Origin of the sequence: Streptomyces sp. NPDC047028 (assembly GCF_040644095.1) — a bacterium.
Lineage (GTDB): Bacteria > Actinomycetota > Actinomycetes > Streptomycetales > Streptomycetaceae > Streptomyces.
This window is the reverse complement of record NZ_JBEYVS010000014.1, coordinates 111,009-165,580: the sequence shown is the minus strand read 5'-3', so window position 1 is coordinate 165,580 and position 54,572 is coordinate 111,009. Positions and strand designations below refer to the sequence as shown.

Genomic DNA, 54,572 nt, shown 5'->3' with positions numbered 1-54,572 from the left:
AGGTGGCGATGGTGGGGATGCGGGCCTCGTGCCAGCCGATGCCGGTGTTGATGATCGTCGCGCCGGCCGACTCGACGGCCTTGGCCAGGGTGACGACCTCCTGAAGGGACGAGCCGCCGGGGACCAGGTCCAGCATGGACAGCCGGTAGACGATGATGAAGTCCTCGCCGACCGCCTCACGCACCCGCCGGACGATCTCCACGGGGAAGCGCATCCGGTTCTCGTACGAGCCGCCCCAGCGGTCCTCGCGCCGGTTGGTCTGCCGGGCGATGAACTCGTTGATGAGGTAGCCCTCGGAGCCCATGATCTCCACGCCGTCGTAGCCGGCCTGCTTGGCGAGCCGGGCGGTGCGGGCGTAGTCGTCGATGGTCCGCTCGACGTCGGCGTCGGTGAGTTCACGCGGCACGAAGGGGCTGATCGGGGCCTGCAGGGGGCTCGGCGCCACCAGGTCCTGGTGGTAGGCGTACCGGCCGAAGTGCAGGATCTGCATCGCGATCCGGCCGCCCTCGGCGTGCACGGCGTCGGTGACGACCCGGTGCCGCTCGGCCTCCGCCTCGGTGGTGAGCTTGGCGCCGCCCTCGTACGGCCGGCCCTCGTCGTTGGGCGCGATGCCGCCGGTGACGATCAGTCCCACTCCCCCGCGCGCGCGGGCCGCGTAGAACGCCGCCATCCGCTCGAAGCCGCGCTCGGCCTCCTCCAGGCCCACGTGCATGGAGCCCATGAGCACGCGGTTGGGCAGCGTGGTGAAGCCCAGGTCAAGCGGGGACATCAGGTGCGGGTAACGACTCATCGGGCCCTCCGTGCACGGTGTGGTCGCCTCCTGTTGTAGAGGACGGACACCCGATTATGCAACTAGTTGCAGAAGGGAGGGCGCGTGACCCCGGACACGCGTGCGCCCCGGACGGCAGCGGGCCGTCCGGGGCGCGTGCGGGCCCCGAGGGGCGGCCGTCAGCGGCTCTCCAGGCGCAGGTGCAGGTCCCGTTCCTGGTCACCGGAGGCGGCGCAGGTCTCGTGGACGGTGAACATCGCGTCCAGGGTGGTCCGGAACCGGTCCACGGCCCAGTACCCGCCCTGGACGTCCGCGAGGACCGACGCGTCGAGGTGGACCGGCGGGCAGGCCTCGTCGCGGGCGTCCGCGACGTCGTAACTGCCGAGCCAGACCATGGGCCGGGTCTCGTGGAGCTGCTGGGGCACCTCCTCCGCCCCGCGGTCGGAGGCGAAACAGGTGCCGAGCGCCTCGAAGACGAGACGAGCGTCGTCCTTGGAGCATCCGCTGATCTCCACCGAGACGGTCTCCGGATGCGACCGCTCCGCGTTCTCCATGATCGCTCCTTTCGTGGCCGTGCTGCGGTGGAACGGGGTACCCCGCCCAGCCGCGTCCATCCTCAGCAAAGCACCGGCAGGCCGGGCCCACACCTCGGCCGGGCCCCCGCGGCCCCTGCCACGCACCTCAGCCGCGCGAGAACTTGTACGTCTTGCTGTCCGTGATCACGCAGAACCCGGGCGACATGACGATCACCCGCAGGATGCCGGTACGGCGGTCGTAGTCGATGCCCTCCGCCTCGAAGCTGCCGGAACAGCCGCTGCGCAGGGGCAGTGGGCGCAGGGCCGTGACGTGGCCGGTGACGTCCGAGCCGTTCGGTGCGGCCGACAGGTCGATCTGGAGCAGCGGCTTGGTCATGCCGAACAGCGAGCCGTCCGGGTCGTCGGAGGAGCACAGCAGGGTCGTCGGCCCGGAGAAGTCGCAGCCCTGGACGTCGCTGACGGCGTGGTCCAGGTGGACGGTGGCCGCCTGGGGCAGGTTCGCCGAGGGCGAGGTCGAGGCGTTGACGCCGGGCGTCGGGAAGACCAGCAGCCGGTTCATCGTGCCCCACTCGCCGGACAGCATCCACTGGCCGTCGGGCGAGATCGCCACCCAGGAGTTGTTCAGCGCCTCCCCCGGGCTCAGCGCGTGGACGTACTCCGACCAGCTGCCGTCCGGGGCCTGCACCCGGTACATCTTCGCGCCGCCCGAGTCCTCCTGGTACGGCTCGACGTAGTAGCCGTCGTAGGTGGCGTCGGGGTCGCCGACGTGGTTCCAGCCGCGCAGGGACAGGCCGAGGGGGATGGTGCCGATGCCGGTGTAGCGGTTGGGGCTGCCCGCCGGCACCTCCACGGAGGTCAGGCCCTGGCTCTCGGTCAGCGGGCGCGCGCGGTCCGAGCCGGTCTCGGTCCAGGTGTCCGCCGCCGAGGCGGAGGTAGGCACGGCGAGGGACAGGACGGCGGCGGTGGCGAGGACGAGGAGTCCGCTGAGGACTCCGTGACTGCGTGGCCGGGCGGACGCGGGCATGGACGACTCCTCGGAAAAGGGGGGTGGTGGCACTCGGTCGGCGGACAGTCTGGCCCGGCCATGTGGGCATGTACAGACCAAGCAGAGGGCTATCGTGGGCCACCCCCGGCGGCCGTCACACCCCGGATGCCGCCAACTGGCGACTTCCGGGTACGCCCGGCCCCGTGTTGAGAGATGGTGGAGATTGACGGCGACGGCGGCGGAGAGTCGGGTGTGAGCGCGGTAGAACAAGGGGAGTCGGCACGGGGGACAGCGTGCCGTGCGGACGGGCGAAGGCGGTGCGTGGCATGAGTGCAGCCGGGGCTCCGGTGACGGAGGGCGGCGAGATGCGCGGGCCGGTGCGCCCGGGCGGGCTGCTCGACGTCCTCGGAGTGGCGTCGGTGGTCCTGGACGCCGACGGGCGGATCGTGCTGTGGAGCCCTCAGGCGGAGGAGCTGTTCGGGTACGCCGCCCGCGAGGCGCTCGGCGAGTACGCGGCCCGGCTGATGGTGCACGAGCGGCACATCCAGCTGGTCGGCAAGCTCTTCGCCGACGTGCTGCGGACCGGCCAGAGCTGGGCGGGCGGTTTCCCGGTCCGGCACAAGGACGGCAGCACCCGGCTGGTGGAGTTCCGCAACATGCGGCTGCTGGACGACCAGGGCGACGTCTACGCGCTGGGGCTCGCCGCCGACCAGAACACGGTGCGCCGGCTGGAGCAGGACGTCGCGCTGTCGGAGCGCATGGTCAAGCAGTCACCGATCGGGCTCGCGGTGCTGGACACCGCGCTGCGGTTCGTCTCGGTCAATCCGGCACTGGAGAAGATCAACGGCTTTCCCGCCGCCCAGCACGTGGGCCGCGACATCCGCGAGGTGCTGCCGCAGCTGGACGCCGACACACTGGAGGGCTCGGCCCGGCGCGTCCTGGACACCGGGACGCCGCTCATCGACGAGCCCATCGTGGGCCGCACCCCCGCCGACCCGGACCAGGACCACACCTGGGCGATGTCGCTGTACCGCCTGGAGGACGCCATGGGCAACGTCCTAGGCGTCGCCGTCTCCGTCGTCGACATCACCGAGCAGCACCGCGCGTCCGTCGAGGCCGAGGCCGCGCGCCGCCGGCTCGCGGTGATCGCCGACGCCTCCGCCCGGATCGGTACGACGCTGGACCTGGACAGGACCGCCCGCGAGCTGGCCGAGGTCGCCGTGCCGGAGCTGGCCGACGTGGCCGCCGTCGACCTGCTGGACGCCGTCGTCGAGGGCCGGCGCAGCACCCTCGGGCCGTCGGAGTCCGCGGTGATCCGGGCGCTGGCGGTCCGCGCCGAGCACGAGTCGGACGCCGTGCAGGCCGCCGACCCGCCCGGCCAGATCGCCCGGTACGCGCCCGACCGGCTGGTCACCGAGTGCGTGCGCAGCGGCGAGGCGGTGCTGGTGCCCCGGGTGAAGGACGAGGACCTGCCGCGCATCGCCCGCTCCCCGGAGGCTGCCGTGCTGCTGGGCCGGGCCGGGCTGCACTCGTACCTGGCCGTGCCGCTGATCGCGCGCGGCGAGGTGCTGGGCGCCCTGGACCTCAAGCGGACCCGCAATCCGGCGCCGTTCGGCGAGGACGACGTCCTGCTGGCCCGGGAGCTGGCGGCCCGCGCGGCCGTGCAGATCGACAACGCGCGCTGGTACCAGAACGCCCGCAACACCGCGCTCACCCTGCAGCGCAGCCTGCTGCCCAGCCATCCGCCGGTGACGACCGGCCTGGAGGTGGCGTCCCGCTACCAGCCGGCGGGTGCGACCAGCGAGGTCGGCGGCGACTGGTTCGACGTCATCCCGCTGGACGGCGGCCGGACGGCGCTGGTGGTCGGCGACGTCATGGGCAGCGGCATCAACGCCGCCGCGACCATGGGCCGGCTGCGCACGGCGACCACCACCCTGGCCCCGCTCGGCCTGGACCCCGCGCTGCTGCTGGAACACCTGGACAAGACGACCTCTGCCCTGGACCACTCCATCGCGACCTGTGTGTACGCCGTGCACGACCCGCGGCTGCGCCAGTGCCGGATCGCCAACGCCGGCCATCTGCCGCCGGCCCGGCTCCGTCCCGGCCGCCCGCCGGAGCTGCTCGACCTGCCCACCGGGGTGCCGCTGGGCGTCGGCGACGTCCCGTTCACCACCATCACGGTCGACTTCGAGCCCGGGGACGAGCTGGTGTTCTACACCGACGGGCTGGTCGAGACGCGCTGCCACTCCCTCGACGAACGCCTGGACTTCCTGCTCTCCCTGCTCGACGACCCGGCGCGCCCGCTGGAGGAGGCCTGCGACCGGCTGCTGCGCACGCTGCACCACCCGGACAACCACGACGACGTGGCGCTGCTCATCGCCCGGGCGCAGGAGCTGCCGTAGAGGCGGCCGGTACCGGCCCCCGATTCACAGGAACTGGTTATCGGGCCCTTAACCCCCTCCCGGGACAATCACAGGTGGGCATGTCTTCGCGAGGCCGCGTGCCAGGGCCGCCGATGGGAGCGCATGGTGAGCCAGGAACCGGAGCAGGAAGGCCGCCCGGCGGGCGGCGGGCCGGGCGGGCCGATTCCGCCGATGCCCGGGTACGCCCCACGGGTGGGCCCGGAGGAGAAGGAGCCGGCCGGCGGCGGGCACGGCGGTGCACCGCGCGGGCCGGTGAGCGCCCGGTGGCGCCGGACGTCGGCGCGGGCCCGGGCGGTGACCGTCGCGTGCACGGTGGGGGCGCTGGCCGTCGGCGGCTCCGTCGCCTTCGCCGCCACGTCGGACCAGTCCGGTCCGGGCGCCACGCCGAGCGCCTCGTCCTCCGCCACGCCGTCGCCGCACCGGCACGGGCCCGGACTGGGGGCGCGTGGGGCCGGGGCGCACGGGGAGGCGACCGTCAAGGACCCCGACACCGGCCAGTGGATCGTGCGGATCTGGCAGCGGGGCACGGTCGAGAAGGTGTCCGGCGACCAGGTCACCGTCAAGAGCGCCGACGGCACGTCGTGGACGTGGACCGTGGGGTCCGGTGTCACGGTGCGGGGCGACGGCGGCGGCTCGGGCGACACGGGCGCGGGTGCCCTGAAGAAGGGCGACCAGGCTCTGCTGGTCGGCACCCGCGCCGACAGCGGCAAGAGGACGGCCACGGCCGCGTTCGCGGGCTTGTTCCAGCGCGGGGACGGCGGCTTCCGGCACCGCGACGGCGGTTTCCCCGGCCACGGCAAGCCGTGGAACCGGGGCGACCACCGTCCGAACGGCAGCGAGTCGCCGAGCCCGTCGTCACCGAGCCCGTCCGGGAACGGGACGGCCACCTGAGCGACAGCCACGTCACGGACCGCGGGGCCTAGGCCCGCCCTCCGGGCCGTGCCCAGGGGCGCACCCCGATCACCACGTGCGCGGCCCGTTCCTCCGACGCCGCCACCCGGGTCGTCAGTCCCGCCCGGTCGAACTCCCGTACGGCGGCCGGGGCCTGACGTTCGCTCGTCTCCGTCAGCAGGCAGCCTCCGGGGGCCAGCCAGGCGGGCGCCTCCGCGGCTACCCGGCGCAGCACGTCGAGTCCGTCCGCTCCGCCGTCCAGGGCGGCCGGCGGCTCGTGGTCGCGGGCCTCGGGCGGCAGCAGGGCCACCTCGGCGGTGGGGACGTACGGCACGTTGGCCATGAGGACACCGACCCGGCCCCGCAGGCCCGCGGGCAGGGCGTCGTACAGGTCGCCCACGTGGGCCCGGCCCCCGAAGGCGGCGAGGTTACGGCGGGCGCAGCGGACGGCGGCCGGGTCGATGTCGGCGGCGTGCACCTCGACGCCGTCGGCTCGAACCGCCGCTGACACGCGGCCGAGGGCGGCGGCCATGGCCGCGCCGAGGGCGCCGGAGCCGCAGCACAGGTCCACGACGACGGTGGCGTCCGGGGCCTGGGCGAGGGCCTGGTCCACGAGGAACTCGGTACGGCGGCGGGGCACGAACACGCCCGGCTCCACTGCGATCCGCAATCCGTGGAACTCGGCCCAGCCGAGGACCTGTTCGAGCGGGAGTCCGGCGGTCCGCCGCTCCACCATGGCGGCCGCCTCCTCCGGATTGCGGGCGGTGGCGAGGATCAACTCCGCCTCGTCCTCGGCGAACACGCACCCGGCGGCGCGGAGCGCGAAGACGACGGCGGACGGGGAAAGGGGGACACGAGAAGGAAGGGAAGGCATGGAAGCCGAGAGCCTTTCGACAAAGACCTGGGGCCGAAGGGCGCTCGCGCGGTCACCGGTGCCGGTGATCCGCGCTGTCACAAGGAGCGAGCACCCCAGCTGACACAGCGGTAATGGGTCTCACCTCCTCGGCAGCGGGCGGCCGCGACGGTCCGCGGCCGGACGGCCAGCCTACCCCAGCGCCCCGACCGCCGGTCGGCGGCGCCGAGTTCGAGACGTCCGGCGCCGCGTGGAAAACACATGGCGCCCGTTTCCGCGAGTCGGCTACGCTCCCCGCGATGACCACTCAATCTTTGACCGGATGGGGGGTACCGTCCGCGCCAGGTGAGCGCTGATGCTCACCTGGACCGCGTACGGGAACTCCCGGCTCTCTCTCTGGCTGCGCGTGCGCGAGTTCGCCGTGCCGCCCTCCATGATCGAGACGGCGACCGCCCGCCGCAGTGCCGGGGACTGGGCCGGAGCGTGTGCCGCCGCCGGGGTCGACGTCGACCTCGACCTGCGGTCCGTCGCCCGCACCCACGGCTCGGCCCTGGCGGCCCGGGTGCGTGCCGACCTCCGCCGTCTGGCGCCCGACCTGCTGCGCTGGCACATGCCGAGGATCGCCCCGGACGGACTGCTCCGTCCGGCTCTGACCCTCAGCCTGGCCCGGTACGACGCTCCCGGGCAGGCCGACGCCGGACCGCTGCATCTGGTGGCCCGTACCCCGCCCTCGTGGGCGGACGCCGGACAGCGGATCGCTCTCTCCCTGTGGGACGGTTCCTCCGCCGGCTACGGCGCCGGCCGCCACCCGCACCCGCGCCCCCATCGGCGCTACCGCCTCGACCTGCACCGCCACCTGTGGGACGCCCGCAGGACGGCCGAGCTGCGTGAGCGGGCCGGCGCCGGCGACCCGGCACCACCGGTCCCGTCGCCTCCCGAACCCGGTTGCAACGTCGGACGGTGGGCCGCCGAGGCGGCGATCCTGCTCCGCGCCGAGGGCCGGGCCGACGACGCGTTCACCGTGCGGTGCGGGTCCCGGAACCGGCTGGTCCTGGAACTGACGCGGGACGAGGACGGCGTAGGACCGCCCGCCCTGCGGCTGCTCGCGGCGGCCCCCGGGCGCGGCGGACCGGCGGCCCTGCCGGTGCTGCCGGACGCGGCGACCCGGACCCCGCCCGACCTGGAGCTGCTCCGCGCGGGCCTCCTCGAACCGTCCCGGCTGCACCCGCTGGTCGCCTCGGCGCTGGCCCCGGGCACCGTGCCGCCGGACCGCCCCGCTCCCACGGGCGATCCCCGCGTGGTGGAGTGCCGGGGTGCCCGGCACCGGCTCGGACTGGTCGACGGGGCGCTCGCCCCGCTGGACCACGATCCGGCCGAGATCCGCCGTGAGGAACTCCTGATGGCCTTCGGCGGGCCGCCGCTGCCCTGCCTGCGGGTCATCGACGAGGCCCACCGGCGCCCGGACTGCCTCACCGGGGTCCGCGAACGCCTGGAGCACGGCGACATCACGGGTGCGCTCGCCGTGGTCGAGGCCCTCCTGGGCCCCGCCGCGGTCCTGCGCGACGGCCCCCTGCGCGACGCGCTGTCCCGCACAGCGGCCCGCCGCACCACCCACGCCCTCTACCGCGCCGGCCTCACCGGCCCCGGCCGAGCCCCCACCCGCGACACGCCCCGCCACACCCCCTGACACCGCCGCCCCGCACCCCACCCGGACAGCACAGCAACACCCCAGGGGCGCGGGGAACTGCGCGACAAGCCACACCGCACCCGCACCCGACCACCCACCGGACCACCCCCGCCCCCCGGCTCAACCAACTCCCACACACCAAGGTGACCACCATGCCCACACCCCCCTCCCAACTCGACATCGCCACCGACCTCCTCACCCTCCTCGACGCCACCACCACGGAACCCCGCCCCGACACCCAACTGGAGGCGCTGACCCTCGCCGTGGCGGCAGACCTGCCCGTGCTGCTGTGGGGTGAGCCGGGCATCGGGAAGACCGCCGCCCTCACCCAACTCGCCGCCGCCCTGAACCTCCCGCTGACCACGGTGATCGCCAGCGTCCACGAGCCGTCCGACTTCTCGGGGCTGCCCGTCGTAGGAGACGACCCCGCGGCCCAGGGCGTCCCGATGGCCCCGCCGGACTGGGCGGTGCGGCTGGAGCGGGCCGGACGGGGCCTGCTCTTCCTGGACGAGCTGTCGACCGCACCCCCAGCGGTACAGGCGGCCCTCCTGCGGCTCGTACTGGAGCGCCGGATCGGCTCGCTCAAGCTGCCGCCGGGCGTACGGATCGTGGCCGCCGCCAACCCCCGCTCCTCCGCGGCCGACGGCTGGGAGCTGAGCCCACCGCTCGCCAACCGGTTCGTGCATCTGCAGTGGACGCACGACCACGACGTCGTCGTACGCGGTCTCGGCGGCACCTGGCCGCGGGCGACCCTGCCCGCACTAAACCCGGCCCGGCTGACGGCCGCGGTGGACCGGGCCCGGCGCGCGGTGTGCGGGTTCCTGACGGCGCGCCCTCCGCTGGTGCACCGGCTGCCCAGCGGCGAGACGCGCCGGGGCGGCGCCTGGCCCTCGCCGCGCAGCTGGGAGATGACCCTGCGGCTGATCGCGTTCGCGACCGCGGCCGGTTCCTCGCGGGACGTGCTGTCGCTGCTGGTCCGTGGCACCGTCGGCGACGGCCCCGGCCTCGAACTGCTGGCGAGCCTGGACCGGCTGGACCTGCCCGACCCGGAACTGCTGCTGGCCGACCCGGCGCACGCCGTGCTGCCCGAGCGCGGTGACCTGCGCCAGGCCGCCCTGGACGCGGTGGTCGACGCGGTCCGGGGACGACCGGAACGGGCCCGCTGGGACGCGGCGTGGGCGCTGCTGGTGCGCGCGATGGAGACCGGCGCACCGGACGTGCTGGTGGTCCCGGCGACCACGCTCGCCAGTCTGCGCCAGGCGGACTGGGACGTACCGGCGTCGATCGACCGGCTGGCCGGGGCGGTATCGGTGACCCGGCAGGCGGACCGCGCGGCGGCGCGGGCCGCGGTCGCCACGAAGGCCCGCCGATGACCGCGACCGTGCCGGCCGGAACGGGCCTGGACACCGGCAGACTCTTCGCCGCCCGGCTGCAGGCGGTGCGGGCCCGGCCGTATCTGGCGACCGCCCTGTTCGCACTGCATGTGGTGGAGTCCCGGCAGGTGCCGACGATGGGCGTGGACCGGCACTGGCGGGTGTACGTATCCCCCGCGTTCGTGGCCCGCACACCGGTCGAGGAGCTGGCCGGGGTGTGGGTGCACGAGGTGTCGCACCTGCTGCGGGACCATCACGCGCGCAGCGACCGGGTCGCCCGCGAACGGGGGCTGACGGGCCGCGGGGAGCGGTTGCGGATGAACATCGCCGCGGACTGCGAGATCAACGACGACGTGTACGGCGACGGCCTCGTCAGGCCCGAAGGGGCCGTCACCCCGCAGTGGCTCGGTCTGCGGGACGGCGAGCTGATGGAGGACTACGTGCGGCAGTTCCGGCTGGGCCCGCTGCTGGGGGACCTGGCCTGGCTGGACTGCGGGAGCGGTGCCGACGGGCTGGAGCGGCCGTGGGATCTGGGCCCGGACGGCGCGCACGGCCTGAGCGAGCAGGAGCGGGACGGGGTGCGGTTCCGGGTGGCCCAGGCGATCACCGGCCGTCCGGGCAGCGCGTCGGCGGGCTGGCGGCGCTGGGCGGAGGAGGTGTTCCATCCGCCGCAGCCGTGGCGCGAGTTGCTGGGGGCGGCGGTGCGCTCGGCGACGTCCGGCGCCGGGGCCGGTGAGGACTACAGCTACGGCCGCCCGTCGCGCCGTTCGGCGGGACTGCCGGGGGTCGTCCTGCCGAGCCTGCGACGCCGGCCGCCCCGGGTGTCCGTGGTGATCGACACCTCGGGGTCGGTGAGCGACGCGGAGCTGGGCGGCGCGCTCCTTGAGGTGGCCGCGATCGCGCGGGCGGTGGGCGGCCGCCGGGACCTGGTGACGGTGCTGCCGTGTGACGCGGCGGCCCAGGCGGTGCAGCCGCTGTGCCGGGCGGAGGGGCTGGTGCTGACCGGCGGGGGCGGGACGGACCTGCGGACGGGGTTCGCGCGGGCGCTGCGGACGCGGCCGGGACCGGACGTGGTGGTGGTCCTGACGGACGGCCAGACTCCGTGGCCGGACACCCGTCCGCCCTGCCGGACGGTGGTCGGCCTCTTCTCCCGTCCGGGCACCCGGACCTGGAGGGAGTACGACCCCGAGTACCGGCCGGACGCGCCGCCGGAGTGGGCCCGGGTGGTGACCATCGGGTAGCTCCTTCAGACTCCGACGGTCTCCTCGGCCTCTTCCTCGGCCTCGGCCTCTTCCTCGGCCTCGGCCTCTTCCCGGGACAGAGCGGCCACGGCGGTACGCGGCTCCGCGACGGCCGCATGCCCGGGCGTGTGCTTCCCGGCCCGCTCATGCAGGGCTGCGACGGCGGTGACCGCGAGGCCGGCCAGGAGCCAGACCGTCAGCGTCAGCACGTTGTGTGCGACTCCGTCGCCGTCGAAGTACAGCAGGCCTCGGATGCCCTCGACGAAGCCCGCACCGTTCCAGAAGGAGTGCAGGGCGCCGAAGAAGCCGTTCTGCAGCTCGGGCCGGAACAGCCCGCCGGAGCTGGTGAAGTTCAGCATCACGAAGAGGACCATCATGGCCAGCGTGGTCCACCGCTTGAGGAAGGTGTGCAGGCCGACGCCGATGAACAGGATGCCGGCCGAGTACAGCCACGCCATCCCCCACAGGCCCGCGAGTCCGTGGTGCGCGAGGTGGAACACCGGCCCGGCGAGCAGCACGCCGATGCCGCTGACCACCGCGGAGACGCCGAGCGCCAGCAGCGCCCGTATCCGCATGGCGAGCGCCCCGCCCGCGGCGCCGAGCGCGGCGACGGAGGCGTAGGAGCCGATGCTGAGCGCGATCAGCAGGAAGAACAGGCCCTGCCCGGTGGGGTCGTCGGACACCGGCCTGGTCACGTCGGTGACCTTCAGCGGCACGCCCTCCTGGTCGGCGACCGGGGTGAAGACCCGCTCAACGGCCGTGGCTCCCATGTCGGAGGCGGCGCTGGCCACCATGAGCTCGGGGGCCTCGGCGCTCGGCACGTAGGCGCCGGTCACCTGCCGGTCCCTGAGCAGGTGGACGGCGTCGGAGCGGGTGGGGACCGTGCGGACGTCGAGCCTGTCCCCGCCGGTGTCCTTGACGGTCTGGGCGAGCACCTTCGCCTGCGGGCCGGCGCCGACGACGGCGACGGGCAGGTGGTGCGGCTCCGGGGTCACGAAGGCCCCCATGTACGCGAGCCCCATGCCGAGGCACATGAGCAGCGGGGTGATCAGGTGTGTGAGCACGTGACGCAGGGCCGGTGACCTCATCGCGGGCACCCTCCAAAGATCGTCGAAAGGTTGGCTTATACAACTCTCATTTCAAGTTGTACTATACAACTACAACGTCGGAGGAGGTATTCCCGTGACAGCAGCACAGCGGGCCGTGGAGACCATCCAGCGCGAGATGACCATCTTCGCCCGCCGGGCCCGCGCCTCGGCCGGACGCATGCACCCCGAGCTGTCGCTGGTGTCGTACACGCTGCTCGGCCACCTGGAGGAGAGCGGCGGCTGCCGGGCGACCGACCTCGCGGCACACTATGCCCTGGACAAGTCCACGGTGAGCCGGCAGGTGGCCGCACTGGAGCGGGCCCGGCTGATCGAGCGGCGCCTCGATCCCGAGGACCACCGGGTGCAGGTGCTGCACCTGACGGGGGCCGGCGAGGAGATTCTCGCCCACGTCACCCGCAGCCGCCGGGCCGCCTTCCTGGAGCGGCTCGCGGACTGGCCGGAGGAGGACCTGACCCGGTTCGCCGCCTATCTGGAGCGCTACAACGCGAGTCCACCGGACCCCGCGCCGGTGGACTGAGTCCCGGTACCGGAGGCGACGGCACCGACCTGGGGCGGAGCGCCCCTGACGACGACGTACGGTTGAACCATGAACATCACCCGAGGCTTCACGGGCCGCTCGCGCCTCCGGCCCGCCGGTCTGCCGCCCGGGCAGTACGACGCGAGGGACGACTGGCCCGTCCTGTCCGCCGAGGTCACCCCGGACCTCGCCGCCGCCGACTGGTCCTTCCGCGTCGACGGCCTGGTGGAGCGGCCGCACGCGTGGGACGCCGCGGGCGCCCGGGCGTTGCCGGCCTCGGCGTACGAGGGTGACATCCACTGCGTGACCGGCTGGTCGAAGTTCGGGGTGCGCTTCGGCGGCGTCTCGCTGGACGCCTTCTTCGAGGTCGTCCGGCCCCTGGCGAGCGCGACCCACGCGATCGCCTACTCCCACACCGGCTACACCACGAACCTGCCGATCACGGACCTGACCGGCGGCCGGGCCTGGATCGCCTGGGAGTACGACGGCCGGCCGCTTCCCGCCGAGCACGGCGGCCCCGCGCGTCTGCTGGTGCCCCACCTCTACTTCTGGAAGAGCGCCAAGTGGATCGCGGGGATCACCCTCCTCGACCACGACGAGCCGGGCTTCTGGGAGACCAACGGCTACCACCCGCGCGGCAACCCCTGGGAGGAGCAGCGGTACGCGGGCGACGGAACGGACGGGGCGGGCAAGGACCCGGACGACCGTCCCGCAGGTCCCCCGGCGGACGGGGCGGTGGCGCGTGACTGACCGGACGGCGGTGCGGACCTTCACTCCGCCCTTCACTCCCCCGACGCGTTTCGCGGTGCCCGGCCGCATCGCGGTGAGCGGCGAGGCGGCGACCGCGTGGCAGACCGCGACGCTCACCGGCATACGGCGGGAGACGCCGCGCGCGGCCACCTTCCGCCTCGCAGTGCCGCGCTGGGCGGGGCACCTGCCCGGACAGCACCTGATGGTGCGGCTGACCGCCGCCGACGGTTACACGGCCCAGCGCCACTACTCGATCGCGTCCGCGCCGGACGACTCCGGGCACATCGAGCTGACACTGGACCACGTGCCGGGCGGGGAGGTGTCGGGCTGGTTCCACACGGTGGCCAGGCCCGGTGACACCGTCGAGGTGCGCGGGCCGCTGAGCGGCTTCTTCGCCTGGCCCGGCGACCGGCCCGCGCTGCTGCTCGGCGCCGGCTCCGGCGTCGTACCGCTGATGTCGATGGTCAGGCACCACCGGGCGTGCGGCCTCGCCGTGCCGCTGCGCATGCTCGTGTCGGCGCGCAGCCCCGAGGAGCTGATCTACGCACGGGAACTCGGCGCGGAGACCACGCCCGTGTTCACCCGCAGCGCCCCGGCCGGGGTGCCCGTGGGACGGATCACCGCCGTCCATGTGGTGTCACTTCTGGGCGAGCAGTCGGATGATGGGTGGGAGGCGTACGTGTGCGGCTCCAACGGGTTCGCCGAGCACGCCTCGCGACTGCTCGTCGCGGCGGGCCGGCCCGTGGACCGGATCCGCGTCGAACGCTTCGGCTGAGCGCGCCGGTCGCGCGCGCCCGCCGCACCCGCAGCCGTGGGGCGCGTGTCGTCGCCCGTGCTCCAGGTGGGCCGGAAGTAGCGGTTCCCAGGATGAGCGAGGGGCTCCGTACGGGGTACGAGACCTGTGTGGACGCTCGGGTGCGGGGACGGCGGACCGATGACCCGGTTCGCGGCCCTCCCGCTCCGGCGGCGAGGAGGTGGACATGCGTACCCGGGTGCTTGGCTGGCGCTGGCGGCGCAATCCGCTGCGGCGCCGGTCGGACGTGGTGGAGGCATGGACGACGCTGCTGGTCGCCGTCCTGCTCGTCGTGGTGGCACCGCTGGTGGGGGTCGCGGTGGGCCTGCACGCCCACAGCGAGGCCCAGGCGGTGGCGGTGGCGCAGCGGTCCGAACGGCACAAGGTGCACGCCGTGGTGGTCGGCGGCACGCCCGAACGCCTGCCCGCGGTGCAGGGCGACCGCGATCACGGCTATCAGGCGAAGGTGACCTGGACGGAGCACGGGAAGGGCAAACACACGACCACGGCGCGGGTACCGGCGGGGACCCGGGTCGGTGACGCGGTGGACGTGTGGTTCGACAGCAAGGGCCGGAGCGTCGCCCCGCCGCCCGACGACGTCGCGGTGTGGCAGCACACGGTCACCATCGGCCTGTGCGCCGGCGGCGGCGCCGCGGGCGTCGTGCTCCTCGGCTACGCCGTCGAACGCCGGATCGCGCTGCGCCACCGGCTGACCGAATGGGAACGGGAGTGGGCGGACACCGGCCCCCGGTGGAACCAGCCCCGCGCCTGAGCGCCGGCCCCTGCACGTACGGTGAGGTCCCGCAGTCACCCTTCGCGAAGGCGGTTGCCGATGGCCTTGTTCGACCTCCCCCTCGACGAACTCCGCAAGTACCGCAGCGAGTCCACCGTGCCCGGGGACTTCGACGCGTTCTGGGACAAGACGCTGCGGGAGACCCGCGAGCACGACCTCGACGCGCGCTTCGAACGGGTGGACACGGGCCTGTCCACGGTGCAAGTCCACGACGTGACGTTCGCCGGGTTCGGCGGCCACCCCGTCAAGGGCTGGCTGCGGCTGCCGGCCGGGGCGGCGGAGCCGCTGCCGCTGGTGGTGGAGTTCATCGGCTACGGCGGCGGGCGCGGACTGCCGCACGAGAACCTGCTGTGGGCGTCGACGGGCCGGGCGCACTTCGTGATGGACACCCGCGGCCAGGGCAGCGTCTGGGGAGCCGGCGCCGGCACCCCCGACCCGGTGGGCTCCGTCCCCGGCTACCCCGGGTTCATGACCCGGGGCATCGACGCGCCGGAGAACTACTACTACCGCCGGGTGTTCACGGACGCCGTCCGCGCGATCGAGGCCGCCCGGGCGCACCCGCTGACCGACGCCTCCCGGACCGTGGCGTTCGGCTCCAGCCAAGGTGGCGGGATCACCCTCGCCGTCGGGGGCCTGGTCCCCGACCTCGCCGCCGTCGCCCCGGACGTGCCGTTCCTCTGCGACTTCCCGCGCGCGACGACGCTGACGGACCGGCCCCCGTACCGGGAGATCGGCCTGTTCCTCAAGACGCACCACGGCCACACGGCCGAGGTGCTGCGTACGCTCTCCTACTTCGACGGCGTGCACTTCGCCGCCCGCGGGCGCGCCCCGGCCCTGTTCTCGGCGGGCGGGGAGGACCAGACCTGCCCGCCGTCGACGGTGTTCGCCGCGTACAACGCCTGGGCGCACGAGGACAAGACGATCGAGCTGTACGACTTCAACGACCATGAAGGCGGCGGCCCGTTCCACGAGGCGGTGAAGCTCCGCTGGCTGCGGTCGTACATCTGAGGAAGCGGGGAGCAGGGCGGCCGGGCGCGAGAGGGCGGGGTTCAAAGATGACGGAGGACGGCGGGATGGACACGCGGGCGGCGGCCGAGCGGTTCGTCCGTGTCTGGGAGCGGGCGTGGGCCGCGCACGACGTGGGGGCGCTGGTCGAGTTGTACGCCGAGGAGTGTGTGCACCGGTCGATGCCGTTTCGCGAGCCGCACCGCGGCCGGGACGCGCTCGCCGCCTATCTGCGCTGGTCGTTCGCCGAGGAACGGGTGGCCGACGTGCGGTTCTCCGCGCCCCTCGTCGGGCCGGACGGGGTGGCGGTGGCGGAGTTCCGGGTGCTCGGTGATGAGGGCGGCGCCGAGTCCGCGCTGGCGGGTTGCGTTTTCGTGCGCTTCGACGAGGCGGGGCGGGCCGTGGAGACCCGCGACTACTGGCACACGGCCGAGGGGCACCAGGAGCCCGCGGGCAGGCTGTTCTTCCTGTGAACCTGCGGGGCCCTCGCACCCTTCCCCCCAGTCCGACCAGTCGGTATGTTCTGGAGGGCCCGGGCCACGGGTGGCGGCCCGGCCTTTCCGGCGACCACGGAGGTCCGATGCCGACTCGGCAGACACAGGTGCACGGTCACTGCGACGCCAGGTTCACGGCGGTGCGGCAGGCGTTCGAGGAGAACTTCGCCGAGCGTGGCGAGCTGGGCGCCGCCGTCGCGGTGAGCATCGACGGCGAGCCCGTCGTGGACCTGTGGTCCGGCTGGGCGGACGCGGACCGCACCCGGCCCTGGGAGCGCGACACCCTGGTCAACGTGTGGTCGACCACCAAGGGCCCGGTGGCACTGTGCGCCCACATCCTGGCCGACCGTGGACTGCTGGACTTCGACGCCCCCGTGGCCGCGTACTGGCCGGAATTCGCCGCCGCCGGGAAGGAGCGCGTGCTGGTACGGCACCTGCTCTCGCACCGCGCCGGCCTCTGCGGTCTGCGTGAGCCGCACAGTCTCGACGACCTGTACGACTGGGAACTGACCACCTCGAGGCTGGCGGCCGCCGAGCCGTGGTGGGAGCCGGGCACCCGGTCCGGGTACCACGCGCTGACCTACGGCTTCCTGGTGGGCGAGGTCGTACGGCGGATCTCGGGACTGCGCCCGGGGGCGTTCCTGGAGCGGGAGGTGACCGGGCCGCTCGGGATCGACTTCACCGTCGGCCTGCCGGAGAAGGAGTCCGGCCGGGTCGCCGAGCTGATCCATCCGCGGGCCCGGTCCGGCGGCGGACAAGCGGCCGCTTTCGGCCAGTTGATGCCGGAGGCGATCGCCGCGCTGGCCAACCCGCTGGTGGGCGCGGCCCAGGCGAACACACCCGAGTGGCGCGCTGCGGAGATCCCGGCGGCCAACGGGCACGGCACCGCGCGGGCCGTCGCCGCGCTGTACGGCGTCTTCGCCGGGCGCGGCTCGTACGGCGGGCGGCGGATCCTCTCCCCGGAGGCGGCCGAGCGGGTGCGCGAGGGGCAGGGCGGCTGCCGCGACCTGGTCCTGGGGGCGGGCTTCGAGCACGAGACGGAGATCGGGCTCGGGCTGTGGCTGAGCGGCACCAACGGCTCGTACGGGCCCAACCCGCGGGCTTTCGGACACGACGGGTTCGGCGGCTCCTGCGGACTCGCCGACCCCGAGGCGGGCGTGGCCCTGGGCTACACGATGAACCGGATGGGGCCGCACATCGCCGACGACCCGCGCAAGACGGCTCTGGTCGAGGCGGTCTACAGCGTCCTGTGAGCGGGGGGTCGCGCGGGTGGGTTTCGGCCGAACCAGTAGGCTGCTCTTCCCTCGTGGTTTAGACCAATGTTAGATGTGGTCACGCAATGAGCCTCTTCGGCTACGTCTTGTCACCAACAGGAGGCGCGGCATGGCCCGCACCACCCCCCACGTACCCGCGACGACCGAGGACCGGCCGCGCGATCCCGCTCCGCCCGCCGACGCGCGGCCGTCCGGCGACGGGCGGCAGTACGACGACGGGCCGCCGGCGTCCCGGCAGCCGGACGACCAGCCCCTGTACTGGCGGGTCGCGACGCTGCTGCTGGACGAGCTGCGCGACGGCACCATACCGCCGGGTGAACGGCTCCCGGCAGAGCGGCATTTGGCCGCCCACTTCCGGGTGAGCCGGGAGACCGTACGGCAGGCACTGGAGGTGCTGCGCCGCGGCGGCCTGGTCGCCACGGACCGTAGGGGCAGTCACGCGACGCTGCCGGGCCGTCCGGTCGAGGACCCCGTGTCCCTCGCCTTCCCGGTGGGGGCGCGTTCCGCGGACCCGTGCGCGGTGGACCGGGCCACGGTGACCTGGGAGGAGCCGCCGCCGGAACACGCCGCCGCGCTGGGGCTGGCCCCCCACCGGCCGACCCTGGTGCACCGCTACCGGTCGGCGACGCCCGACGGCCGCGCCCTGCGCACCGCCGTGACCTCCTTCTCGGCGGTCGCGCTGACCGAGGTCGCCGAGCTGGGCCGCTACCGCGACCGCGCGGACGGATCGGCGGAGGCCCAGCTCAGGAGGGTCTACGACTGGATGCGCAAGGCCGGTCTGACCCTGCACCACCGGGACTGCATCACCCAGCTCGGCGACGCCACCGCGGTCCGGGTCACCCGGCGCGTGCACGACCAGTTCGCCCGCCCGCTGGAGATCACCGACCTGGTGGTGAACGCGGAACGGGACGCGCTGGTCTACGAGTTCACGCTGCCCGCGGCCGTCTGAGCGCTGCGGGCCACCAGCAGCCGGGCCCGCGGGCCGCCGTCGGAGCGCCGTCCGAACTCGGGCAGGGCGTACAGGTCCACGGTGAAGCCCGCGTGCCCCAGCTCCCGCAGGATGTCTCCGAGCCGGAAGGCCCGGTAGTACATGACGAACGGCGGCCGCCACACCGCGTTGCGCACGCGCATCATCGCGTCGAAGCCCAGCAGCGTCCAGTACGCCGGGTGCGAGGGGCGGGGCGGGGCGAGCACCGGGAAGGCGAAGTGGCCGCCGGGCCGCAGCGCCGAGCGCACCCGGGCGAACAGGCCGGGCAGCTCCCGGGGCAGGAAGTGGCCGAACGCCCCGAAGCTGACCACGAGGTCGAATGCGGCCGTGAACGGCAGCGCGCGGGCATCGGCCCGCACCCAGGAGACGTCCGGCGCCCCGGCCGGGACCCGGCGCCGGGCGACGTCGAGCATGCCGGCGCTGAAGTCGACACCGGTGACGCGGCGGCGGCAGATCCCGGCCAGCACGTCGACCCCGGCGCCGGTGCCGCAGCACAGGTCCAGCCCGTCCTCGTAGGGGCCGAGCGGGGCGAGTGCCTTCGCGACGGACTCCAGCAGCGGGCCCGGCGTCCGGAAGGGGGTGTGGTCGAACTTCGGGGCGAGCAGGTCGTACCCGTGCTCGACCGACGACAGCGCCTGCGCGGCGAGTTCACGGAGCGTGGGGCCTTCGGGGCTGAACATGGGGTCAGCCTAGGGTCACGCGCTGCTGGAGGACTCCGAGGACGCGGTCGCACCAGCGGAGGTTCTCCTCCTCGAAGGAGATTCCGGCGAGCAGGGTGAGGTACGGTCCGATCCGTTCGGCGTCGCGCAGATACTCCTCCTCCGTCCGGCCGCCAAGGAGGCGCTGGCGCACCCGCTGGTAGCGGTCGAGTTTGCCCTGCGCCCAGCCCCTGCGCTCCTCGACCAGCGCCCGGGTGACCTCGGGATCGCCGCCGTCCATGGCCTGGATCTTGATGAGCAACTCGTCACGGACGGCGGTGGGCCGCCTGGGCGGCGCGTCGGCGAAGGCCCGCAGACCGGCGCGGCCGGACTCGGTGAGCGTGAACATCCGCTTGTCCGGCCGCCGTTCCTGGCGCACGGTCCTGGCCTGTACGAGACCGTCCTGGGCGAGGCGCTCCAGCTCCCGGTAGAGCTGCTGGGGGGTGGCGGGCCAGAAGTTCGCGAACGAGACGTCGAACAGTTTGGACAGCTCGTAGCCGGAGGCCTCGCCCTCCAGCAGGGCGGCCAGGACGGCGTACTTGAGCGACATGTGGACACGCTAGCAGCCGGTGACTACTCTCATCCGCACCTATTCAATTAATTGACTATGCGGGGTGATCCGAGTGCGCGCGTTCCGCGAGGCGGTCGAGGCCGGGGACCTGAAGGCCGTCGAGGCACTGCTGGCGGAGGACGTCGTCTTCACCAGCCCGGTCGTCTTCAAGCCGTATCCGGGCAAGGCGATCACCGCGGCGATCCTGGGCGCGGTCGCCCAGGTCTTCGAGGACTTCCGGTACGAGCGGGAGCTGGCCGGCGCCGACGGCCGTGACCACGCGCTGGTCTTCCGCGCCCGGGTGGGCGACCGGGAACTGAGCGGCTGCGACTTCATCCACCTCGACGAGGACGGCCTCATCGACGAATTCATGGTCATGGTGCGCCCGTTGTCGGGAGCCCAGGCCCTGAAGGAGGCCATGGGCGCCCGGTTCGAGCAGATCGCGAGGGAGGCGGAGGCGCGGTCCGCGTGAGGACCGGCGCGCCGGGGCTTCAGGGCTTCAGGCGCACCGGCAGCGCGCGCACACTGTTGCCGACGAAGCTCGCGTGCCGGCCCAGTTCCTCCTCCGGCAGGGCGAGGTCCAGCCCGGGAAAGCGCTCGAACAGCCGCTCCAGGGCGACGGTCGCCTCCAGCCGGGCCAGCGGAGCGCCCAGGCAGTAGTGGGCGCCGTGCCCGAGGGACAGATGCCGTACGGCACCGTCGCGGGCCGGCCGGCGGACGTCGAAGCGGTCGGCGTCCGGGCCGTGCACGGCGGGGTCCCGGCCGGCGGCGGAGTACCCGGCGAGCACCGGAGTGCCGGCCGGGACGAGCGTGCCGTCGACGGTGAGGTCCCGGACCGGGTAGCGGAACGGGAAGTAGCTGACCGGCGCGTCCCAGCGCAGCGTCTCCTCCACCACGTCGGCCCAGCTCGCGCCGCCCGCCCGGACCAGGTCGAGCTGGCCGCGGTGGCCGCACAGGGCGCGCACGGCGTTGGTGATCAGGTTCAGCGTGGTCTCGTGCCCGGCGACGATCATCAGCAGGAGGGTGCCGATCAGCTCTTGCCCGTCCAGCCGGCCGCCCTCCTCGTCCCGGGCGGCGAGCAGGGCGCTGGTGAGGTCGTCGCCGGGCCGATCCGCCTTCTGGGCGGCGATCTCGGCGAGGACGGCGAGGAGTTCACGGTTGGCGGCGACGGCCTCGGCGGGTCCGATGTCGGTGGCGACGACCTGGCTGCTCAGCTGGTGCAGCCGCGCCCGGAACCCGGCGTCCACGCCGAGGAGTTCGCTGATGACCGCCATCGGCAGCGGCAGCGCGAAGTGCCGACGCAGATCGGCGATGTCCTCGCCCCCTTCGGCGGCCCGTTCCAGGCCGTCGAGCAGATCCGCCGTCAACTCCTCCACCCGGGGACGGAGTTCCTCGACGCGGCGCGGGGTGAAGGCACTGCTGACCAGTGACCGCAGTCGCCGGTGGTCCTCTCCGTCGGCGGTGGTCATGCCGGGCACGGTCGCGAACGTCCGCAACGGCCACCCCTCGGGTATGCGCCCCTCGTGCAGCGCGGTGAAGTGCCGGGCGTTCTTGGCGACGTCCGGGTGCTGGAGGAAGGCGCGGAGCGCCTCGTGCCCGAGGACGGCCATCCCCTCGATGCCGCCCGGCAGTTCGACCGGGGCCACGGAACCCCGGGCCAGCAGCCGCGCGTTGTCGGCGTGGGGGCAGCCGCCGGCGGGGTCCAGGCGGTGTGGGCGTCTCATGGGCGTGGACTCCACCGGCTCTCCTGGCGGTCGTGGGAACGGGACGCGACAGAGCGATCGTAGAGGCGACCGGGGCACCGGGGTATCGGTCGGTCCGACGCAGCCGTGACGGGGACCGGGCCCCGGCCCCCGGCCCTGGCTCTGGCACTGGCCCTCCGGCCCGGGAACAGAACGAAACGGCGGCTTGTTGACATCCCCAGGGCCGGCGCTATAGTGCGATCAGCACCGCTGCGCGCCCCGTCGTCAGGGCGCCGGTGCGGGTCTTTTCCAGTCGCACGGCCGTCGCTTTCCCGCCGGCCCGGCTTCTTCTCAGCACCACCTCGTGACCTGGCCTTCTCTCGCCGTACCGAGGTGCCGTTCCCGCCGCCCGGAGGCAGACGTACCCGCCTCCCGCTCGCGGCCTCTCCCCCCTTCGCCTCCTGTCTTCCCGTCCGTGAAAGGACCACCACCCATGACCACCACCACACTCGAACACCCACCCGAGACCGGCCAGGCCCCGGCCGACCGGATCGTCACCGGCGTCCTCGACATCGACACGCACGGGAAGGGGCACCTGAGGGCTTCGAACTGCCTGGCCTCCCCGGCCGACCCTCAGGTCTCCCCCGCCCTGATCCGCCGTCACGGCCTGCGCCGGGGCGACCTCGTCGAGGGCGTGCGCGGAGAACGGCGTGCCCTGACCGAGATCACCCGCATCGGCGGCCGGGCCCCGGGCGCGCTCAAGGACAGCCGCCATTTCCGGGACCTCACCCCGCTGCACCCGCACCGCCGGATCCGGCTCGAACACCCGGCGTCCGGACCGGCCGGACGCCTCACCGATCTGTTCGCGCCGGTGGGCAAGGGCCAGCGCGGGCTCATCGTCGCCCCGCCGAAGAGCGGCAAGACCGTGCTGCTCCAGCAGTTCGCCGCCGCCGTCGCCGGCAACCACCCCGAGAGCCGGCTGATGGTCCTGCTGCTCGACGAGCGCCCCGAGGAGGTGACCGAGATGCGCCGCTCGGTGCGGGGCGAGGTGTACGCGTCCACCTTCGACCGGGCGCCCAAGGAGCACATCGCGCTCGCCGACCTCGTGATCGAGCGGGCCAAGCGGCTCGTCGAGGAGGGCGAGGACGTGGTGATCCTGCTGGACTCCCTGACCCGGCTGTGCCGGGCGCACAACAACGCCTCCGCCGCCGGCGGCCGTACGCTGAGCGGTGGCGTCGACGCGGGCGCGCTGATCGGACCCAAGCGGTTCTTCGGCGCCGCGCGCCAGGCCGAGGAGGGCGGCTCTCTCACGATCCTCGCCACCGTCCTGGTGGACACCGGTTCCCGCGCCGACGGCTACTTCTTCGAGGAGCTGAAGAGCACCGGCAACATGGAGCTCCACCTCGACCGGGAGGCCGCCGCCCGCCGTGTCTTCCCCGCCGTGGACATCGCCCTGACCGGCACCCGGCGCGAGGAACTCCTGCTCGACCGGGCGGAGTTGGCCGGCGCGCGCGGTCTGCGCCGGGTTCTGGGGTCGCGGGACGGCGGACCGGCCGGCCTGGAGACACTGCTGCGGCGGCTGCGCGAGACACCCGACAACGCCACCTTCCTGCGGCGCGTGCAGCCGACCCTGCCGGAGCGGTGACGGCACCAGGCGCGCTCGGCGCTTCCGCCCTCGGCGCTCGGCCGTTCGGCCGTTCGGCCGTTCGGCCCAGACGGCGCGAGACCCGGCCCAGCCGTTCGTACGTTAATCATATGATTACCGGACTTTCTTCTCGGACGGTCTCCTCCGCCTGTGCCCTGTGCGTGGCCGGCATGCTGGCGCTGGCCCCGACCGCCGCCTCCGCCGGGCAGCGGATCATGGAACCGGCGCCGCCCCGGCCCCGGGCGGCCGTGCCCCAGCCGGCCCTGCTGTACAGCTCGGGCGTCCAGGTCCGGCCGCACCGCGGGGCACCGGCCCTCCCGGACGTGTCCGCGCTCTCCTGGCTGGTCGCAGACGCCGACACCGGCGAGGTGCTGGCCGCGCATGACGCCCACAGCAAACTGCCGCCCGCCAGCACGCTCAAGACGCTGTTCGCCCTGACCGTGCTGCCCGGCCTGCCGAGCACCATGCGGCACACCGTCACCCCCGAGGACCTGGCCGGCATCGGCCCGGGCAGCAGCCTGGTCGGCATCGAGGAGGGGCACACCTACACGGTGGCCGACCTGTGGCGGGGCGTCTTCCTCGCCTCCGGCAACGACGCCGTGCACGTCCTCGCCTCGCTCGGCGGCGGCTGGGAGGCCACGGCCGCCAAGATGCAGACCAAGGCCCACGCCCTGGGCGCCCTGGACACCCACGTCGTCTCCCCGGACGGCTACGACGCCCCCGGCCAGGTGTCCTCCGCGTTCGACCTCGCGATCTTCGGCCGCAACGGTCTGCGCAACCCCGACTTCGCCCGCTACTGCTCCACGGCCGTGGCCCAGTTCCCCGGTGACGGGTCGTCGTACGGGATCGCGAACACCAACCGGCTGCTCACCGGGGCGAACGGGGTGGAGCCGTACCCCGGGGTGATCGGGGTCAAGAACGGCTACACCAGCAATGCCGGCAACACCCTGGTCACCGCTGCGCGCCGGAACGGCCGCACGCTGATCGTGACCGTGATGAACCCGCAGGCCGGCGGCGGCTACACCGTCTACCAGGAGGCGCGGTCACTGCTGGACTGGGGCTTCGGGGCCGCGGGGCTGGTCGACCCGGTCGGCTCGCTGGACGGGCTGCGCGCCACGCCCCGACAGGCGCCCGCCGCCACACCGGTGGCGGCGGCCACGGCCGTCGAGCCCGACGACGACTCCGCGTGGCCGGGCACCCTCGGCGTCGCGGCCGGCACCGGACTGGCCGGCCTCGGACTGGGCACGGTCGGCCTGACCCTGCGGGCCCGGCGTAAGCGCGCCCACGGCGAGGAGGGCTGACGCCCGGCGGCCCGCGCGGTGTTCAGAACACCGACAGCCCCGTGAGCGTCGTGAACCGGTCCAGGGCCGCCACCCCGGCCACCGAGTTGCCCCGCTCGTCGAGGCCCGGGCTCCACACGCACAGCGTGCAGCGGCCCGGCACCACCGCGATGATCCCGCCGCCGACACCGCTCTTGCCGGGCAGCCCCACCCGGTAGGCGAAGTCCCCGGCCGCGTCGTACGTCCCGCAGGTCAGCATGATCGCGTTGATCTGCTTGGCCTGGCTCCGGGTCAGCAGCCGGGAGCCGTCGGCGCGGATGCCGTGCCGGGCCAGGAACGTGGTGGCGAGGGCCAGGTCGGCGCAGGAGGCGGCGATGGAGCACTGCCGGAAGTACTGGTCGAGCAGGACCGGCACCGGGTTGTCGATGTTGCGGTAGGACGCCATGAAGTGGGCGAGGGCCGCGTTGCGGGAGCCGTGCGCGGTCTCGGAGGCGGCGACCTCCGCGTCGAAGTCCAGCCCGGGGTTGCCGCTCTCGGCCCGCAGGAACGCCAGCAGTTCACCGGCCGCGTCCCCGGTCCGGGTCTGCAGCCGGTCGGTGACGACGAGCGCGCCCGCGTTGATGAAGGGGTTGCGCGGGATGCCGTTCTCGTACTCCAGCTGCACCAGCGAGTTGAACGGGTTGCCGGAGGGCTCGCGGCCCACGTGCTCCCAGAGTTCGTCGCCCTCGCGGGCCAGGTCGAGCGCGAGCGTGAAGACCTTGGTGATGGACTGCGCCGAGAACGGCTGCCGCCACTCCCCCACCCCGTACACGGTGCCGTCCGGCTCCGCGACGGCCATGCCGAAGCTGCGCGGATCGCAGGCCGCGAGGGCCGGGATGTAGTCGGCGGACCGGCCACGGCCCGGGGTGCGGTCGATCTCCGCCTGGATCCGGTCCAGAACCGGTTGGAACTGCGAGGACATGAGCGTCATCATGCCGCACTGCTGACCCCGCCGACCGCCGGGCCGCACCGGGCGACCGGACCGTCCGCCCGCGGCGCCGAAACGCCGCCAATCAGGCGTGTTGTGCACCGGCACCCGCGTGCTGGCACGCCCCGCGGCGGTCCGCACGTCAGGGTGAGTCCCACGGTCTCCGTGGATCGGGGTCCGTTCGGACATCGACCCGGCAGGAGGGGCAGTGCGGCGGCGGAGAGACGACAGGGGAGCCACCCGGAGCGGGGAGGCGGAAGCGGCGGTCGTGGCGCCGCGGCGCGTGCGGGCCGCGTTGGGCCTGTGCGCGGCGGTGGCGCTGCTCGCCGGATGCGGCGGCCTGCCCTCCCCGCACGTTCCCGTGCGGGAGAACGCCCAGGGCGGACGCGACTTCTACCTCAGTCCCCACGGCGACGACCACGCCGACGGGCGGACCCCGCAGACCGCCTGGCGCACGCTGCGGCGGGCGGACACGGTCCGGCTGAAGCCGGGCGACCGGCTGCGACTGCAGGGCGGCGCGCGGTTCTCCGGCACGCTGAGCGTCGGACCGGGAGACGCGGGCGACTCCCGCAGCCCGGTCGTGATCGAGTCGTACGGCGACGGCCGCGCCATCGTCACTGCCGCCGGTACGCGGGGCATCGAGGTGCACGACACCAGCGGCATCGTCATCCGTGACCTGGTCCTCGCCGGGAAGGGCACCTCCTACCGGGACCAGGACGGCATCTCCTTCGTCAGCGACCTTGCCGGCAGGCGCAAGCTGCCGTACATCCGGGTCTCCGGTGTCGACGTGTCCGGCTTCCGCAACGGCATCCGGCTGCACGGCGGCCCCGAGGGATCGGGCTTCCGGGACGTGGGGATCGACGACTGCGCCGTGCACGACAACAAGGACGCGGGTCTCGTCGCGGACGGTCCCGCCTTCGACGCCGACGCGCCCGTCTACGCCCACGAGAGGCTGACCGTCTCCAAGGTGGTCGCGTTCAAGAACGCCGGCGACCCGGCCGCGTCCCGCAACACCGGCAGCGGGATCGTCCTCGGCAGCGTCAGCCACGGCGTGGTACAGGAGTCGGTCGCCCACGACAACGGCGGATCGTCCTCCGCCGACGCCATGGAGGGCCCCGAGGGCATCTGGACGTACGACTCGACGCGCATGGTGTTCCAGCGCAACGTCGCCTACGACAACCACACCGGCTCCCAGGTGGACGGCGGCGGCTTCGGCCTGGACAACAACGTGTCGTACTCGCTGATGCAGTACAACCTGTCGTACGGCAACGACGGCGCCGGATTCCTCGCGTACTCGGCCGTGCCGAACCGGGCCCACACCGACAACGCGATCCGCTACAACATCAGCCGGGACAATGGGCGCAAGCTCCAGGACTACGGCGGCATCGTGGCGCTCGGCTCCTGGGTGGCCAACCTCGCGATCTACCAGAACACCGTGCTGGCCTCGGCGAACGGCTCGGTCCGGGCGCCCGCGCTGCGGCTCCAGCCGAACCTGGGCGCGGTCTCGGTGCGCAACAACGTGTTCGCCACCGACGGCGTGCCCGTGGTCGCGGCCCAGGGGCACTTCGACACCTCCGAGGTCGAGATGCAGGGCAACGACTACCACAGTTCGACCGGCTGGACCCTGCAGTGGGGCGACCGCTGGTACGCCGATCTGGCCGCGTGGCGCCGGGAGTCGGGCCAGGAGACGCAGGGCTCGCGGGCCACCGGTACCGCCGCGGATCCCTGTCTCACCGAGGTACCGCTGTCCACCGGCGGCCCCGGTGTGCGCGGCGGCGGGGCGACGCGGGGCGCACTGGTCTCCCGGTGCGCCCACGCGCTGGCGGGTGCCGCCGTGGATCTGCGGTCCCTGGGGATCGACCCCGGGAAGGCCGACTACGCCGGGGCGCCGCTGACCGGCTCCCCGGCGGTGGGGGCCGTGCAGGGAGCGCCCAAGGCGTGAGGGATCGTCACCCGGACCGGCTCGCCGTGGCCCGGCTGCGGGACGGGGGCGGGGCGGCCGAGCGCCCGGACGTGCCAGCCGGCCGCGTGCCAGGTCGCCGTGTCCAGCGCGTTGCGCGCGTCGAGCAGCCGCGGGACCCGGACCACCTCGGCGAGCCTGGCCGGGTCGAGCGCGCGGTACTCGCGCCACTCCGTCAGGTGCAGCACCAGTTCCGCGTCCCGGCACGCCGTCATGACGTCCGTGTGGTACGCCGGGCCGGGCAGCACGGCCCGCGCATTGTCGACGCCCTCCGGGTCGTGCACGCGGACGTCGGCTCCCTGGGCGGCGAGTTCGCAGGTGACGGCGAGCGCCGGCGAGTCCCGCACGTCGTCGCTGTCCGGTTTGAAGGTGGCGCCCAGTACGGCGATCCGCCGTCCCGCGAACGTGCCGCCGAGGAGCTGCCGGGCCAGGTCGACGGTGCGCAGGCGCTGCCGCTCGTTGATCCGGTCGACCTGCCGCAGGAACGACACCGCCTCTCCGACCTGGAGTTCCTCGGCGCGGGCGAGGAAGGCGCGGATGTCCTTGGGCAGGCAGCCGCCGCCGAAGCCGAGGCCGGCGGAGAGGAACCGGCGCCCGATGCGCTCGTCGTGGCCGAGGGCGTCGGCCAGCGTCACGACGTCGGCGCCGGCGGCGTCACAGACCTCGGCCATGGCGTTGATGAAGGAGATCTTCGTGGCCAGGAACGAGTTGGCGGCGACCTTCACCAGTTCCGCGGTGGCGGGATCGGTGCAGATGTAGGGGACCCCGGCACGCAGCATCGGATCGTAGACGGCGCGCAGCAGCCGGTCGGCATGCGGTGTGGTCACCCCGGCGACCAGGCGGTCGGGACGCAGTGTGTCCTGGACGGCGTATCCCTCGCGGAGGAACTCCGGGTTCCAGGCGAGGTCGATCTCGACGCCGTCCCGGGCGCCCGCGGTGACCCTGCGGCCCAGCGCGCGGGTCGTGCCGACGGGCACGGTCGACTTGCCGACGATCAGGCTGTCGCGGGTGATCTGCGGAACCAGTCCGTCGACGACCGCCTCGACGTGGCTGAGGTCGGCGGCGAGGGAGTCGGGCCGCTGCGGGGTGCCGACACAGACGAAGTGCAGTGCGGCGAAGTCGGCGGCCTCCTCCAGGGAGGTGGTGAAGCGCAGTCGGCCGGTCCGGGTGTGCCGGGCGAGGAGTTCCGGCAGGCCCGGTTCGAAGAACGGGGCCCGGCCCGCTGCGAGGGCCGCGGTCTTCGTGGCGTCGGTGTCGACGCCCAGGACCTCGTGGCCGATCTCGGCCATGCACGCGGCGTGCACGGCTCCCAGGTAGCCGGTGCCGATGACGGTCAGCCGCATGGGGTTCCTCCTGTCGTGGGGTCACCGGCGCGTGAAGGCCGGCCTGCGTAGCCGTCGGGGTTGAGTTCCTGGAACCGCCAGGCGTCGCGGCACATGGCGGTGAGGTCGCGGGTGGTGCGCCAGTCCCAGGCCGCCGCGACCGCGCCAGCGTCGGCGACCAGTTCGGCGACGTCGCCGGGCCGGCGGTCGACGATCCGGTACGGCACCGGGCGGCCGCTGGCCTCGCCGAAGGCGGCGACGAGCTGGAGCACGGAGGTGCCGGTGCCGGTGCCGAGGTTGAACACCCGCAGGCCCGCCTGGTCGTCGAGGTGCCCGACGGCGATGCGGTGTCCCTCGGCGACGTCCATGACGTGGATGTAGTCGCGGACGCCGGTGCCGTCGGGCGTGGGGTAGTCGTCGCCGAAGACGTCGAGCCGCTCCCGGCGGCCGACGGCGACCTGGGCGACGTAGGGCATGAGGTTGTCGGGGACGCCCCGCGGGTCCTCGCCGAGCAGTCCGCTCGGGTGGGCTCCGACCGGGTTGAAGTAGCGCAGGGCCAGCACCTTCATGTCCGGCAGGTGGTCGCACACGTCCCGCAGGATCCGCTCGCAGGCCAGCTTGGTGTGTGCGTAGGGGTTGGTGGGGGCGACGGGGCTCCGCTCGGTGAGCGGTACGGTCGGTGCCTCGCCGTAGACGGAGCAGGAGGAGGAGAACACCAGCCGGTGGACGTCGTGGTCGTGCATGACGGCCAGCAGGGCGCAGGTGCCGCCGACGTTGGTGTCGTAGTACTCGACGGGCCGGGCCACCGACTCGCCGACCGCCTTGTGGGCGGCGAAGTGGATGACCGCGTCGACGGGGTGTGCGGTGAAGACCTCGGAGAGGGCGCGCCGGTCGCGGACGTCGACGCGGTAGGCGCCGGCGAGGGGCCGGCCCGCCGTCTTGCTGATGCGGTCCAGGGCGCGGGGCGAGCTGTTGACGTGGTTGTCGACGACGACGACTTCGTAGCCGTGGGCGAGCAGTTCGACGCAGGTGTGGCTGCCGATGAAGCCTGCGCCGCCGGTCACCAGGACCGTTTCGGGCATGGGGGGACCTCGTTCTCGTCGGGGTGGGTGGCCAGGGGTGCGGGCGGTGTCAGCCCGCCATGAAGCCGCGCAGGTAGGCGGGGAACAGCAGCAGCGCCCCGGTGAGCGGCAGGAGTGCGACGAACCCGGCGGCCAGCGGCCACGCGGCGGTGCCCAGGGCCCGGTGTGCGGCGAGCCCCGCCGATCGCGCGGTCTCCCGGATGTGCAGGGCGCTCACCGCGAGGGTCACCGCCCCGTAGGACAGGGAGCCCAGCAGACAGAGGAACACGTAGCCGATCGCGGGACCGGTGATTTCCCCGACCAGGGCCGCCGTGGACAGCACGACGGTGATGAGGAGGTAGGGGAGCATCAGGCGCAGCGGCAGCGGCTCCATGCCGTCACGGGACTTGGGCGTCACCTTGAAGACGATCTTCCGTGGCCGCAGCCGCTGCAGGAGTGCCGCCGCGGCTCCCCAGGCGACCAACGGCCAGCGGGTGAGCCCGAACAGCCAGCCCTCCCAGCTCAGCAGCGGCGCGTCGGCGGGGCGCAGCAGTCCGCGCCGGCGCAGCAGCAGGGTGAGCAGGACCAGGAAGAACGACATGGCCCAGAAGTGGACGAGGAAGGCGCCGTAGTCGACGTTGATCCAGGGGGTGCCGGTGACGGCGGCGATGGGCGGCAGCAGCAGTCCGCCGGTGGTGGTGAGGGCCAGCAGCGGATAGTAGGACAGGGCGAACGCGAACCGGACGCGCAGCCGGGCCGGCATCCGCCGCAGGTGGCGCGGGAGCATGCCGAGGAGCATCACGACCAGGCTCCGTGACCACTGGAACTCCTGCGTGACCATCGCGGCGAAGGTGAGGGGGCCGTCGCCGTGCGCCTCGGCGTCGATGGCGAACGCGCCCTGCCAGCCGGCCGAGTTCAGCAGGAACGTGGTCGAGAAGTCCTCGGCGAGTTCGGGTCCGAGTCCGCCGATGTCCCGCAGGGCGTGGGTGCGTACTGCGTAGTGGGAGCCGATGCACAGGGGGGCCAGTCCGTCGGAGTGGCCGAGCTGCATGGGTCCGTGGAAGGTGGCCTCGCGGTGCAGCCGGCCGCGGGCGGCCCAGGAGGCGCGGGCGTTGGCGTCGCACACGCTGGGGGCGGCGACATAGCCGACGGCCGGGTCGGCGAACGGCCGGACCACTTCCCGCAGATAGCGGGCGTGGGGTACGTGGTCGACGTCGAGCTGGGCGACCACGTCGTAGTCGCGGTACCCCCAGTGGTCGTAGAAGTGGGCGAGGTTGCCCTCCTTGCACCGGGTGCGCCGGGGCCAGGCGTCGCGGTGGTACGACGCGACGCCGCGCCGGCAGGAGACGCGTACGCCGTTGGTCTCGCACCAGTGGAGGATCTCCTGGTGCGGGTCCTCGTCGCAGAGCCACACGTCGTAGGGGTGGGGGAAGTCCTGGTGCAGCATCGCGGTGAGGGTGGCGCGGGCGACCGCCCAGGGTTCGGAGGGGGCGCGGGTCACCACGAACGCGGTGCGGACGGCGGGGACTTCGACGGCGGTGTCGAGGGTGCGCAGCCGCAGGACCACGACGACGAAGTACATCGGCAGCAGGGACAGGTACAGCAGCAGCGCGCTGTTGACGGCGAATCCGGTCCAGCTGACCCGGTGTTCGGGGCGCACCCACCATTCCCAGAAGCACACCAGGGCGGCCAGCCAGCAGGCGGCGAGCAGTGCGGCCCTCACCCGGTCCGCGCGCCGCAGCCGGGGGATCCAGAAGGCGGGCGTGGTCGGGAGGGTGCGGCGTGGCCTGCCGAACACCGGTCCGTCGGCGGCGGTGTCGACGACGTTGCCCGCGGACAGGGTCAGCAGGTGGTGCCGCAACTCCTGCTCGGGGTCCGCCGGGGTGCCGAGTCCGACAGCGGTGCCGCCCGGGGCCGGGCCGTGCTCCGTCTGGGTCACGACGCCGCGGGGGTCGCGCCGAGCTGACCGGGCCGCGCGGCGGCCACGCCGTCCTGCTGGCCGCCCCGGATCGCCGCGAGCGCGGCCGCGACGCCGTCGGGCCGTTCGGCGAACCACCGCACGGTGCGGCGCAGGCCCTCGTCGATGCCCACCTCGGGGGCCCAGCCCAGCCGTTCGGCGGCGCGGGCGATCGCCGGGCGGCGGCGGGCGGGGTCGTCGACGGGCAGCGGATGGAACTGGATCTCGGCGCTGGAACCGGTCAGGCCGAGCACGAGTTCGGCGAGTTCGAGCATGGTGAGTTCGACGGGATTGCCGAGGTTCACCGGTCCCGGCTCGTCGCAGTCGAGCATGGCGACGATGCCGCGGACCAGGTCGTCGACGTAGCAGAAGCTGCGCGTCTGCTTTCCGTCGCCGTAGACGGTCAGGGGCTCACCGGCGAGGGCCTGCACAACGAAACTGGAGACGACCCGGCCGTCGTGCGGACGCATGCGCGGGCCGTACGTGTTGAAGATCCGGACGATTCCCGTGTTCGTGCCGCGATGCGTCCGGTGGGCCCGGGTCAGCGCCTCGGCGAAGCGTTTCGCCTCGTCGTACACGCTGCGCGGTCCGACAGGGTTCACATGGCCCCAGTAGCTCTCCTCCTGCGGGTGCACCTCGGGGTCGCCGTACACCTCGCTCGTGGAGGCGAGGACGAAGCGGGCGTCGTGGCGGGCGGCGAGCCGCAGGGCGTTCTCCGTGCCGCGACTGCCGACGGCGAGCGTCTCGAGGGCGCGGCTGAGGTAGTCGGGCGGGGAGGCCGGGCTGGCCAGGTGGGCCACCGCGTCCACGGTGCCCCGGGCGTCGACCGACCGGCTGACATCGCCCCGGACCAGTTCGAAAGCCGGATTCTGGAGAAACGCGGCGATGTTCGCCGGGTCTCCGGTGGAGAAGTCATCCAGACACACGACCTCGTCACCGCGTCGAAGAAGCGTTTCACAGAGATGCGACCCTAGAAATCCGCCGCCACCTGTCACGGCCACACGCATGAATTCTCCTGGATTCACCGAGGGGATTCCGTCGCTCCGTCCGGCCCCGGTACGGGGGCTGTTCGCCAGGACAGGAGACGGCCTCTGCCGAGGCCGCGAATTCACCATATGAGCGTTAGTAGCATTTTCTGGATAATGACGAGACCCGCTGGGCCGATCGGCCGACGCCCGCGAGCGACGCCCTGTCGGACGGCAGTGCCCGTACGGGCCGCGCGGGACGGGCCACCCGGCCGGGGTCACTCCCGCGGGTGAAGACACCCCGCGTGTCGCCATGGTCCGGCGCGGCAGGCATCGTCCTGCACGGCGGGCCGGCGGCGCACGCGGGGCGTGCTCGTCTCAGACCGCGGGGGTCGCGCCGCGGCCGGCGAGGACCTCCGGCCGCAGCAGGTCCGCGAGGCGCTCGGCGGGCAGCAGGCCCTTCTCCAGGACCAGTTCCGCCACGCCACGGCCGGTGCCGAGGGCCTCCTTGGCGATCTCGGTGGCCGCGGTGTAGCCGATGTGCGGGTTCAGGGCCGTGACCAGGCCGATGGAGTTCTCCACCGTGGCCCGCAGCACCTCCGTGTTGGCGGTGATGCCGTCCACGCAGCGTTCGGCGAGGGTGAGGCAGGCGCTGCGCAGGTGGGTGATGCTCTCCGAGAGGGAGTGCAGGATGATCGGCTCGAACGCGTTGAGCTGGAGCTGCCCGGCCTCGGCCGCCATGGTGATGGCGACGTCGTTGCCGATGACCTCGAAGGCCACCTGGTTGACGACCTCGGGGATGACCGGGTTGACCTTGCCCGGCATGATCGACGAACCGGCCTGCACCGGCGGCAGGTTGATCTCGCCGAGGCCCGCGCGCGGCCCCGAGGACAGCAACCGCAGGTCGTTGCAGCTCTTGGACAGCTTGACCGCGATCCGCTTGAGCACCCCGGACATCTGGACGAAGGCTCCGCAGTCCTGCGTCGCCTCCACCAGGTTCGCGGCGGTGACCAGGGGCAGCCCGGTGATCGCGGCGAGGTGGCCGCGGGCCGACTCGGCGTACCCGGCGGGCGCGTTGAGACCGGTCCCGATCGCGGTGGCGCCCAGGTTGATCTCATGGATCAGCTCGACGGCCTCCGCCAGACGGCTGCGGTCCTCCTCCAGCATGACGGCGTACGAGGAGAACTCCTGGCCCAGCGTCATCGGCACGGCGTCCTGCAACTGCGTGCGGCCCATCTTGAGCACGTCACGGAACTCGACGGCCTTCCGGGCGAACGAGTCCTGCAGCACGGCCATCGCCCTGAGCAGTCCGCGCACCGCGAAGACCGTGGCGATCTTGACGGCTGTGGGGTAGACGTCGTTGGTGGACTGCCCCAGGTTGACGTCCTCGTTGGGGTGCAGATACGCGTACTCGCCCTTGCCGTGCCCGAGCAGCTCCAGCGCCCGGTTCGCCACGACCTCGTTCGCGTTCATGTTGGTCGACGTGCCCGCCCCGCCCTGGATGACGTCCACGACGAACTGCTCGTGCAGCTTCCCGTCCCGGATCTCCCGGCAGGCGGCGACGATCGCGGCCGCCTTATCGGGCGCCAGCAGCCCCAGCTCCTCATTGGCGAGAGCAGCGGCCTCCTTGACCGCGGCCAGCGCGTCGATCAGGTGCGGATACGCGGAAATGGGCATGCCGGTGATGGCGAAGTTCTCCGTCGCGCGCAGGGTGTGCACGCCCCAGTACACGTCGGCGGGTACGTCACGGTCGCCCAGCAGATCGTGTTCGCGGCGGGTGGTGGCGGTCATGAGAGGAGGGTTCTCCTTCTGAGATACGGTGGTGGAAGCGCCCCGAAAGGGGCGCGGGGAACTGCGCGATCAGCCACGAACGGCCCGCAGACCGCGGACGATCCACGGCACCCCTTCGCAACGCGGCTCGCTACACACCCACCGGCAACGGATCCAGGGCCCGCGCGACCCGCACGCTCCCCACCGGCTCCCCGCCGCCCAGCAGCGCCTCCCCCGCGAACGGGGTGAGCAGCTCGGGCTCGACGCCGGCGCGAGCCAGCGCCGCCGCCGCCACGGGTATCCGCGCCCGGTTCGCCCCATCGGCGATCTTCACGGCCACAGCCCGCCCGTCGGGCAGCGCGGCGACCTGAACCCCCTCGAACCCGTCCTTGGCGAGCAGCCCGGGCACGGCCCTCATCAGCGCGGCGACATCGCGCCGGGAGCCGGAGGCCATCTCGGCGTGTTCGCGCATCGCGTCCGCGACGCGCGCCTCGGGCGTGCCCGGCGCTGCAGTGTTGATGCGGGCGGCGGCGCGGGCGAGGCCGTGCAGGGAGACGGAGAAGAGGGGCGCGCCGCAGCCGTCCACGGTCACCCGGGCGATCCGCTGGCCGGTGAGGTCCTCGGTGATCTCGGCGATGGCCTGCTGGAGTGGGTGGGCGGGGTCGAGGTAGTCGTCGAGGGACCAGCCGTTGAGTTTGGCGGTCCACAGCATGGCCGCGTGCTTGCCGGAGCAGTTCTGGGCCAGTCGTGAGGGCGCGCGGCCCTCGCGGACCCAGGTGTCCCGGACGGCCGGGTCGTAGGGCAGGTCGGGGACGTTGCGCAGATCGTCCTCGGTGAGTCCGGCGAGTTCGAGGATGCGCCGGGTGCCGGCGAGGTGGCGTTCCTCGCCGGAGTGGCTCGCGGCGGCCAGCGACAGCAGTTCGCCGTCGAGCGGCAGCCCGGCCCGCACCATGGCCACGGCCTGGACGGGTTTGAGGGCCGAGCGCGGGTAGAACGCGGCCTCGATGTCGCCGAGCTGGAACCGGACGTGCCCTGTGGTGTCGAGGACGACGACGGAACCGTGGTGGATGCCCTCGACGACCCCGCCGCGGATGAGGTGGGCGACGGGGGCGTGGAGGGGTTCGCGGACGACGGGTGGGGCCGCGGGAGTGCTGGTGTACATGGCTGCCTGGATCACTGGTGGGTGGGAGGGAGGGCGGCGGGAGCCGGGACGCGGGTCACGCGCCGGCGCCGGTGGACGTGCGCGAGGCGCGCACGATGTCGGTGAGGGTCGTCTCGACGCGGTCGAGGTGGTGGCTCATGGCGTCGACGGCGTCGTGCTCGCTGCCGTCCGCGAGCGCCTCGACGATCGCCCGGTGTTCGCGGTTGGACTGCTCACGGCGCCCGCCCAGCTCGTTCAGGAAGGCCGACTGGCGCGCCAGCGCGTCGCGGATCTCCTCGATGACCCGGCGGAAGACCGGGTTCTGGGCGGCCTCGGCCACCGTGAGGTGGAAGAGGGTGTCCATGGCGACCCACGCGGTGGTGTCCGTCTCCCGCTCCATGCGGTCGAGCAGGTGGGCGAGGCGGTCGAGGTTCTCGGGGGTGCGGCGGCGGGCCGCGTACCCGGCGACGGGGATCTCGATGTGGCGGCGCACTTCGAGCAGGTCGCCGGCCGCGTAGTCGCCGAAGGTCGGTTCCTCGACGGTGTCGGCGACGACGAAGGTGCCCTTGCCGGTCCGGGAGACCGTCAGGCCCATCGTCTGCAGGGCGCGCAGTGCCTCGCGGAGCACGGGGCGGGACACCTCCAGCGTGCGGCACAGCTCGGCCTCGGAGGGGAGCTTGTCGCCGATGGCGTACTCGCCGCGTTCGATGGCGTCGCGGAGGTGGCCGAGGACCGCTTCCATCGCGCTGACGCGCCGAGGTATCGGGCCACCTGTCTGGCTGTCTGACAGGTTCACGAAGCGATGGTGCGGGCTGCGGGGCGGGCCTGTCAAGGCGGGCCCCGACAGGCCCGCCCACGGAGTGCGGGTGTCCGCACCGCGTGGGCGGTGTACTGCTCCGGCCGGCCGCGGTGGGCCGGCCCGCGCGTCAGCTGTTGAGCGTGCCGGTGGCGAGCAGCCCGAGGAGGCCGACGCCGATCACGATCCGGTAGAGGACGAAGGCGTTGAAGGAGTGCTTGGCGACGAACTTGAGCAGCCAGGCGATGGAGGCGTAGGCGACGACGAAGGAGACGAGTGTGCCGACGGCCAGCGGGGCGGCGCCCACGCCGGCGCCGAGCGCGTCCTTCAGCTCGTACAGGCCGGCGCCGGTCAGGGCCGGGATGCCGAGGAAGAAGGAGAGGCGGGTGGCGGCGACGCGGTCCAGGTCGAGGACGAGCGCGGTGGACATGGTGGCGCCGGAGCGGGAGAAGCCGGGGAAGAGCAGGGCGAGGATCTGGGAGCAGCCGACCAGCATGGCGTCCTTGAACGAGGTGTCGTCCTCACCGCGCTTGTGCCGGCCCATCTGGTCCGCGCACCACATCACGCCGGAGCCGACGATGAGCGAGCCGGCGACCACCCAGAGCGAGGCGAGCGGGCCGTCGATCAGCGGCTTGGCGGCCAGGCCGACGACGACGATCGGGATCGTCGCGTAGATCACCCACCAGGCGAACTTGTAGTCGTGGTGGTAGCGCTCCTCGCGGTCGGTCAGACCGCGGAACCAGGCGGAGACGATCCGCTTGATGTCCTTGAAGAAGTACACGAGCACGGCGGCGATGGCGCCGACCTGGATGACGGCGGAGAAGCCGACGACGGACTTGTCGTCGACGGGGATGTCCATGAGCCCCTCGGCGATCTTGAGGTGGCCGGTGGAGGACACGGGGAGGAACTCGGTCACCCCCTCGACGACTCCGAGGACGACGGCTTGACCGACGGAGATGGCGCTCATGGGATCCAGTTCTGGGGATAGTTGGTCGACAGTGTTGTAGACAGTCTGACAGTCTTACTATGCCGGGTCGTACAGGAGGCCGCCCGGCCCCCGAGGGCCGGCCCCGGGCACTAGCCCCAGAAGGCCCCGGCCAGGGACACCCCGGCGAAGGCGGCTCCCAGGCCCGCCGCCACGCTCGCGACGACGTTGACCGCAGCGTAGAGGCCCGCCCCCGCCTCGGTCAGCCGCAGGGTCTCGTAGGAGAAGGTCGAGTACGTCGTCAGCGCCCCGCACAGGCCGGTGCCGAGCAGCAACTGCACGTGCGGGCCGGCCGCTCCGGCCGCGGTCGCGCCGCTGAGCAGGCCCAGCACCAGGCAGCCGCCGAGGTTCACCGCGAAGGTGCCCCAGGGGAAGAGCGAGTCGTGCCGGGCCTGTACCGCCCGGTCGGTGAGGTAGCGCAGCGGGGCGCCGACCATCGCCCCGGCGACGACCAACAGCCAGTTCACGAGGAATTCTCACCCTTCGGGTCCGCTTGGTCCGCATGTCCGGCACGGCCGGCGTACGTGACGATCTCGCACTCCTCCAGGGTGACCAGGCCGTCGCCGACCAGTTCGCCGAGCTGGGGAAGGAAGGCCCGGACGCGCTCCTCGGTGTCGACGACGACCACCGCGACGGGCAGGTCCTCGCTGAGGGACAGCAGTCGCGAGGTGTGGATGCGGGAGGAGGCGCCGTAGCCCTCGATGCCCCGGAAGACGCTGGCCCCGGCGAGCCCGGCGGCGTGCGCCCGGTGGACGATCTCGGAGTAGAGGGGCCGGTGGTGCCAGGTGTCGTCCTCGTCGAGGTAGACGGTGAGCCGCAGGGCGCGGCCGATCGGTGACGTCATCGCTGCCTCCTGGTGAGCAGCAGGCGGGCCGCGACCGAGGCCAGCCACACCGCCGCGAGGGCCGCGCACAGGGTCGCGGCGAGATAGGCCAGGCCCGTGCGCGGGTGGCCGCCGCCGACGAGGGTGCGGATGTCCACGGCGTAGGTGGAGAACGTGGTGAACCCTCCGAGCACCCCGGTGCCGAAGAACGGGCGGACGAGGCGGTGGGCGGCCCACACGTCGGTGATCAGCACCATGAACACGCCGATCACGGCGCACCCGATGACATTGGCCCAGAACGTCGCCCACGGAAAGCCGCCGGGCGGTGTCGGCAGGGCCAGGCTCAGCGCGTAACGTGCCGTCGCGCCGAGGGCACCGCCCACTGCGACGACCGCGACGACGGGGATCTGGGCGCGCCACTCGGACCGCCTCGGCTGTGCGGTGCGGACACGGATGCTCTCGGCTTCCGGGGCTGTCATCGCTCGTACGTCTCCTGGTTCGGGCCTGCCCCGACGGGTGATCACGGCCGGGCACCAGGGTACCGCCGGGCGGCGGCCGCCTCAGCGGCCCTTCCCGGTCACCAGCCCTTCTCGAAGAGCCTCGCCACCTCCGCGATGCGGATCTCGTCACGCCGGTAGTGGGTACGGCAGCGGATCCGCCGCGTGCGCAGCAGGCCGAGGCGGGTGAGGAGGGTGAGGTGAGCGGCGGCGGCCCGGCGGGAGACGCCGAGCTTGGCGGCCACGGCACCCGCGGTGACGCCCGTCTCGGCGGGATCGCGCGCGTACCGGGCCGGGAAGTGGGTCGCCGGGTCCTTGAGCCAGCCCAGGATGTCCTGCCGCACACGGCCCGAGGGAGTTCCCATCATCCGCCCCGCCTCCGTCCCGGCCTCCTCGTCCGCCGCCTCCCACTGTGACCCGCCCGACGCCGCCACGCGCCCAACTCACCGCCCGTTGTCCGGTACCGAACGGCCGTACGACTCAATAGGCGCCGTCGAGGAGAGCGCCCGGGTGGAGTTCGCAAGCGGTCAGGATCTAAGAAGCCGGGGCGGGGCTTCCGGCCGTAGCGTGAAGGGCATCGGCGGGGAGGAACCCGCCGGGTGTCGTACTCGAGGAGTGAGTCCCATGACCGCAGGTGTGCAGACGATCATCTACCCCGTCAAGGACCTGGGCCGGGCCAAGGCCCTGTTCACCGTGCTGCTCGGGGTCGAGCCGTACGCGGACCAGCCGTACTACGTCGGCTTCAAGGCCGAGGGGCAGGATGTCGGGCTCGACCCCAACGGGCACGCCCAGGGGCTGACCGGTCCCGTGCCGTACTGGCACGTGACCGACCTCCGGGAGCGTCTGGCGGGGCTGCTGGAGGCGGGCGCCGAGGTGGTGCAGGACGTGCGCGACGTCGGCAACGGCCGGCTGATCGCCTCCGTGAAGGACGCCGACGGCAACCTGGTCGGCCTGCTGCAGGACCCGTCCGCCTGAGTGCCGTGCACCTGCCGTCACGCCCGCCGTCACCCGCATTAGTTGCACACTCAACGATTGGCCGGATCGGTGCTACGGTGCGGGTATGGCAGTCAAGACGGCCGACGCCCGGCTCGAAGAACGCTGGCGGGACATCCTCACGGTCCACGCGCGCACCATGTGCGAGATCGACCGTGTCCTGCACCCGCACGGGCTGGGCGCCAGCGACTTCGAGGTGCTGGACATCCTGGCCTCCGAGTCGCCCGGGGCGGGCGACCAGTGCCGGGTGCAGAACCTGGTCGGACGGGTGCATCTCAGCCAGAGCGCGCTGTCCCGGCTGATCGGCCGGCTGGAGAAGGAGGGCCTGGTCGAGCGCTCGGTGTGCGCGGAGGACCGGCGCGGGGTGTGGGTGGCCCTGACCGGCAAGGGCCGCGCCCTGCACGCCGAGGTCCGCCCGCTGCAGCGGGCGGTGCTCGGGCGGATGCTCGCCGAGGGCGAACAGGGCGGAGAGGGCGACGACCGGCGCTGAATCGGCGGCCGGCGGCCCCGGCCCACAGGGGCGGCGCCGGCCCGCAGGGCCCCGGTGTCAGCGGGACGGCGGGGCCGACACCCCCCGGTTCGGCTCCCGGTTCACCGGGCCAGCAGCGTGCGCACCCCCTGCGACGTGAGCGTCAGCGCGTGGGTGGAGTTGCCGTCGATGGCGAGGGACAGGTCGTCCTCGGGCCACTGCGAGGCGAGGGCGCCGAGCGGTATCAGGCGGTAGCGGGAGACGAACGGCAGCAGGCCGGCCATCTCGACCTCCGAGGTGAACACGGGCACGACCGGTTCACCCCCGGGCTGTTCCAGGACGGGCAGGGCGACCGTCGAGGCGTCGGCTCCCTCTCCGTCCACCGCGTCGTCCGGCACCGGTATCAGCACCTCGCTGTGCGCGAGGGTGTCCAGCGCGGCCTGGTCGTCGGCGTTCACGGCCAGCGCGTCGAGCGCCTGTTCGGCCGGCGTCGGAAGGTCGTCGTGTGCGGGTGTCTCCATGGCAGATCCCCAGGTAGCGGCGGTCTTGCGGGCCGCACGGACCGGTGTGCCCGGGCGTGCTCCCGCCTCGCGTACCCACGGCGGCCACGAGGCATGCCTGCGCATGTCCGCCGGCGCCTGGGCGGCACACCGGTCACGCCGGGGTGCCGGTGCCGGCGAGCAGGCCGTCGACGGTGGTGACCCGGATCAAGGGCCGGTAGAGGTCCATGACGTGCAGCGCCTTGATGTGGGAGTCGTCGTCGACTCCGGCGCAGGCGTCGGCCACGACCAGCACCTCGGTGCCGGCGTCGGCGGCGGCCAGGGCGGTGGACAGCACGCAGCAGTCGGTGCTGACGCCGGCCAGCACCAGCGGGCCGTCCGGACCGACGCGGTCGGCCAGCGGCGGGGTCCACTTGCCGAACGTGGGGGCGTCCACGACGTGCGCGGCACGGTCCGCGAACTCTTCCGTCAGCCGCCACAGTCCGGCGTCCGGGGGCCGGAGGGCGAAGGGCCAGCGGTCGTAGTAGGCACGCCAGGCCCCGGTGGGCTGCGCGGGGGCCACGAAGCGGGTGAAGGTGACGCGGTCGCCGAAGGCCGGCAGCAGCCGTCGTACGCCCGCGGCCGCGTCGGCGAAGCGGGGGGTGGCCCAGAGGCTCGCCGGGTCCGCGAAGACGTGCTGCATGTCGATGACCGCGAGGTGTCCGGAGGTCATGTGCTGTACGCCCCCTCGCCGGCCGCCTGGCTGGGCGCCTTCGCCTCCTGCTCGCGGACCCTCCGTCGGCCCAGCAGCAGGGTGCCGAGGAAGGCGAGGGCGAGGGCGACAAGCACACCGAGGTTGGCGTACGCCCAGGCCCCGCTCTTGCCGCCGAGCCCGAACGGGCCGAGCAGATAACCCTGCCAGGTGAGCCAGCTCGCGGCCGTGTTGGTGACCAGGCCCCAGCCGACGGCGGTCGCCGCGAGCGTCAGCAGCAGGGGCAGGGCGGCGATGTCGCCGTAGCGTCCGTGCGGGCGGAACAGGTCGCCCTCGTCGTAGTCGCGGCGGCGCAGCGCGAGGTCGGCCAGCATGACTCCGCACCAGGCGGCGATCGGCACGCCCAGCGTGGTGAGGAACCCCATGAACTGGCCGAGGAAGTCGTCGGCGAAGAAGACGATGTAGATGGATCCGGCGATCATCAGGACGCCGTCGAACAGCGCGGCGAGGTAGCGGGGCACGCGCAGTCCGGCGGAGAGCAGGGCCAGGCCGGAGGAGTAGATGTCCAGGACCGCGCCGCCGACCAGGCCGAGTACGGCGACCACGGCGAACGGCACCAGGAACCAGGTGGGCAGGATGGTCGTCAGGGCGCCGATCGGGTCGGCCGCGATGGCCTTGCTGAGCGTGGCGGAGGAGCCGGCCAGCAGCAGGCCGAAGACGAGCAGGAGCAGCGGGGCGACCGAGGCGCCGAAGGTGGTCCAGCCGATCACGCCCCGGCTCGACGAACCGCGGGGCAGGTAGCGGGAGTAGTCGGCGGCGGCGTTGACCCAGCCGAGGCCGAAGCCGGTCATCATGAACACGAGCGCGCCGATGAACTCCTGGGCGGAGCCCGCCGGTACGGCGCTGACCGTGCCCCAGTGGACGTGGTCGGCGACGAGGGCGACGTAGACGATCGTGAGCACGCCGGTGACCACGGTGATCACCGTCTGCAGACGCATGATGAGGTCGAAGCCCATCACTCCGCCCACGACGGTCAGCGCCGCCACGACCATGAGGGCGACGATCTTCGTCTCGGAGCCGCCGCCCCAGCCGAGCCGGTCGAAGACGGTCGCCGTGGCCAGGGTGGCGAGCGCGGTGAGGACGGTCTCCCAGCCGACGGTGAGCATCCAGGAGATGACGGACGGCAGCCGGTTGCCGCGCACGCCGTAGGCGGCCCGGCTGAGCACCATCGTGGGCGCCGAGCCGCGCTTCCCGGCGACCGCGATGAACCCGCAGAGCAGGAACGAGACGACGATGCCGACGATGCCGGCGACGAGTGCCTGCCAGAAGGAGATGCCGAAGCCGAACGCGAAGGCGCCGTAACTGAGTCCGAGCACGGAGACGTTCGCGCCGAACCACGGCCAGAACAGCGTGCGCGGGGTGCCCTTGCGGGCCGCGTCCCCGATCACGTCGAGCCCGTGGGTCTCCACCTGGAGCCGCCGGCCGTCGGCCCCGCTCTCACGGGGGTCCTGCGGGTGCGTCATGTCGCCGCCCTACCTGTCCAGACGTGTCCCGTCGAGGCTATGGCCTGTCCGGCGGATCATGCCACCGACGCGGGGCCCGCCACGCGCTGCCCGCCGGTCGCCGGTCGCGTCCGCCGTTGCGCCGTCGACCACCGGGTCCGGGGTGGGCTCAGTTGCCGCCGACGAGTTCGGCGAACCGTTCCGCGCCCACGTTGCCGCCGGACAGGATGACGCCGACGCGGGGCGGCAGCGCCTCGACGCGGTGGGCGAGCAGAGCGGCGAGCGCACTGGCGCCGCTGGGCTCGACGACCGTCTTCAGGCGCTCGAAGGCGAAGCGCATCGCGTCCCGGATCTGCTCGTCGCTGACCAGAGCGATGCCGTCGACCAGAAGGCGGTTGAGGGAGAAGGTCAGTTCGCCGGGGATCTCGGCGGCCTGGCCGTCGGCGATGGTGCGCGGCACCGGGATGGACACCCGGTGGCCGGCTTCGAGGGACCGCTTGGTGTCGTCACCGGCCTCCGGTTCGACGCCGATGACCCGGACGTCCGGCAGCAGCCCCTTGGCGGCCACGGCACTGCCCGCGATCAGCCCGCCGCCGCCGACCGGCACGACCAGCGCGTCCAGCTCCCCCGCCTCCTCGATCAGCTCCAGGGCGGCCGTGCCCTGCCCGGCGATGATGTGCGGGTGCTCGTACGGCGGTACGAGGGCGAGGCCGCGCTCGGCGGCGAGGGCCTCGCCGATCGCGACCCGGTCGCCGGTGTAGCGGTCGTAGGTGACGATCTCGGCGCCGTATCCGGCGGTCGCCTCCAGCTTGGCGCGCGGGGTGTCCTCGGGCATCACGATGACCGCGGTGGTGCCGAGTTCCCTGGCGGCCAGGGCGACGGCCTGCGCGTGGTTGCCGGAGGAGTAGGCGGCGATGCCCTTGGCCAGCTGCTCGGGGGACAGCCGGGAGGCCGCGTTGTAGGCGCCGCGGAACTTGAAGGCGCCGACGCGCTGGAGGTTCTCGCACTTGATGTGCACCTCGGCGCCGACCAGTTCGTCCAGGGTGCGCGAGCGCAGGACCGGGGTGCGGTGGGCGACGCCCTTGATCCGCTCCGCGGCGTCCCTGACGTCCTGGAGCGTGACGCGCTGGGTGTCGGGCATGTACGTACTCCGTTCTGGGCGCGGTCGGCTGTCGCCGTGACCGCCGGGACCGCCGTGACCCGGAACCACCGGGTTCTGGAAACATTGTCTAAGATATAGACGAAAAGTCCAGACCCCCAGGTCGGGCGGCGCGCGGCGCAACGGAGGCGAGCGGATGACAGAGGCACAGGCGCAGTCAGCGGTGACTCCCCCCGCGCCGGGCGGCGCGGGGGCGGGGCCGGGTGGCGGCACGGGCGGTGAGCGGGATGCTGTCATCACTGCTCTGACGCCGGTGATCGACGGGATCGCGGCGACCTTCGGGGCGATGTGCGAGGTGGTGATTCACGACTTCCGGCGGCCCGAGCACTCCGTCGTCGCTCTCGCCGGATCGGTCACGGGGCGCGGGGTCGGCGGCTCGATGAGCGAGATCGGCATGCGGCTGCTGGCCCGGGGCGACGAGGCGCGCGACGAGCTGAACTACCTGACGCGCACGACGGACGGGAAGCTGGTCAAGTCCTCGACGATGCTGCTGCGCGATTCCGCCGGCGCCGTGTTCGGGGCGCTCTGCGTCAATCTGGACGTGACCGCGCTCGGGCAGGTGCACGCACTGACCGGCGAGCTGGCCGGTGTCGCGGGGCCCGCGCCCGAGGCCGTGCCGACGACGACGTTCGGCGACGACATCGGCGCGGTGGTGGACGCCGTCGTCGACACCCGGCAGCCCGCACACGGCACGGCGTGGGCCCAGCTGCCCCGCGCGGAACGGCTGGCGCTGTTCCGCGATCTCGACCGGCGCGGGGTGTTCGCCGTCCGCGGGGCGGTCCAGCAGGTCGCCGCCCGGCTCGGCATCTCCCGCGCCTCGGCGTACAACTATCTGGCGGCGGCCCGGGGCCCCGGCGACGGGGGCTGAGGACCGCCGCGGTGTCAGCGGGACGACTCCTCGTCGTCGTCCTCACCCTCCGCCTGCGAGGGCGTGGTCCGCTGCGGCTCGGCCGCCTCCGTGCCCTCCTCGTCCGGCTCGCCCTCCGCCTGGGACGGAGTCGTGTACTCGCTCATCCCGACGCCTCCCGCCCGTGTCGTGCTCGGTCGTACGGCTTCCGCAGCCCGAGTACCCGCCTCGGCGAAGGCGAGCCCCTCACCCGGCGGGGACGGTGTCCGGCAGCCCGAGCGTCGCGGCCACGTGCCGCCAGATCGCGGCGAGGGCCCCGTCCACGGTGACCGCCGGGTCGCGCAGCATCAGGCGGATGCCGTAGCCGTCGCACAGGGACAGCACGAGCGTGCTGAGGCCGTCCACGTCGGCCGGGGTGAACTCACCGGAGGCGATGCCACGCCGTACGGCGTCGGCGACCCACGCGTGGAGTTGCGCGTACAGGTCGACGGCGAAGACCCGGGTGTCCTCGTCGCGCAGGGCGCGGGCCCACAGTTCCTGCCACAGCCGCCAGTCCTGGTGCAGTTCGGGATCGGTCGGCAGCAGGTTGCGCAGGATCCGGGCCAGGATGACGGCGGCCGGCGCGGTCTCCGCGTCCCGGTCGACGTCGAGGGCGGTGTGGGCGAAGGAGTGCCGCATCGCCTCGGTGAACAGCTTTTCCCGCGTGTCGAAGTGGTAGTGCAGCAGCGCAGTCGACACCCCGGCCCGCTCGGCGACCATCCGCATCCGGATCTTCTCGAAGCCGATGTCGGCGATCACCTCGCACGCCGCGGTCAGGATGCGCTCGCGCGTGTCTGCCGTGCGCACCTTCGTGGACACCCTGCGGCTCCCCTCGTTCGGTGGTCGTACGCCGGGGCCATTTTCCCTCACGCCGGCCCCGCCGCCCCCGCCGGTGCCGATTCCGGGCGGTGCCGCGGTGCGTCGTAGGTGTGGAAGCCCCGCCCGGACTTCCGCCCGAGCAGCCCGGCCTCCACCATCCGGCACAGCAGCGGGGGCGGGACGTACTGGGGCTCGCGGAACTCGGCGTACAGCGACTCGGCGATGGCCCGGGTGGTGTCCAGGCCGATCAGATCGGTCAGGGCCAGTGGTCCGAGGGGGTGGGCGCAGCCGAGGACCATCCCCCGGTCGACGTCCTCGGCGCTCGCGCTGCCCGACTCCACCATGCGGACGGCGGCGAGCAGGTACGGCACCAGCAGCGCGTTGACGACGAAGCCGGCCCGGTCGCCGGTCCGGACGACCTCCTTGCCGAGCACCTCGGTCACGAACTCCTCGGCGCGCGCGGCCGTACCGGTCGAGGTGAGCAGGGACGGGACGAGTTCGACGAGCCGCAGTACCGGTACGGGGTTGAAGAAGTGCAGGCCGACGACGCGTTCGGGCCGCCGTGTCGCGGTGGCCAGCCGGATGACCGGGAGGGAGGAGGTGTTGGTCGCGAGGATGCTGTGCTCGCCGGTGACCACCGGGTCCAGTCGCGTGAACACGTCGAGTTTGAGGCGCTCGTCCTCGGCGACCGCCTCCACGACGAGATCGCTGTCGTGCAGGGCCTCGATCTGGTCGGCCACGGTGATCCGGGCCGCCGCGGCCTCGCGGGCCCCGGCGTCGAGTCTGCCGCTCGTGGTGGCGCGGTCGAGAGAGCGGCTGATGCGGCGCAGGCCCGCACGGGCGGTTCCGGCGTCGCGTTCCACGACCACGACCCGTGCGCCGGCGCGTGCGCAGACCTCGGCGATGCCGGCGCCCATCTGTCCGCAGCCGACGATCCCCACGCGTTCGATACCGGTCATCCGTCGTCCCTCCTTCGCTGTGTGTGTCGTCGTACGGCCGGCTGTGCCGGTGCGGCTGGCGTCGTGGGCGGGCCGGAGCACGGTGGTGCTCCGGCCCGCGGGTGGGGTCAGGCCCCCGGCAGGTCCAGCACGCCGGTGCCCCGCTTGATCAGTTCGCCGGCGATGATCAGGCGCTGGATCTCGGAGGTGCCCTCCCAGATCCGGTCGACGCGCAGCTCGCGGTAGAGGCGTTCCACTGCGTAGGAGCGGTCGTAGCCGCGTCCGCCGTGGATCTGAAGACAGCGGTCGACGACCCGGCCGGAGGCCTCGCTGGCCGCGAGCTTGGCGATGGCCGCCTTGGCGTGCAGCCGCTTGCGGTCCTCCGGCGTGGACTGGCCGATCTCCCATGCGACCTGGTGGGTGTAGGCGCGGTTGACGGCGATGTCGACCGCGCAGTCCGCGAGCATGCCCTGGATCAGCTGGTACGAGGCGATCGGCGCCCCGAACTGCTCCCGCTCCACCGCCCAGTCACGGGAGAGTTCCAGGGCACGCTCGGCCGCGCCGGTGGTGCGGGCCGCGATCATCAGGCGTTCCTCTGTGAACCAGGAGCGGGTGATGTCGTAGCCCTCGCCGATCCCACCGAGCACGGCGTCGTCGTCGACCTGGACGTCGGTGAAGGTGAACTCGGGGTGTTCGTAGACGAAGGTGTGCATGAAGCGGGGCACGCGGGTCATCTCGATGCCCGGGGTGTCCTTGTCGACGAGGAACAGCGTCGGCGCACGCTCCGGTCCCGCCGCCGCGAGGACGATCATGAAGTCGGCGTGGTCGCCGACCGTCACGAACCACTTCTCGCCGTTCAGCACCCAGCCCTGGTCGTTCTTCGTCGCCGTGGTGGCGATGTTCTGCGGGTCCGAGCCGGCGTCGCGCTCCGTGACGGCGTAGCAGTCGCGCCGCTCGCCCTTGATCACCGGGACGAGGAACCGCTCGCGCTGCTCCGGGGTGCAGAAGCGCAGAGCGTTGGCGGGCCGCCACACCATGTCCCACAGGGCACCGGTGAGGCGCCCCAACTCCTCCTGGACGGTGACCTGTTCGGCGATGGTGAGGCCGGCGCCGCCCCATTCGGCGGGCATGTTGACGGCCTGGAGGCCGGAGTCGAGCACCGCGTCACGGATCTTGGCGTGGACGTCGGCGGGCAGGCCGTTGTTCTCCTCGCACTGGGTCTCGTAGGCGGCGATGAAGTCGGTGAGGGCGCGGGCGTCGGCCTTGAGCTGTGCCTGGCGCGGGGTGAGACGGAAGTCCATGGAAGTCCTCGCTCGTGGGTGTCGCGGGGGCGGTTTCAGTGGGTGGGCAGGGCCAGGGCGCGGGTGCCGCGCTTGATCAGCTCGTTGGCGATGATCAGGCGCTGGATCTCGGAGGTGCCCTCCCAGATCCGGTCGACGCGCAGCTCCCTGTACATGCGCTCGACGGGGTAGGTGCGGTCGTAGCCGCGTCCGCCGAAGATCTGCAGGCAGCGGTCGGCGACCCGGCCGGCGGCCTCGCTGGCGGCGAGCTTGGCGGTGGAGGCCTTGGCGTGCAGCGTCTTGCGGTCGGTGCCCGGCTGGTCGGCCTCCCAGGCGACCTGGTGGGTGTAGGCGCGGTTGACGGCGATGTCGACCGCGCAGTCCGCGAGCATGCCCTGGATCAACTGGTACGAGGCGATCGGCGCCCCGAACTGCTCCCGCTCCACCGCCCAGTCACGCGCCAGCTGGAGCGCGCGCTCGGCCGCTCCGACGGTGCGGGCGGCGATCATCAGGCGCTCGTCGGTGAACCACTCCTTGGTCAGCTCGTAGCCGTTGCCGACACCGCCCAGCACGTCCTCGTCGGCCACGAAGACGTCGGTGAAGGTGAATTCGGGGTGCCCGTTGACCGCGGAGTGCATGAAGTGCGGCACACGCGTCATCTCGACGCCGGGCGCGGCCTTGTCGACGAAGAACAGGGTGGGCAGCCGGTCGGGCCCGGCGTCCGCCTGCACCAGCAGGAAGTCGGCGATGTCGCCGCAGGTGACGAACCACTTCTCGCCGTTGAGCAGCCAGCCGCCGTCGGTGCGGGTGGCTGTGGACGTCCCGGCGGAGGGATCGGATCCGGCGCCCGGCTCGGTGACGGCGAAGGCGTCGAACTTCTCGGCGCGGATCACGGGCAGCAGGTACTTCTCGCGCTGCCGTTCGTCGCCGTACGCGAGGACGTTGGCCGGCCGCCAGGGTATGTCCCACAGGCAGTTGGTGACCTTGCCGAACTCCTCCTCGACGATGACCTGGTCGAGCAGGCTGAGCCCGGCGCCGCCCCATTCGGCGGGCATGTTGATGGCGTAGACGCCGGCGTCCATGGCGGCCCGGGTCAGTTCGCGGACGAGCTGCTCCGGCAGGGGGCCGCCGGCCTGCTCGGACTGGTCCTCGTATCGCATCAGCAGCCGGGCGTAGTCGGCGGCGCGCCGCTTCAGGTCGGTTTGCTCGGGGGTGTAGCGCAGGTCCATGGGTGCCTCTTCGATATAGGGGGACGAGTCAGGCGAGTACGGCGCGGGAGTCGAGGGCGAGGACCCCGTGCGGGCGGACGAGCAGGGGGTTGACCTCGATCTCGGCCAGCTCGGGGTGGGCGGCGGCGTAGGTGGTGATCGTCTCGACGGCGGCGGCGGCCGCGGCGACGTCCACGGCGGGCCGGCCGCGGACGCCGTCGAGCAGGGCCGCGGTGCGCAGGCCGCGCAGCAGGCGCTCGGCGCGGTCGGCGGTGACGGGGGCGAGGGCGAAGGTGACGTCGTGCAGGGCCTCGGCCAGCACGCCGCCCAGGCCGATCATGGCGACGGGGCCGAAGCGCGGGTCGCGGTTCACGCCGACGATCAGCTCGATGCCGTCGGTCAGGTCCGCCATGGCTTCCACGGAGTAGGCGGGCGCGCCGAGCCGGGCGTGCATCTCCCGGAAGGCCGCGAGGAGTTCGGCGGGTCCGGCGAGGCCGAGGGCGACTCCTCCCGCGTCGGACTTGTGCAGCAGGTGGAGCGCCTTGAGCACGTAGGGGCCGGTGAACTCCTCTGCGGCGGCCAGCAGTTCGGTCTCGTCATGAACCTCTCGGGCGGCGGGGAAGGGGAGTCCGGCTGCTTCGAGGGCGGCGCGCGTCTGCAGGTAGCCGGTCGCGGCGAGGGGCGTGGCGGGCCGGGGAAGCGGGGCGATCCCGGTGGCGGGCGCTGCTGGGCCGGCGGCGGCGAGGGCGCGTGCGGCGTCCTCGGTGGCGGCGAAGACCGGGATGCCGGCCGCGGCGAGGGTGCGGCAGCTCGGCGACTCGGGGTACATCGACTGCACCACCAGGGGTTTCGCGGTGGCCCGGTGCCGGTCGGCGATGAGGCGGGCGGCTTCCCGCTCCCCGTGCGCGAGGGTCGTACCGCCGCCGCCGAGTCCGCCGTCGGCGGCCGCGTAGCCACCGAAGTAGCCGGTCATCAGGACGGCGTCGGCCTCCTCGGCGGCCAGCAGCGCGGCGACGGTCTCGGCGTACGAGCCGGGGTTCTGCTCGCCCATGCCGGCCAGGTCCACCGGGTTGGCGACGGCCGACTGCTCCCACAGGGCGGCGCGCAGCTTCTCCCGGGTGGGCGGCAGGAGTTCGGGGACGGCGAGTCCGGCGGTCTCGACGGCGTCGGCGGCGACGGCGCCGTGACCACCGCCGTCGGTGAGGACGGCGACCCGACGGCCGGCCGCCCGCCGGCCCCCGGCGGACGCGGCGAGGACGACGGTGAGTTCCCGGGGGGTGGCGACGAGTTCGACGCCGGCGTCCCGGCAGGCGGCGGTGACCACGTCGGCGGAGGTGGTCAGCGCTCCGGTGTGCGACTGGGCGCTGCGCGCGGAGGCGTCGCCGCGTCCGGCGGTGAGCAGGACCACCGGCTTCCCGGCGGCGGCCGCGGCCTCGGCGAAGGCTCGGCCGTCGGCGAAGTCCTCGGCGTACACGGCGATGGCGCGGGTGCCGTCGTGCCGGGCGCAGTCGGCGAGCAGGTCGACGAGGGTGACGTCGGCCTGGTTGCCCAGCGACACGAACCGGGAGAAGCCGAGGCCGTGCGGGCGGAAGCGGAGCTGGAGTTCGAGGGCGAGGTTGCCGCTCTGGCTGAGCAGCGCGATGCCGCCGGGGGTGAAGGTGTCGGAGGCGAGGAACAGGTCGGTCGTGTTGTCGGCGATGCCCAGGCAGTTGGGGCCGACCATGACGGCACCGGCGGCCCGTACCCGTTCGGCGACGGCGTGCTGGCGTGCGCGGCCGGCCGTGCCGGTCTCGGCGAAGCCCGCGGTGATGGCGACGATCGCCCTGGCCCCGCAGCGCAGGGCCTCGTCGACGGCGTCCTCGAAACCGGACGCGGGCACGGCGACCACGGCCAGGTCGACGGGTTCGCCGATCGCGCCGAGGCTCGGGGCGGCGGTGCGGCCGAGGATCGTGCCGCCGCGCCGGTTGACCAGGTGCACCGGCCGGCGGCCGGTCGCGCGGAGGGCCTGGACGGCGATGGCGTGACCGTACTTGGCGGGGTCGTCGCTGGCTCCGACGACGGCGACGGAGACCGGGTCGAAGAGGGCGGAGAGGTCGCGTCCCATGTCACTTCACCAGCTTCAGCGCGGAGTTGGGGCAGGCGGCGACGGCTGCGGCGGCGGCTTCCGCGTCGTCGCCGGACACGGTGGTCTCGCGCAGCCGCGCGTAGCCCCACTCGTCGAGGTCGATCAGTTCGGGCGCGGGTTCCTGGCAGAGGCCGTAGCCCTGGCAGCGGGTGGAGTCGAACAGGAGTTTCATGGCGGGTCCCTTCGGGGCGGGGTGGGCGGCGGGTGCGGCCGGGAGGGGTGAGCGGCAGGTGCGGCCGGGAGGGGTGAGCGGCAGGTGGGGCGGGACACGGCCGGTCGGTGGTGCGGGGGGGTCAGGGGACGGCGACCGTGTACCGGTGGGCGGCGGGAGGGGCGGCGGTGCAGGGCAGGCACGGCGAGGTGCGGTGGGCGTCGATCCGCTCGGGGTAGTGGGTGAGCAGGGTGGCCACCATGCGTGCGGCGGCGTCGAGGAGCCCGCAGGCGCCGCGGCCGGGCAGTTGCCGGGACCAGCGCTCCAGGTTGGCGACCGTGCTCCCGTCGGGCTCGCCGCGCGCGACGGCGGTGAGGGCCCGGGCGAGAGCCGAGGTGCCGGAGACGCACACCCCGCACTGCCGTGCGCTCTGCGCGGCGAGCCAGTCGGCGGCGTCGGTGGCCGCGGCGACCGGGCAGTCGTCCGGGTGGAGGAAGTGGAGGGCCCCGCAGCCGAGGGCGCCGCCCGCTGCGGCCAGCTCCTCGTGGTCGAGCCGCAGGTCGCTCCAGCCGGCCCCGTACAGCCCGCCGAACAGTCCGCCCAGGACGACCGCCCGCGCCCTGCCGTACCCGCTCAGGTCGGCCAGGGTCTTGAGGTGGGTACCGGCGGGCGCCTCGACCAGGGCGGGGGTGCCGCCTCCGCCGGAGAGGGTGACCAGATGGCTGCCGGCGATGGCGCCCGCGGATCCGGGGTGCGTGTGCAGGGCGGCGATCCGGGCCAGCGTCTCGACGTTGGCGACCAGGGTGGGCGCTCCGCCGACCCCGCTCTCGAACGGGCGTGGCGGCTTGGCCGTGGGCAGTGCCGGGCCGCCGTCGATCCGGCGTACGACCGCGGTCTCCTCCCCCGCCACATAGGTCCGCTCGGTGCGTACGACGTCCACGGGCACCTCGGGGGCCCGCTCGGCCGGCGCCTGCCGGCCGGCCGGCGCATGCCATTCGGCCAGCGCCCGGCGTACGGCGTGCTCGGCCAGGTCGTCGGAGAGGTAGACGTAGCCGCGGGCGGCGCCCGTCATGGCGGCGGCCAGCCGGAGGCCGTCCAGGACGAGGTGCGGCCGGTGCCGCAGCAGCCAGCGGTCCTTGACGGAACCGGGCTCGCCCTCCTCGCCGTTGGCGACGACGACGGGCGGACCTCCCGGGGCGTCCCGGACGGTGCGCAGCTTGACGGCCGTGGGGAATCCGGCGCCGCCGCGTCCGCGCAGCCCGGCCGCGGCGATCCGGTCGACGAGCCGGCCGGGTGCGGGGAGCGGGGCGCAGCCGCCCGTGGCCAGGTAGTGGGCGAGGTCCTCGCACCCGCCGGGCGGAACGTCGGCGAGCAGGCCGGGCGAGCCCGGAGGCAGGAGGGAGAGGACGGCGGTCATACGGTGCTCCGGGGCTCGGCGGGGGCGTCACTGGGCGTCAGCCGTGCCACGGCCCGTTCCAGGGCGTGGCGCTGGGCGGCGGTGCGGTCGTAGCCGCTGCCGGGCAGGCCGATCAGCATGCGGTGGTGGTCGAGGACGACCTCCGCCGCCAGCAGCGCGGCGCCCCGGCCGGAGGCGTGGGGATCGTCGGCGGCCCGGACCACCAGGGCGGTGACCTCGCCGAGGTAGCGCAGCCAGTCCCGGTGGGTGCCGCGCAGCACGAGCCGCTCGACGCGGCGCCGCTCGGCGGTGATCAGGGCCGGTGCCGGGCGGCCGGCCGCCGGGGCGCGCAGGGCGGCGACCGCGGCGGGCAGTTCCTGTTCCGGTTCCGGCGTGAGGCCGAGCCAGACCAGACTTCGGCGAACGCTCATGCGAGGCCTCCGGGGGCGCGGCGATGGCGTGGACGGAGATGCGGGAGGGGGCAGCGGGGCCGTGGGGCGACCGCTTGGGACGTCATGTGAGGTGCGGGCGTCCGGATGCGGGCGCCCGGGCCGCCGTCGGTCCGAACGGGACCGGGCGGGCTGAACGGAAGGGGCCGGCCGTCACCGACCCGCCCCACGAGACTAACTAACTAATTAGTCAGCCCACAAGCCTTGACTTGCCGGACCCTCGGGCCCACTCTGACTAACCAATTAGTCAGCCCGCTTCCGGAGCCGGCGGGTCCGCCCTGCGACCTGCCGCTCTCCCCGGGCTCGCCTCACCGCCCATCGCCGCGTCACGCGGCGCGGAGGAGGACCCCATGCAGTCGCCCACCACCCGGGCAGTCGACGCGTCACCGGCCACGCCGGAACCGCCCCCCGAGCATCCCGGGGAAGCCCTGCCCGCCCGCTACTACACCGATCCGGCCATCGCCGAGGCCGAGACCGAGCGCGTCTTCGCCACCTCCTGGCAGCTGGTCTGCCACGAGTCCGACCTGCCCGGCCCGGGCGCCCGCCTCACCGCCACCGCCGCGGGACGCGAGGTGCTGGTCGTGCGCACCGAGGACGGCGGCCTCGCCGCGCATCTCAACGTCTGCCGGCACCGGGGCACCCGCCTCGTCACGGAACCGGAACCCTCGGGCAAGGCGATCCGCTGCCCCTACCACGGCTGGACCTACAAGCTGGACGGCCGGCTGGTCGGCGCCCCCGAGGCTCGCCGGATCCCCTGCCTGGACAAGCCCCGCCTGGGACTGCACCCGGTCAACGTGGAGTCGTTCCTGGGCTTCGTCTTCGTCAACCTCGACCTCGACGCGGTCCCGCTCGCCGAGAGCTGCGCCGGACTCGCCGAGGCCGTCGGCCGTTACGCCGGGCCGGACCTGATCCCCGTCGGCAAGCACCGTATCCACGACCCGGCCGCCGGCGAGCAGCAGAACGCCAACTGGAAGGTGATCGTCGACAACTATCTGGAGGGCTACCACGTCCCCGTCGCCCACCCCGCCCTGATGCGGCTGCTGGACTACCAGGCGTACACGGTGGACGTCCAGGAGAACTATGTGCTGTTCGAGTCGCCGCTGCGCGACAACCCCTCCTCCAACTGGACCGAGCGGCTCTACCAGCGGCTCGCCACGCCGATGCCGGGGCTGACCGAGGCCGACCGGCGGGTATGGCGGTACGCCGTGATCTACCCCAACACGCTCATCGACTTCTACCCTGACCACGTGCTCGCATGGACCGCCCTGCCCACCGCCCAGGACCGGGCGGCGATCCCGGGTGCCTTCTACACCCGGCACGGCGAGAGCGTCCGCACCCGGCTGGCGCGGCGCCTGAACATCCACATCGGCTGGGTGACCAACGACGAGGACGCCGAGCTGGTCGAGCGCGTGCAGGCCGGTCTGAC

Annotated in this window: 55 protein-coding genes (2 of these 55 cut by a window edge); 21 read left to right on the top strand and 34 right to left on the bottom strand. The window is 73.4% G+C overall.

Annotation, left to right across the window (positions count from 1 at the left end):
- From ABZ854_RS15525 to ABZ854_RS15515, 3 genes are all read right to left on the bottom strand, one after another.
- Window positions 1-790, bottom strand: partial view of an NADPH-dependent 2,4-dienoyl-CoA reductase gene (locus ABZ854_RS15525; protein ID WP_361210042.1) — the 5' end (the start) only. Its footprint begins 1,226 nt before the window's first position; 790 of the gene's 2,016 nt are visible here — the first part of the coding sequence; the start codon lies at window positions 788-790; the stop codon falls past the left edge of the window.
- A 158-nt stretch (window positions 791-948) separates the two neighbouring features.
- Entirely contained in the window at window positions 949-1,323 is a 375-nt protein-coding gene (locus ABZ854_RS15520; RefSeq protein WP_361210039.1) for a hypothetical protein, read from the bottom strand.
- A gap of 127 nt (window positions 1,324-1,450) precedes the next feature.
- Window positions 1,451-2,329, bottom strand: coding sequence for a hypothetical protein (locus ABZ854_RS15515; protein ID WP_361210037.1), 879 nt, complete (start codon window positions 2,327-2,329; stop codon window positions 1,451-1,453).
- 287 nt (window positions 2,330-2,616) lie between these two features.
- On the opposite strand from ABZ854_RS15515, the gene ABZ854_RS15510 reads away from it, so the two are divergent.
- Together ABZ854_RS15510 and ABZ854_RS15505 are read left to right on the top strand one after the other, a co-directional pair.
- Window positions 2,617-4,692 carry a SpoIIE family protein phosphatase gene (locus tag ABZ854_RS15510; protein ID WP_361210034.1) on the top strand — a complete coding sequence of 692 codons (2,076 nt, stop codon included), beginning with the start codon at window positions 2,617-2,619 and terminating at the stop codon, window positions 4,690-4,692.
- Window positions 4,693-4,818: 126 nt separating this feature from the next.
- On the top strand, window positions 4,819-5,604 hold the full coding sequence (locus ABZ854_RS15505; RefSeq protein ID WP_361210031.1) for a hypothetical protein: 786 nt from the start codon (window positions 4,819-4,821) through the stop codon (window positions 5,602-5,604).
- Between the two features lie 28 nt (window positions 5,605-5,632).
- On the opposite strand, the gene ABZ854_RS15500 is transcribed toward ABZ854_RS15505, so the two are convergent.
- Window positions 5,633-6,478, bottom strand: coding sequence for a putative protein N(5)-glutamine methyltransferase (locus tag ABZ854_RS15500; protein ID WP_361210028.1), 846 nt, complete (start codon window positions 6,476-6,478; stop codon window positions 5,633-5,635).
- Window positions 6,479-6,812: 334 nt separating this feature from the next.
- Here ABZ854_RS15500 and ABZ854_RS15495 point away from each other — a divergent pair, with 334 nt between their 5' ends.
- From ABZ854_RS15495 to ABZ854_RS15485, 3 genes are all read left to right on the top strand, one after another.
- A complete protein-coding gene (locus ABZ854_RS15495) occupies window positions 6,813-8,144 on the top strand; it encodes a hypothetical protein (protein ID WP_361210026.1) in 1,332 nt (443 codons plus the stop codon).
- 152 nt (window positions 8,145-8,296) lie between these two features.
- Entirely contained in the window at window positions 8,297-9,517 is a 1,221-nt protein-coding gene (locus tag ABZ854_RS15490) for an AAA family ATPase (protein WP_361210024.1), read from the top strand.
- A complete protein-coding gene (locus ABZ854_RS15485; protein ID WP_361210021.1) occupies window positions 9,514-10,758 on the top strand; it encodes a VWA-like domain-containing protein in 1,245 nt (414 codons plus the stop codon). The genes ABZ854_RS15490 and ABZ854_RS15485 overlap by 4 nt, the downstream gene beginning before the upstream one ends.
- Before the next feature lie 5 nt (window positions 10,759-10,763).
- Here the strand turns inward: ABZ854_RS15485 and ABZ854_RS15480 are convergent, their stop codons facing one another.
- Entirely contained in the window at window positions 10,764-11,846 is a 1,083-nt protein-coding gene (locus ABZ854_RS15480) for a hypothetical protein (RefSeq protein ID WP_361210018.1), read from the bottom strand.
- 94 nt (window positions 11,847-11,940) lie between these two features.
- On the opposite strand from ABZ854_RS15480, the gene ABZ854_RS15475 reads away from it, so the two are divergent.
- The 8 genes from ABZ854_RS15475 (at window position 11,941) to ABZ854_RS15440 (ending at window position 18,442) form a co-directional block, all read left to right on the top strand.
- Window positions 11,941-12,384 (top strand): MarR family winged helix-turn-helix transcriptional regulator, encoded by a 444-nt coding sequence (locus ABZ854_RS15475; protein WP_361210015.1) that lies wholly within the window; start codon window positions 11,941-11,943, stop codon window positions 12,382-12,384.
- 69 nt (window positions 12,385-12,453) lie between these two features.
- Window positions 12,454-13,134, top strand: coding sequence for a sulfite oxidase-like oxidoreductase (locus ABZ854_RS15470; RefSeq protein WP_361210012.1), 681 nt, complete (start codon window positions 12,454-12,456; stop codon window positions 13,132-13,134).
- Window positions 13,127-13,909 (top strand): ferredoxin reductase, encoded by a 783-nt coding sequence (locus ABZ854_RS15465; protein ID WP_361210009.1) that lies wholly within the window; start codon window positions 13,127-13,129, stop codon window positions 13,907-13,909. The genes ABZ854_RS15470 and ABZ854_RS15465 overlap by 8 nt, the downstream gene beginning before the upstream one ends.
- Window positions 13,910-14,114: 205 nt before the next feature.
- Window positions 14,115-14,699 carry a hypothetical protein gene (locus tag ABZ854_RS15460; protein WP_361210006.1) on the top strand — a complete coding sequence of 195 codons (585 nt, stop codon included), beginning with the start codon at window positions 14,115-14,117 and terminating at the stop codon, window positions 14,697-14,699.
- Between the two features lie 60 nt (window positions 14,700-14,759).
- Window positions 14,760-15,728 carry an acetylxylan esterase gene (locus ABZ854_RS15455; protein ID WP_361210003.1) on the top strand — a complete coding sequence of 323 codons (969 nt, stop codon included), beginning with the start codon at window positions 14,760-14,762 and terminating at the stop codon, window positions 15,726-15,728.
- Between the two features lie 65 nt (window positions 15,729-15,793).
- A complete protein-coding gene (locus ABZ854_RS15450; protein ID WP_361210065.1) occupies window positions 15,794-16,198 on the top strand; it encodes a nuclear transport factor 2 family protein in 405 nt (134 codons plus the stop codon).
- Window positions 16,199-16,305: 107 nt separating this feature from the next.
- On the top strand, window positions 16,306-17,472 hold the full coding sequence (locus tag ABZ854_RS15445; protein ID WP_361210000.1) for a serine hydrolase domain-containing protein: 1,167 nt from the start codon (window positions 16,306-16,308) through the stop codon (window positions 17,470-17,472).
- A 130-nt stretch (window positions 17,473-17,602) separates the two neighbouring features.
- The gene (locus ABZ854_RS15440) at window positions 17,603-18,442 is read left to right on the top strand and encodes a GntR family transcriptional regulator (protein WP_361209997.1); all 840 of its coding nucleotides are present in this window, start codon (window positions 17,603-17,605) and stop codon (window positions 18,440-18,442) included.
- Here the strand turns inward: ABZ854_RS15440 and ABZ854_RS15435 are convergent.
- Together ABZ854_RS15435 and ABZ854_RS15430 are read right to left on the bottom strand one after the other, a co-directional pair.
- The gene (locus tag ABZ854_RS15435) at window positions 18,412-19,161 is read right to left on the bottom strand and encodes a class I SAM-dependent methyltransferase (protein ID WP_361209995.1); all 750 of its coding nucleotides are present in this window, start codon (window positions 19,159-19,161) and stop codon (window positions 18,412-18,414) included. The two genes, ABZ854_RS15440 and ABZ854_RS15435, sit on opposite strands and share 31 nt — an antisense overlap.
- Window positions 19,162-19,165: 4 nt before the next feature.
- On the bottom strand, window positions 19,166-19,729 hold the full coding sequence (locus ABZ854_RS15430) for a PadR family transcriptional regulator (RefSeq protein ID WP_361209992.1): 564 nt from the start codon (window positions 19,727-19,729) through the stop codon (window positions 19,166-19,168).
- 73 nt (window positions 19,730-19,802) lie between these two features.
- Here ABZ854_RS15430 and ABZ854_RS15425 point away from each other — a divergent pair, with 73 nt between their 5' ends.
- Entirely contained in the window at window positions 19,803-20,201 is a 399-nt protein-coding gene (locus ABZ854_RS15425) for a nuclear transport factor 2 family protein (RefSeq protein ID WP_361210062.1), read from the top strand.
- Window positions 20,202-20,220: 19 nt separating this feature from the next.
- On the opposite strand, the gene ABZ854_RS15420 is transcribed toward ABZ854_RS15425, so the two are convergent.
- Window positions 20,221-21,453 carry a cytochrome P450 gene (locus ABZ854_RS15420; RefSeq protein ID WP_361209989.1) on the bottom strand — a complete coding sequence of 411 codons (1,233 nt, stop codon included), beginning with the start codon at window positions 21,451-21,453 and terminating at the stop codon, window positions 20,221-20,223.
- Window positions 21,454-21,904: 451 nt separating this feature from the next.
- Here ABZ854_RS15420 and rho point away from each other — a divergent pair, with 451 nt between their 5' ends.
- Together rho and ABZ854_RS15410 are read left to right on the top strand one after the other, a co-directional pair.
- Window positions 21,905-23,056 carry a transcription termination factor Rho gene (gene rho, locus ABZ854_RS15415; protein ID WP_361209986.1) on the top strand — a complete coding sequence of 384 codons (1,152 nt, stop codon included), beginning with the start codon at window positions 21,905-21,907 and terminating at the stop codon, window positions 23,054-23,056.
- Between the two features lie 110 nt (window positions 23,057-23,166).
- The gene (locus ABZ854_RS15410) at window positions 23,167-24,357 is read left to right on the top strand and encodes a D-alanyl-D-alanine carboxypeptidase family protein (protein ID WP_361209983.1); all 1,191 of its coding nucleotides are present in this window, start codon (window positions 23,167-23,169) and stop codon (window positions 24,355-24,357) included.
- 22 nt (window positions 24,358-24,379) lie between these two features.
- On the opposite strand, the gene ABZ854_RS15405 is transcribed toward ABZ854_RS15410, so the two are convergent.
- Complete coding sequence (locus tag ABZ854_RS15405) at window positions 24,380-25,309, bottom strand: glutaminase (protein WP_361209980.1); 930 nt, start codon at window positions 25,307-25,309, stop codon at window positions 24,380-24,382.
- Between the two features lie 262 nt (window positions 25,310-25,571).
- On the opposite strand from ABZ854_RS15405, the gene ABZ854_RS15400 reads away from it, so the two are divergent.
- The gene (locus tag ABZ854_RS15400) at window positions 25,572-27,245 is read left to right on the top strand and encodes a right-handed parallel beta-helix repeat-containing protein (protein ID WP_361209977.1); all 1,674 of its coding nucleotides are present in this window, start codon (window positions 25,572-25,574) and stop codon (window positions 27,243-27,245) included.
- Here ABZ854_RS15400 and ABZ854_RS15395 read toward each other — a convergent pair.
- The 12 genes from ABZ854_RS15395 to ABZ854_RS15340 form a co-directional block, all read right to left on the bottom strand.
- Window positions 27,179-28,606 (bottom strand): UDP-glucose/GDP-mannose dehydrogenase family protein, encoded by a 1,428-nt coding sequence (locus ABZ854_RS15395; protein ID WP_361209974.1) that lies wholly within the window; start codon window positions 28,604-28,606, stop codon window positions 27,179-27,181. The two genes, ABZ854_RS15400 and ABZ854_RS15395, sit on opposite strands and share 67 nt — an antisense overlap.
- Window positions 28,597-29,667, bottom strand: a complete 1,071-nt coding sequence (gene galE / locus ABZ854_RS15390) for a UDP-glucose 4-epimerase GalE (protein ID WP_361209971.1) — start codon at window positions 29,665-29,667, stop codon at window positions 28,597-28,599. The genes ABZ854_RS15395 and galE overlap by 10 nt, the downstream gene beginning before the upstream one ends.
- 49 nt (window positions 29,668-29,716) lie before the next feature.
- Entirely contained in the window at window positions 29,717-31,585 is a 1,869-nt protein-coding gene (locus tag ABZ854_RS15385) for a glycosyltransferase (protein WP_361209968.1), read from the bottom strand.
- Complete coding sequence (locus ABZ854_RS15380) at window positions 31,582-32,610, bottom strand: UDP-glucuronic acid decarboxylase family protein (protein ID WP_361209965.1); 1,029 nt, start codon at window positions 32,608-32,610, stop codon at window positions 31,582-31,584. The genes ABZ854_RS15385 and ABZ854_RS15380 overlap by 4 nt, the downstream gene beginning before the upstream one ends.
- 336 nt (window positions 32,611-32,946) lie before the next feature.
- Entirely contained in the window at window positions 32,947-34,359 is a 1,413-nt protein-coding gene (gene aspA, locus ABZ854_RS15375; RefSeq protein ID WP_361209962.1) for an aspartate ammonia-lyase, read from the bottom strand.
- Between the two features lie 130 nt (window positions 34,360-34,489).
- Complete coding sequence (locus ABZ854_RS15370) at window positions 34,490-35,500, bottom strand: asparaginase (protein WP_361209959.1); 1,011 nt, start codon at window positions 35,498-35,500, stop codon at window positions 34,490-34,492.
- 55 nt (window positions 35,501-35,555) lie between these two features.
- A complete protein-coding gene (locus ABZ854_RS15365) occupies window positions 35,556-36,221 on the bottom strand; it encodes a FadR/GntR family transcriptional regulator (protein ID WP_361210059.1) in 666 nt (221 codons plus the stop codon).
- A 184-nt stretch (window positions 36,222-36,405) separates the two neighbouring features.
- Window positions 36,406-37,242 (bottom strand): undecaprenyl-diphosphate phosphatase, encoded by an 837-nt coding sequence (locus ABZ854_RS15360; protein ID WP_361209956.1) that lies wholly within the window; start codon window positions 37,240-37,242, stop codon window positions 36,406-36,408.
- Window positions 37,243-37,352: 110 nt separating this feature from the next.
- Window positions 37,353-37,727, bottom strand: a complete 375-nt coding sequence (crcB, locus tag ABZ854_RS15355; protein WP_361209953.1) for a fluoride efflux transporter CrcB — start codon at window positions 37,725-37,727, stop codon at window positions 37,353-37,355.
- Complete coding sequence (locus tag ABZ854_RS15350; RefSeq protein ID WP_361209950.1) at window positions 37,724-38,104, bottom strand: DUF190 domain-containing protein; 381 nt, start codon at window positions 38,102-38,104, stop codon at window positions 37,724-37,726. Before ABZ854_RS15350 ends, crcB (ABZ854_RS15355) begins: the two co-directional genes overlap by 4 nt.
- Window positions 38,101-38,562 (bottom strand): fluoride efflux transporter CrcB, encoded by a 462-nt coding sequence (gene crcB, locus ABZ854_RS15345; protein ID WP_361209947.1) that lies wholly within the window; start codon window positions 38,560-38,562, stop codon window positions 38,101-38,103. The genes ABZ854_RS15350 and crcB (ABZ854_RS15345) overlap by 4 nt, the downstream gene beginning before the upstream one ends.
- 98 nt (window positions 38,563-38,660) lie before the next feature.
- The gene (locus ABZ854_RS15340; protein ID WP_361209944.1) at window positions 38,661-38,948 is read right to left on the bottom strand and encodes a helix-turn-helix domain-containing protein; all 288 of its coding nucleotides are present in this window, start codon (window positions 38,946-38,948) and stop codon (window positions 38,661-38,663) included.
- A gap of 256 nt (window positions 38,949-39,204) precedes the next feature.
- Here ABZ854_RS15340 and ABZ854_RS15335 point away from each other — a divergent pair, with 256 nt between their 5' ends.
- Window positions 39,205-39,555 (top strand): VOC family protein, encoded by a 351-nt coding sequence (locus ABZ854_RS15335; RefSeq protein ID WP_361209941.1) that lies wholly within the window; start codon window positions 39,205-39,207, stop codon window positions 39,553-39,555.
- An 85-nt stretch (window positions 39,556-39,640) separates the two neighbouring features.
- Entirely contained in the window at window positions 39,641-40,063 is a 423-nt protein-coding gene (locus ABZ854_RS15330; protein WP_361209938.1) for a MarR family transcriptional regulator, read from the top strand.
- 101 nt (window positions 40,064-40,164) lie between these two features.
- Here ABZ854_RS15330 and ABZ854_RS15325 read toward each other — a convergent pair whose 3' ends face one another.
- The 4 genes from ABZ854_RS15325 to ABZ854_RS15310 form a co-directional block, all read right to left on the bottom strand.
- Window positions 40,165-40,563, bottom strand: a complete 399-nt coding sequence (locus ABZ854_RS15325) for an SseB family protein (RefSeq protein ID WP_129311109.1) — start codon at window positions 40,561-40,563, stop codon at window positions 40,165-40,167.
- Window positions 40,564-40,696: 133 nt separating this feature from the next.
- On the bottom strand, window positions 40,697-41,254 hold the full coding sequence (locus ABZ854_RS15320; protein ID WP_361209935.1) for a cysteine hydrolase: 558 nt from the start codon (window positions 41,252-41,254) through the stop codon (window positions 40,697-40,699).
- Window positions 41,251-42,756, bottom strand: a complete 1,506-nt coding sequence (locus tag ABZ854_RS15315; protein WP_361209932.1) for a cytosine permease — start codon at window positions 42,754-42,756, stop codon at window positions 41,251-41,253. The genes ABZ854_RS15320 and ABZ854_RS15315 overlap by 4 nt, the downstream gene beginning before the upstream one ends.
- A gap of 148 nt (window positions 42,757-42,904) precedes the next feature.
- Entirely contained in the window at window positions 42,905-43,876 is a 972-nt protein-coding gene (locus ABZ854_RS15310) for a threo-3-hydroxy-L-aspartate ammonia-lyase (protein WP_361209929.1), read from the bottom strand.
- Window positions 43,877-44,030: 154 nt separating this feature from the next.
- Here ABZ854_RS15310 and ABZ854_RS15305 point away from each other — a divergent pair, with 154 nt between their 5' ends.
- Complete coding sequence (locus tag ABZ854_RS15305) at window positions 44,031-44,762, top strand: PAS domain-containing protein (RefSeq protein ID WP_361209926.1); 732 nt, start codon at window positions 44,031-44,033, stop codon at window positions 44,760-44,762.
- Between the two features lie 14 nt (window positions 44,763-44,776).
- On the opposite strand, the gene ABZ854_RS15300 is transcribed toward ABZ854_RS15305, so the two are convergent.
- The 9 genes from ABZ854_RS15300 to ABZ854_RS15260 form a co-directional block, all read right to left on the bottom strand.
- Window positions 44,777-44,908, bottom strand: a complete 132-nt coding sequence (locus ABZ854_RS15300; protein ID WP_361209923.1) for a hypothetical protein — start codon at window positions 44,906-44,908, stop codon at window positions 44,777-44,779.
- A 79-nt stretch (window positions 44,909-44,987) separates the two neighbouring features.
- The gene (locus tag ABZ854_RS15295; protein ID WP_361209920.1) at window positions 44,988-45,599 is read right to left on the bottom strand and encodes a TetR/AcrR family transcriptional regulator; all 612 of its coding nucleotides are present in this window, start codon (window positions 45,597-45,599) and stop codon (window positions 44,988-44,990) included.
- A gap of 47 nt (window positions 45,600-45,646) precedes the next feature.
- Window positions 45,647-46,558, bottom strand: coding sequence for a 3-hydroxybutyryl-CoA dehydrogenase (locus tag ABZ854_RS15290; protein WP_361209917.1), 912 nt, complete (start codon window positions 46,556-46,558; stop codon window positions 45,647-45,649).
- Window positions 46,559-46,665: 107 nt separating this feature from the next.
- On the bottom strand, window positions 46,666-47,838 hold the full coding sequence (locus ABZ854_RS15285; RefSeq protein ID WP_361209914.1) for an acyl-CoA dehydrogenase family protein: 1,173 nt from the start codon (window positions 47,836-47,838) through the stop codon (window positions 46,666-46,668).
- A 35-nt stretch (window positions 47,839-47,873) separates the two neighbouring features.
- Entirely contained in the window at window positions 47,874-49,046 is a 1,173-nt protein-coding gene (locus ABZ854_RS15280; protein ID WP_361209911.1) for an acyl-CoA dehydrogenase family protein, read from the bottom strand.
- 28 nt (window positions 49,047-49,074) lie between these two features.
- Complete coding sequence (locus tag ABZ854_RS15275; RefSeq protein WP_361209907.1) at window positions 49,075-51,129, bottom strand: acetate--CoA ligase family protein; 2,055 nt, start codon at window positions 51,127-51,129, stop codon at window positions 49,075-49,077.
- 1 nt (window position 51,130) lies between these two features.
- Window positions 51,131-51,322: a ferredoxin gene (locus ABZ854_RS15270; RefSeq protein ID WP_361209905.1), complete on the bottom strand. Its 192-nt coding sequence runs from the start codon at window positions 51,320-51,322 to the stop codon at window positions 51,131-51,133.
- Between the two features lie 121 nt (window positions 51,323-51,443).
- Window positions 51,444-52,718, bottom strand: a complete 1,275-nt coding sequence (locus tag ABZ854_RS15265; RefSeq protein ID WP_361209902.1) for an NADH-ubiquinone oxidoreductase-F iron-sulfur binding region domain-containing protein — start codon at window positions 52,716-52,718, stop codon at window positions 51,444-51,446.
- The gene (locus ABZ854_RS15260; protein WP_361209899.1) at window positions 52,715-53,128 is read right to left on the bottom strand and encodes a hypothetical protein; all 414 of its coding nucleotides are present in this window, start codon (window positions 53,126-53,128) and stop codon (window positions 52,715-52,717) included. Before ABZ854_RS15260 ends, ABZ854_RS15265 begins: the two co-directional genes overlap by 4 nt.
- Before the next feature lie 368 nt (window positions 53,129-53,496).
- On the opposite strand from ABZ854_RS15260, the gene ABZ854_RS15255 reads away from it, so the two are divergent.
- Window positions 53,497-54,572, top strand: partial view of an aromatic ring-hydroxylating dioxygenase subunit alpha gene (locus tag ABZ854_RS15255; protein ID WP_361209896.1) — the 5' portion only. 145 nt of this gene lie beyond the right edge of the window; the window shows 1,076 of its 1,221 coding nt (coding positions 1-1,076); the start codon lies at window positions 53,497-53,499; its stop codon lies beyond the right edge, outside the window.

Excerpts from the sequence above, each read along its gene's own strand:
- ABZ854_RS15275 (WP_361209907.1), bottom strand. The coding sequence starts at position 51,129 with ATGGGACGCGACCTCTCCGCCCTCTTCGACCCGGTCTCCGTCGCCGTC.
- ABZ854_RS15515 (WP_361210037.1), bottom strand. The coding sequence starts at position 2,329 with ATGCCCGCGTCCGCCCGGCCACGCAGTCACGGAGTCCTCAGCGGACTC.
- ABZ854_RS15285 (WP_361209914.1), bottom strand. The coding sequence starts at position 47,838 with ATGGACTTCCGTCTCACCCCGCGCCAGGCACAGCTCAAGGCCGACGCC.
- ABZ854_RS15320 (WP_361209935.1), bottom strand. The coding sequence starts at position 41,254 with ATGACCTCCGGACACCTCGCGGTCATCGACATGCAGCACGTCTTCGCG.
- ABZ854_RS15450 (WP_361210065.1), top strand. The coding sequence starts at position 15,794 with ATGGACACGCGGGCGGCGGCCGAGCGGTTCGTCCGTGTCTGGGAGCGG.
- aspA (WP_361209962.1), bottom strand. The coding sequence starts at position 34,359 with ATGACCGCCACCACCCGCCGCGAACACGATCTGCTGGGCGACCGTGAC.
- ABZ854_RS15380 (WP_361209965.1), bottom strand. The coding sequence starts at position 32,610 with ATGCGTGTGGCCGTGACAGGTGGCGGCGGATTTCTAGGGTCGCATCTC.
- ABZ854_RS15445 (WP_361210000.1), top strand. The coding sequence starts at position 16,306 with ATGCCGACTCGGCAGACACAGGTGCACGGTCACTGCGACGCCAGGTTC.
- ABZ854_RS15335 (WP_361209941.1), top strand. The coding sequence starts at position 39,205 with ATGACCGCAGGTGTGCAGACGATCATCTACCCCGTCAAGGACCTGGGC.
- ABZ854_RS15305 (WP_361209926.1), top strand. The coding sequence starts at position 44,031 with ATGACAGAGGCACAGGCGCAGTCAGCGGTGACTCCCCCCGCGCCGGGC.
- ABZ854_RS15440 (WP_361209997.1), top strand. The coding sequence starts at position 17,603 with ATGGCCCGCACCACCCCCCACGTACCCGCGACGACCGAGGACCGGCCG.
- ABZ854_RS15510 (WP_361210034.1), top strand. The coding sequence starts at position 2,617 with ATGAGTGCAGCCGGGGCTCCGGTGACGGAGGGCGGCGAGATGCGCGGG.
- ABZ854_RS15365 (WP_361210059.1), bottom strand. The coding sequence starts at position 36,221 with ATGGAAGCGGTCCTCGGCCACCTCCGCGACGCCATCGAACGCGGCGAG.
- ABZ854_RS15260 (WP_361209899.1), bottom strand. The coding sequence starts at position 53,128 with ATGAGCGTTCGCCGAAGTCTGGTCTGGCTCGGCCTCACGCCGGAACCG.
- ABZ854_RS15280 (WP_361209911.1), bottom strand. The coding sequence starts at position 49,046 with ATGGACCTGCGCTACACCCCCGAGCAAACCGACCTGAAGCGGCGCGCC.
- ABZ854_RS15395 (WP_361209974.1), bottom strand. The coding sequence starts at position 28,606 with ATGCGGCTGACCGTCATCGGCACCGGCTACCTGGGAGCCGTGCACGCC.
- ABZ854_RS15480 (WP_361210018.1), bottom strand. The coding sequence starts at position 11,846 with ATGAGGTCACCGGCCCTGCGTCACGTGCTCACACACCTGATCACCCCG.
- ABZ854_RS15360 (WP_361209956.1), bottom strand. The coding sequence starts at position 37,242 with ATGAGCGCCATCTCCGTCGGTCAAGCCGTCGTCCTCGGAGTCGTCGAG.
- ABZ854_RS15405 (WP_361209980.1), bottom strand. The coding sequence starts at position 25,309 with ATGATGACGCTCATGTCCTCGCAGTTCCAACCGGTTCTGGACCGGATC.
- ABZ854_RS15330 (WP_361209938.1), top strand. The coding sequence starts at position 39,641 with ATGGCAGTCAAGACGGCCGACGCCCGGCTCGAAGAACGCTGGCGGGAC.
- ABZ854_RS15420 (WP_361209989.1), bottom strand. The coding sequence starts at position 21,453 with ATGAGACGCCCACACCGCCTGGACCCCGCCGGCGGCTGCCCCCACGCC.
- ABZ854_RS15270 (WP_361209905.1), bottom strand. The coding sequence starts at position 51,322 with ATGAAACTCCTGTTCGACTCCACCCGCTGCCAGGGCTACGGCCTCTGC.
- ABZ854_RS15490 (WP_361210024.1), top strand. The coding sequence starts at position 8,297 with ATGCCCACACCCCCCTCCCAACTCGACATCGCCACCGACCTCCTCACC.
- ABZ854_RS15470 (WP_361210012.1), top strand. The coding sequence starts at position 12,454 with ATGAACATCACCCGAGGCTTCACGGGCCGCTCGCGCCTCCGGCCCGCC.
- ABZ854_RS15460 (WP_361210006.1), top strand. The coding sequence starts at position 14,115 with ATGCGTACCCGGGTGCTTGGCTGGCGCTGGCGGCGCAATCCGCTGCGG.
- ABZ854_RS15300 (WP_361209923.1), bottom strand. The coding sequence starts at position 44,908 with ATGAGCGAGTACACGACTCCGTCCCAGGCGGAGGGCGAGCCGGACGAG.
- ABZ854_RS15485 (WP_361210021.1), top strand. The coding sequence starts at position 9,514 with ATGACCGCGACCGTGCCGGCCGGAACGGGCCTGGACACCGGCAGACTC.
- ABZ854_RS15290 (WP_361209917.1), bottom strand. The coding sequence starts at position 46,558 with ATGACCGGTATCGAACGCGTGGGGATCGTCGGCTGCGGACAGATGGGC.
- ABZ854_RS15265 (WP_361209902.1), bottom strand. The coding sequence starts at position 52,718 with ATGACCGCCGTCCTCTCCCTCCTGCCTCCGGGCTCGCCCGGCCTGCTC.
- ABZ854_RS15455 (WP_361210003.1), top strand. The coding sequence starts at position 14,760 with ATGGCCTTGTTCGACCTCCCCCTCGACGAACTCCGCAAGTACCGCAGC.
- ABZ854_RS15350 (WP_361209950.1), bottom strand. The coding sequence starts at position 38,104 with ATGACGTCACCGATCGGCCGCGCCCTGCGGCTCACCGTCTACCTCGAC.
- ABZ854_RS15340 (WP_361209944.1), bottom strand. The coding sequence starts at position 38,948 with ATGATGGGAACTCCCTCGGGCCGTGTGCGGCAGGACATCCTGGGCTGG.
- ABZ854_RS15430 (WP_361209992.1), bottom strand. The coding sequence starts at position 19,729 with ATGTCGCTCAAGTACGCCGTCCTGGCCGCCCTGCTGGAGGGCGAGGCC.
- ABZ854_RS15500 (WP_361210028.1), bottom strand. The coding sequence starts at position 6,478 with ATGCCTTCCCTTCCTTCTCGTGTCCCCCTTTCCCCGTCCGCCGTCGTC.
- ABZ854_RS15370 (WP_361209959.1), bottom strand. The coding sequence starts at position 35,500 with ATGTACACCAGCACTCCCGCGGCCCCACCCGTCGTCCGCGAACCCCTC.
- ABZ854_RS15435 (WP_361209995.1), bottom strand. The coding sequence starts at position 19,161 with ATGTTCAGCCCCGAAGGCCCCACGCTCCGTGAACTCGCCGCGCAGGCG.
- ABZ854_RS15325 (WP_129311109.1), bottom strand. The coding sequence starts at position 40,563 with ATGGAGACACCCGCACACGACGACCTTCCGACGCCGGCCGAACAGGCG.
- ABZ854_RS15410 (WP_361209983.1), top strand. The coding sequence starts at position 23,167 with ATGATTACCGGACTTTCTTCTCGGACGGTCTCCTCCGCCTGTGCCCTG.
- ABZ854_RS15310 (WP_361209929.1), bottom strand. The coding sequence starts at position 43,876 with ATGCCCGACACCCAGCGCGTCACGCTCCAGGACGTCAGGGACGCCGCG.
- ABZ854_RS15495 (WP_361210026.1), top strand. The coding sequence starts at position 6,813 with ATGCTCACCTGGACCGCGTACGGGAACTCCCGGCTCTCTCTCTGGCTG.
- rho (WP_361209986.1), top strand. The coding sequence starts at position 21,905 with ATGACCACCACCACACTCGAACACCCACCCGAGACCGGCCAGGCCCCG.
- crcB (WP_361209947.1), bottom strand. The coding sequence starts at position 38,562 with ATGACAGCCCCGGAAGCCGAGAGCATCCGTGTCCGCACCGCACAGCCG.
- ABZ854_RS15315 (WP_361209932.1), bottom strand. The coding sequence starts at position 42,756 with ATGACGCACCCGCAGGACCCCCGTGAGAGCGGGGCCGACGGCCGGCGG.
- galE (WP_361209971.1), bottom strand. The coding sequence starts at position 29,667 with ATGCCCGAAACGGTCCTGGTGACCGGCGGCGCAGGCTTCATCGGCAGC.
- ABZ854_RS15520 (WP_361210039.1), bottom strand. The coding sequence starts at position 1,323 with ATGGAGAACGCGGAGCGGTCGCATCCGGAGACCGTCTCGGTGGAGATC.